This window comes from Rhodoferax sp. (assembly GCF_028689305.1).
Lineage (GTDB): Bacteria > Pseudomonadota > Gammaproteobacteria > Burkholderiales > Burkholderiaceae_C > Rhodoferax.
Genome location: NZ_JAQTWM010000024.1, coordinates 1 through 45388 on the forward strand (window position 1 = coordinate 1; position 45388 = coordinate 45388).

Consider the following 45388-nt stretch of genomic DNA (forward strand, 5'->3'; position numbering starts at 1 on the left):
CCAGCGCAGCCCAAGCCCCATCCCCATCAGAAGCAACTCCAAGAGGTCATTCTTGAGCGCGCATGGGCGTACCCGTAACCATTTCGGAGAACCCAGTGCTTTTGTCTCTCAAGGGAAATACCCCACCAGCCATTCTGGCGCTCGCGGACGGCACGGTCTATATTGGCAATTCCATTGGCGCCACTGGCTCCACCGTTGGCGAGGTGGTGTTCAACACCGCCATGACCGGCTATCAGGAAATCCTCACGGACCCCAGCTATTGCCAGCAGATCGTCACGCTCACTTATCCGCACATTGGAAACTATGGTGTCAATCCGCAGGATGTTGAATCTGATCGCATTCATGCCGCGGGCCTGATCATCAAGGACTTGCCGCTGCTGGCTTCCAACTTTCGCTCCACCCAAACCCTCAGCCAATACCTGGTGGCTGAAGGTACGGTGGCCATTGCCAACATCGACACCCGCCAGTTGACCCGCCAGCTGCGCACCCAGGGTGCCCAAAACGGCTGTATTTTGGCTTTGGCAGCGGGCGAAGCGGTGACCCAGGCGGTGATTGACCGCGCCATCGCCCAAGCCAAGGCCGTGCCCAGCATGGCGGGCCTGGACTTGGCCAAGGTGGTGAGTGCCAAGACCGGCTACGCCTGGGCTCAAACCGAATGGGCGCTGTCCAATCCCGCTTTGAATGGTCAGCCAGGTTTTGGTGAACAAACGGCACCGCGCTTTCATGTGGTGGCTTATGACTTTGGGGTCAAGAAAAACATCCTGCGCATGTTGTCGCAACGCGGTTGCCGCGTCACCGTGGTGCCGGCGCAAACCTCGGCGGCAGAGGTGCTCAAACACCAGCCCGATGGTGTCTTCCTGAGCAACGGCCCGGGTGACCCCGAGCCGTGTGACTACGCCATTGCCGCAGCGGCTGAACTGATTGAATCCGGCATCCCTACCTTTGGCATCTGCCTGGGGCACCAGATCATGGCCTTGGCCAGCGGCGCCAAAACCTTCAAGATGAAGTTTGGCCACCACGGGGCCAACCACCCGGTCAAGGACCTGGACACCGGGCATGTCAGCATCACCAGCCAGAACCACGGTTTTGCGGTGGATGAAAAAACCCTGCCAGCCCATTTGCGCGCCACGCACATCAGTTTGTTTGACGGCACGCTGCAGGGCATGGAACGCACCGACAAGCCTGCGTTCAGTTTCCAGGGGCACCCGGAAGCATCACCTGGTCCGCAAGACATCGGTTACCTGTTTGACCGCTTTGTGACCAGCATGGCGGCACGCGCATGAATGTTTACGGTGTCACCGATCTGTGGACCTACGTGGTAGGGGCCTTCGGCATCATCTTGTTGCCTGGGCCGAACTCGCTGTATGTGCTCAGCGTGGCCACGGCACGCGGTGTGCGGGCCGGGTTTCAGGGCGCGTTTGGCGTGTTTGTGGGTGACACCATTTTGCTGATCTGTACCGCGCTGGGCGCGGCCAGTTTGCTGCGCACCCACCCCACAGCGTTCATGGTGGTCAAGTACGCCGGGGCAACTTACCTGTTCTGGATCGGGTTGACTTTGTTGTGGGGGGCTTTGAAGGGGCTGCGCAACCCGGCTGATGCCGTGCAGGTGACGGTTGAGGCCTCGGCCCCTCAGACGGCAGCGGCAGCACCTCATTTGCAACGGCCCTTTCGCCGTGCGCTGATTGTGAGCCTGCTCAATCCGAAGGCGATTTTGTTTCTGCTGTCGTTTTTTGTGCAGTTCATTGATCCCGCTTACGCCCAGCCCGAGGTGCCGTTTCTGATTTTGAGCGCCATCCTGATGACCTTCAGTGCGCTGTACCTGACGGCATTGATTTTTACCGGCGCACGGTTGGCGCAAATTTTTCGCCAGCGCCAACGGCTCTCGAGTGGCTTGTCCAGCCTGGTGGGGGGCTTGTTTGTGTGGTTTGGAACCAAGCTGGCCACCGCCAGCCTGAATTGAATCGTTATAAAAATAGGAGCTGCTTCCCCTTGTATCTTCTGGGCTAGAGGCGGTTTTAATCGAAAATTATGGCAAAACGTACTGACATCAAAAGCATCCTGATCATTGGCGCCGGCCCGATCATCATTGGCCAGGCCTGTGAGTTTGACTACTCTGGCGTGCAGGCTTGTAAAGCGCTGCGTGAAGAGGGCTACAAGGTCATCCTGATCAACAGCAACCCGGCCACCATCATGACCGATCCAGCCACGGCCGATGTGACCTACATCGAGCCCATCACCTGGAAAACGGTTGAGAAAATCATCGCCAAAGAGCGTCCCGATGCGATTTTGCCGACCATGGGTGGTCAGACCGCGCTGAACTGTGCGCTGGACTTGTGGCACAACGGCGTGCTGGACAAGTACACCGGCGCGGCCACCGGCAAAGCCATTGAGCTGATTGGTGCCAAGCCCGAGGCCATCGACAAAGCCGAAGACCGCCTCAAGTTCAAGGATGCCATGACCAAGATTGGTTTGGGTTCGGCGCGCTCCGGCATTGCGCACAGCATGGAAGAAGCTTGGGGCGTACAGAAGAACGTGGGTTTCCCAACGGTGATTCGTCCCAGCTTCACGCTGGGTGGCACCGGCGGCGGCATCGCCTACAACCCGGAAGAATTTGAAGTCATCTGCAAGCGTGGTCTGGAAGCTTCGCCCACCAACGAGTTGCTGATCGAAGAGTCGCTGTTGGGCTGGAAAGAGTACGAGATGGAAGTGGTGCGCGACACCGCGGACAACTGCATCATCGTTTGCTCGATTGAAAATCTGGACCCGATGGGCGTGCACACCGGCGACTCGATCACCGTGGCTCCGGCGCAGACGCTGACCGACAAGGAATACCAGATTCTGCGCAACGCCAGCCTGGCGGTGCTGCGCGAAATTGGGGTGGACACCGGCGGCTCCAACGTGCAGTTCTCCATCAACCCCAAAGATGGGCGCATGGTGGTGATCGAGATGAACCCGCGTGTGAGTCGTTCTTCTGCGCTGGCTTCCAAGGCCACGGGTTTTCCGATTGCCAAGGTGGCGGCCAAGCTGGCGGTAGGCTACACGCTGGACGAGTTGCGCAACGAAATCACCGGTGGTGCCACACCGGCCAGTTTTGAGCCCAGCATCGACTACGTGGTGACCAAGATTCCGCGTTTTGCCTTCGAGAAATTCCCCGCGGCCGACAGCCGCCTGACGACCCAGATGAAGTCGGTGGGCGAGGTCATGGCCATGGGCCGCACCTTCCAGGAATCCTTCCAGAAGGCCTTGCGCGGCCTGGAAGTCGGTGTGGACGGCATGAACGAAAAAACCCAGGACCGCGAGCTGCTGGAAAAAGAGCTGGGCGAGCCCGGCCCAGACCGTATCTGGTATGTCGGTGATGCCTTTGCTGCGGGCTGGAGTGTGGATGAGGTGTTTGACATCACCAAAATTGACCGCTGGTTCCTGGTGCAAATTGAGCAGATCGTCAAGCTGGAGCTGGAGATCGAACGCTTGCCACAACCGGCAGTAGGCACCGCGCTGGACAGCATTGATGCCGCCACCTTGCGTGCCCTGAAGCAAAAAGGCTTCTCGGATCGCCGCCTGGCCAAACAATTCAAGACCACCGATACCGCCGTGCGCGCCCGTCGCCACGCCCTGGGCGTGCGCCCGGTGTACAAGCGGGTGGATACCTGCGCCGCAGAATTTGCCACCAACACGGCCTACATGTATTCCACCTACGAAGCCCAAGGGGCTGAGTGTGAAGCCGCGCCAACGAACAAGAAAAAGATCATGGTGCTGGGTGGTGGCCCGAACCGGATTGGTCAGGGCATTGAGTTTGACTACTGCTGCGTGCATGCCGCGCTGGCCATGCGTGAAGACGGGTACGAGACCATCATGGTCAACTGCAACCCGGAAACCGTGTCGACCGATTACGACACCTCGGATCGCCTGTATTTCGAGCCATTGACGCTTGAAGACGTGCTGGAGATTGTGGACAAGGAGCAACCTACCGGCGTGATCGTGCAATATGGCGGCCAGACGCCCCTGAAGCTGGCGCTGGATCTCGAAGCCAATGGCGTGCCGATCATCGGCACCAGCCCTGACATGATTGATGCCGCCGAAGACCGTGAACGCTTCCAGAAGCTGCTGCACGAGTTGAAGTTGCGCCAGCCGCCCAACGCCACCGCCCGTACCGAGCCGGAGGCGCTGGAAAAAGCCGCCGAGCTGGGTTACCCGCTGGTGGTGCGCCCCAGCTATGTATTGGGTGGCCGTGCCATGGAAATCGTGCATGAGCAGCGTGATCTGGAGCGCTACATGCGCGAAGCCGTCAAAGTCTCCAATGACTCGCCGGTGCTGCTGGATCGCTTCCTGAACGATGCCATTGAGTGTGATGTGGACTGTGTGCGTGATGACACAGGCCAGACCTACATTGGTGGTGTGATGGAGCACATCGAACAAGCGGGCGTGCACAGCGGCGACTCGGCGTGCTCGATTCCGCCTTACAGCCTGTGTGCTGAGACGGTGACCGAGATCAAACGCCAGACCGCGGCGATGGCGGCGGCGCTGAATGTGGTGGGCTTGATGAACGTGCAGTTCGCCATCCAGCACATTGATGGGCAGGATGTGATTTACGTGCTTGAAGTCAATCCACGGGCCTCGCGTACCGTGCCGTTTGTCAGCAAGGCTACGGGTGTGCAGTTGGCCAAGGTGGCGGCGCGGTGCATGGTCGGGCAAACGCTGGCTTCACAGGGCATCACGCGTGAAGTCACGCCACCGTATTTCAGTGTCAAGGAGGCCGTGTTCCCGTTCGTCAAGTTCCCTGGAGTGGACACCATTCTTGGGCCGGAGATGAAGTCGACCGGTGAGGTGATGGGTGTCGGCAAAACCTTTGGTGAAGCCTTTGTCAAATCGCAGATGGGAGCGGGTTCCAAGCTGCCCCGATCGTTGACGGCGGAAGGGGCGCCCAGCGGCAAGGTGTTTCTGTCGGTCAAGGGCAACGACAAGCCGCGCGCTGTGGAAGTGGCCCGTTCTTTGGTCGACATGGGTTTTGTCCTGATCGCCACCAAAGGAACGGCGGCGGCCATCAACGCGGCGGGTGTGCCGTGTGGGGTGGTCAACAAGGTGACCGAAGGCCGCCCGCACATTGTGGACATGATCAAGAACAACGAGATTGTGCTGGTCATCAACACGGTGGAAGAGCGCCGCAATGCGATTGCAGATTCACGCCAGATCCGTACCTCCGCCCTGCTGGCGCGGGTGACCACATTCACCACCATTGCCGGTGCCGAGGCTGCGGTGCAGGGCATGCGTTGTATGGATCAGCTTGATGTGATCTCGGTGCAGGAGATGCACGGTCAACTACAGGCTGCCTGAATCTGCGACAAGCAGTTGATGAATGGCGTTCAGGCGCCACAATCGCGGCATAATTCAGCCACACCGCCGAACGGTAACGTTCGGCGGTTTCATTTTGGATCATCTTTTATTCACGGAGCACCCAGTGGCGACTCTTCCCATTACCAAGCGTGGCGCCGAAATTCTCAAGGCCGAGCTGCACCAACTCAAGGCATTTGAGCGGCCGGCGGTCATCAATGCGATTGCCGAGGCGCGGGCCCAGGGTGACCTGAGCGAAAACGCCGAATACGAAGCGGCCAAGGACAAACAGGGTTTTGTCGAAGGGCGCATCCAGGAAATTGAAGGCAAGTTGTCCGTGGCCCAGATCATTGATCCGTCCGAGCTGGATGCGGGTGGGCGTGTGGTGTTCGGTACGACTGTGGAGCTGGAAGATGAAGACACCGGTGAGAAGGTGACCTACCAGATTGTGGGTGAGGATGAAGCGGATATCAAACTGGGTCTGGTCAACATCAACAGCCCGGTGGCGCGCGCCCTGATTGGCAAGGAAGAAGGTGATGTGGCCGAGGTGCAAGCACCCGGTGGTTTGCGCCGTTATGAAGTGGTGGCAGTCCACTACAAGTGATGAAGTCAATGTTATCTGCCTGGCCGGTTTGGATCGCTGCCTTTTGGTGGGGTAGTTTGACCACGGTGGGGTTTTACGTGGTACCGATGTTGTTTGCTCATCTGCCGACACCAGCGCTGGCGGGCAATATGGCGGCCAAACTTTTTGCCGCCCAAACCTGGGTGGCTTTGGTGTGTGGTTTGTTGTTGCTGATGAATGGCAGGCAAAATCAGCCTTCAGCCCAGACAGAACAATCGCGAGTAGCTATCATTTTTATAGTTTCCGGGATGCTGCTGGCGTTGTTGTCGGAGTTTGCTGTGGCGCCGCGCATCATTGCCAGGGAGAACTTGCGGCTGTGGCACAGCATTGGCACCCTGTTGTACGCCTTGCAGTGGGGGTGCGCCGGGGTGGTGTTTCAAAAGCTGATGACGGGGCGGTCCGGGTCGGCGCGGTGACGTTGGCGCAGGTCCTGGCCTGCACCATGGGGGTCAGCTCTGGTTGCGCTTTTTGATGCTGACGGGTTTGCGTTTGGCGCGCTTGATTTGGCCGCCAGAAGTCAGGCGCTGGTTGCCGAGCACACGCAAGGTCTTGACTTCGGGGCGCTGGCCGCCACGTTTGCTGAATTTGAGCACCTTGACGTCCTTGGGGCCGGGCATGCGGTCTTCATCCACCGCTTTTTCGCGCTCCGGCATCGGGCGCCAGAGCACCAGCAGCTTGCCAATATGCTGGATGGGGGCGGCGTTGAGTTCGTCGGCCAGGGTTAAAAACATGGCTTCACGGGCAGCGCGGTCATCCGAAAACACCCGGACCTTGATCAGGCCATGGGCATTCAGGGCCGCATCAGCTTCTTTTTTCACGGCGGCCGTGAGGCCGTCGCCGCCAATCATGACCACCGGGTCAAGGTGGTGGGCATCGGCGCGATGCAGTTTGCGTTGGGCAGGGGTCAGTTGTATTTGAGGCATGGCCGTATTATCGGCGAGATGGGGCATTATGAAATCAGCAGTTAAAAGCAGCAAAGTCAATCGGGCGTGGCTCAACGACCATGTGAATGACACTTACGTCAAATTGGCGCAAAAGGATGGTTATCGTGCGCGCGCGGCTTACAAGCTCAAGGAAATTGACGAAACCTTGCACCTGATCAAGCCGGGGCAGCTGGTGGTCGATCTGGGCTCGGCGCCCGGCGCCTGGAGCCAATATGTGCGGCGCAAGCTGTCGCCAAAATCGGCCACCGGTGGCGGTGCTGCGGTCGGTGCGCTCAATGGTCGCATTTTTGCGCTGGACATCCTGCCGATGGCGCCGATTGAGGACGTGGTGTTCATCCAGGGGGATATTCGTGAAGCGTCGGTGCTGGCTGATTTGGCCGCTCACATGCAGGGACAATTGGCCGATCTGGTGATTTCGGACATGGCGCCCAATCTGTCTGGCATCGAGTCGGTCGACGCCGCTCGCATCGAACATCTGGTGGAGTTGGCGCTGGAATTCGCCCAGGCGCATCTCAAGCCACAGGGCGCAGTGGTGGCCAAGGTGTTTCACGGCGGCAGTTACGACATCCTGGTAAAGCGGTTCCGGGAGACCTTTGTGACTGTCAAACGCATCAAGCCCAAGGCATCGCGGGATAAGTCGTCCGAAACTTTTTTGGTGGGCCTGGTCTTGAAATAAGCCACATTTCCTTGCAGCTGCTGTGGCTGATGATGGTTCCCAGGTATCCGCCAGCCAGCGAAAAGCCTAGAATCCTGCCCGGCAAGGCGTGAAAAATTTATTGCGTGTCTATTGGAGTTTCGCTTGAACAATCCATGGTTTTCAAAAATAGCTGTTTGGTTGGTGATTGCGATGGTGCTGTTCACCGTCTTCAAACAGTTTGATACCCGTCCAGCAGGTGGTGCCGGCTATCTGGGCTATTCTGATTTTCTGGAAGAAGTCAGGGGCAAGCGGATCAAGAGTGCCATCATTCAGGAAGGCCAGAGTGGTACCGAGATCGTGGCCGTTACCACGGATGATCGCAAGATTCGCACCACCGCCACTTATCTCGACCGTGGTCTGGTGGGTGATCTGATTGCCAATGACGTCAAGTTTGATGTCCGTCCCCGTGAAGAAGGCTCCTTGCTGATGACGCTGCTGGTGAGTTGGGGGCCCATGCTGTTGCTGATTGGCGTGTGGATTTATTTCATGCGTCAGATGCAAGGTGGCGGCAAAGGTGGTGCCTTCAGTTTTGGCAAGAGCAAGGCGCGCTTGCTCGATGAAAACACCAACACCGTGACTTTTGCCGACGTCGCCGGGTGTGATGAAGCCAAGGAAGAGGTGAAGGAAGTGGTGGACTTCCTCAAGGATCCGGCCAAATTCCAGAAGCTGGGTGGCCGTATTCCGCGTGGTCTGCTGCTGGTGGGCCCGCCCGGTACCGGCAAAACCCTGTTGGCCAAGTCGATTGCTGGTGAGGCCAAGGTGCCGTTCTTTTCGATCTCGGGTTCGGATTTTGTCGAGATGTTTGTCGGCGTGGGGGCATCCCGTGTGCGTGACATGTTTGACAACGCCAAGAAAAATGCACCCTGCATCATCTTCATTGATGAAATTGACGCAGTGGGTCGGCAGCGTGGTGCCGGTCTGGGCGGTGGCAATGACGAGCGTGAACAGACGCTCAACCAGATGCTGGTGGAGATGGATGGTTTCGAGACCAATATGGGCGTGATTGTGGTGGCTGCCACCAACCGCCCCGACATTCTGGATGCTGCGCTGCTGCGTCCGGGGCGTTTTGACCGCCAGGTTTATGTAACCTTGCCGGACATCCGTGGCCGTGAGCAGATTTTGAATGTGCACATGCGCAAGGTCCCGTTGAGCCCGGATGTCAATGCTGCTGTGATTGCCCGCGGTACACCGGGCATGAGTGGTGCCGATCTGGCCAATTTGTGTAACGAGGCTGCGCTGATGGCGGCGCGGCGCAATGCCCGCACGGTTGAAATGCAGGACTTCGAAAAGGCCAAGGACAAGATCCTGATGGGGCCAGAGCGCAAGAGCATGGTCATGCCCGAGGAAGAGCGTCGCAATACCGCGTACCACGAGTCGGGCCACGCGCTGATTGGCAAGCTGCTGCCCAAGTGTGACCCGGTGCACAAGGTCACCATCATTCCGCGTGGGCGTGCGCTGGGCGTGACGATGAGCCTGCCGGCACAGGACCGTTATTCCTATGACAAGGAGTACATGCTCAACCAGATCAGCATGCTGTTCGGTGGTCGTATTGCCGAAGAGGTGTTCATGAACCAGATGACCACCGGTGCCAGCAATGACTTTGAGCGCGCCACCCAGATTGCCCGCGACATGGTCATGCGTTATGGCATGACAGCGGCGTTGGGGCCGATGGTGTATGCCGAGAACGAAGGTGAAGTGTTTCTGGGCCGCTCGGTGACCAAAACCACCAACATGAGTGAAGAGACCATGCAGAAGGTGGATGCCGAAGTGCGCAGAATCATTGATGAGCAATACGCCTTAGCGCGTCGCCTGATCGAAGAGCACAGCGACAAGATGCATGCCATGGCCAAGGCCTTGCTGGAGTGGGAAACCATTGACAGCGACCAGCTGGACGACATCATGGGGGGCAAGGAGCCGCGCCCGCCGAAAGATTGGACGCCGCGTGTAACGACAGCGGGGTCTGATGGTGGCGGTGGTGGCTCTCCTGCCGTTAAGACGGACGCAGCACCCACGGCAGCTTGAAGCTGCGTGGCACAAAATGACGGGGCAATGGCCCCGTTTTTTTATGTCGACTGCCCGGTGTTTGAATGGATTCCTCACTTATGTATTGGCAAACCTCCCGATTCCAGATTGATCTCAGTCGTCCTCAAGTGATGGGGATTGTGAACGTGACCCCCGATTCTTTTTCGGACGGCGCTCAACACGCCGATACTGCAGCAGCGCTGGTGCACTGTGAACAGTTGATTCAGGACGGGGCTGATATCCTGGACATTGGTGGCGAGTCCACCCGGCCTGGTGCCCGACCGCTGGGGGTTGAGGAGGAGCTGGCGCGGGTGTTACCGGTGGTCAGAGAGGCTGTCAGACTGGGGGTGCCGGTGTCGGTGGATACCTACAAGCCTCAGGTTATGCGGGCGGTGCTGGACCTGGGTGCCGACATCATCAATGACATCTGGGCCTTGCGTTGGCGTGGTGAGTCAGGCGTGGCCGAAGCGCCCGGGGTCGTCGCTGGCCATCCGTCATGTGGTGTCTGTCTGATGCATATGCACCTGGAGCCGCAAACCATGCAAATCCAGCCCATGCAGGGCGATGTGATTCCTCAAGTGCTCTCATTTTTAGAGCGATCTGCGCACAATTTGTGCGGGCTAGGGGTCAAAAAGTCCAGAATTCTGGTGGACCCCGGTGTCGGTTTTGGCAAGACGGTGGCCCAGAACTTTGTTTTATTGGCCCGTCAGACCGAACTGCTGGCAGCAGGTTTCCCGCTGCTGCTGGGGTGGTCACGCAAATCGTCGCTGGCTGGCATGACTGCTGGCAGTGAGCGAGGTCAAACCTTGTTGCCTCACCAGCGTCTGGCTCCCAGCCTGGCGGCTGCATTGTTGGCAGCACAGCGTGAGGCCAGCGTGATCCGCGTGCACGATGTCAAGGAAACCGTACAGGTATTGAAAGTGCTTGAGACGATAAGATCAGTGTCAACTCAATCGATCAATCAGGAAGGAAGAACCCAGTCATGACACGCCAATATTTTGGAACCGATGGTATTCGTGGCACCGTGGGGCAAGCACCCATTACGCCGGATTTCGTGCTGCGATTGGCACACGCTGTAGGCCGTGTACTCAAACGTTCCGAGGCACGGCCCAAGGTGCTGATCGGCAAAGACACCCGGATTTCCGGCTATATGCTGGAGAGTGCCCTGGAAAGTGGTTTCAATTCTGCCGGCGTGGAAGTGGTGCTGCTGGGGCCTTTGCCAACGCCCGGTGTGGCCTATCTCACGCGGGCGCAACGGGCCTCTCTGGGTGTGGTGATCAGCGCCAGCCACAACCCGTTTGATGACAACGGCATCAAATTTTTCAGTGCTCAGGGTACCAAGCTGCCAGATGCTTGGGAGCGTGAGGTCGAGTCCGTCCTGGCCACTGATCCGGAATGGGTCGATTCGGCCAATCTGGGCAAGTCCCATCGTCTTGAAGATGCGGCCGGGCGTTACATTGAGTTTTGCAAGAGCACGTTTGCCAACAATCTGACTCTGAAAGGTCTGCGCATTGTGGTGGATGCCGCCCATGGTGCGGCTTATCAGATTGCTCCCAAGGTATTCCACGAGCTTGGTGCCGAGGTGGTCTCTATTGGTTGCTCGCCCGATGGACTGAACATCAATCGAGGCGTGGGTGCAACCCACCCGGAGGCCTTGGTGGAGGCGGTCAAGGCGCACCGTGCGGACATGGGTGTGGCGCTGGATGGTGACGCAGACCGCTTACAGCTTGTCGACAGCCAGGGGCGTTTGTTCAATGGCGATGAGCTGCTCTATCTGATGGTAGATGACCGCTTGCGTCGTCATGAGGTGGTGCCGGGGGTTGTGGGCACCCTGATGACCAATATGGCTGTTGAAGTGGCATTGAAAGCCAGGGGGGTGGCTTTTGTGCGGGCCAAGGTGGGTGACCGTTATGTGCTGGAGGAACTTGAAAAGAACCAGTGGCTGTTGGGTGGCGAAGGCTCCGGGCATTTGCTGGTGCTGGACAAACATTCCACCGGTGATGGCCTGATTTCGGCCTTGCAGGTGCTGCAAACCGTGGTGCGTAGTGGTCAGTCTCCGGCACAGTTGCTCAAAGATGTCACCCTGTTTCCCCAGACACTGATCAATGTACGGCTCAAACCTGGTCAGGACTGGAAAAGCAGTGCCCGGCTGGAGTCGGAGACCCGTGTTGTTGAAGAGGAACTGGGGGCGTCCGGCCGGGTCTTGATTCGGGCCAGCGGCACCGAACCGCTGGTTCGGGTGATGGTGGAAGCCCGGGATGCGGCAAAAGCCAAATCCTATGCCCAGCGCATTGCTCAAACACTGACGGACAATGAGGAGTGCTGATGCTGGCCCCTGTATCCTTGCGCCTGTGCCGAGTGGATTATGCTGATCCAGAACATGTTCGGATTCTGGTTGATTTACTCGATGGTTATGCCCGTGACCCGGCCGGAGGCGGCGAACCCTTGTCGACCTTTGTCAAGGCCAATTTGCCAGCCGCCTTGCGGTCACGGCCTTTTATGTTCAGTGTGCTGGCTTTTGATGAAACACAGGACTCGATGCCCGTTGGTCTGATCAACTGTGTCGAAGGTTTTTCTACTTTCGCCTGCCAGCCTCTGGTGAACATCCATGATGTGGTGGTGGTTGCTACACATCGCGGGCAAGGTATCGGAGAACAGATGTTGGCATTGGTTGAACAACTGGCGCGTGAGCGCGGTGCCTGCAAATTGACACTGGAAGTGCTTTCTGGCAACACCGCAGCGACCCGCCTGTACCGACGTATCGGCTTTGAAAACTACCAGTTGGAGCCGACCATGGGGCATGCCCTGTTCATGCAGAAGTGGCTTTAAAACGCAGGTTTAAAAAAAAGGGCCGGTCTTGCGACCAGCCCTGAAGGGATCCCTGAACCTGAAGGTTTCGAAAGGACCCGAGGAGACAACTTGCAGAAACCATGGGTTTCAAAATCTAACCAGCACCGAGTATCTCAGGGTTTTCCCTTTATCTTTAGAGTTGGTGTGCTAATTTTTAAACATCTGCGTCAAGTACGACACAGGACAATTCAAATCAACGCTTTTTGGCGGCCGGTTTGGCAGCGTTAACAGCGGTGTTGGCCACTGCGTTGAAGTTTGCTTCAGCCACATCTGTTGCTTGTTTAACAGCCTTTTGTACCGACTCCAGGGCGTTGTTGGCAGCAGCTACGGCGCTCTTCATGACAGCTACGGCTGTTTCGGAACCTGCAGGTGCATTTTTGGCAGCTGAATCAATCAGGCCAGCAAATTTTTGCTGAGCATCCGCAGCCTGGCTTTCCATGGTTTTGGTGAATTCGCTGGTGGTACCTGTGGCGATTTCATACAGGTGACGGCTGTAAGCAGCAGTTTTTTCTGCCAGAGGCTGCAGCAGCCCGGATTGCAGGGCCAGCAACTCTTGTGCGTCTTTGACACTCAGCAAGGCCTTGGCGTTTTCGCCGGATTCAGCCAGAGCCGCTTTGGAGGCGCTCATGTTCAGTTCAACAATTTTTTCAACGCCTTCAAAAGCCTTGGCGGTCAGGCCCAACAGGGTTTCTACATTTGCTTTTTGCGCAGCCAGAACTTGTTCTACGGTCATCATTTTCATCTCTCCATCGGTTGAATAAAAAATATCTGCTCCGTAACTGAGTTGAACTCTGTTCATGTTGCAGTGCAGCATGTTGTGAATTATAGGGAGAACTTTGAAGCATGCAAGCACTATTTGTTGCAATGCAGCAACTTAGTCTGTGTCACCTAAAAAAGAGATCATTTCATCCATACGACACCATCCTGTGACCATGACTGTCGCTTTGCGTATCACCAATCGGTGGTTATCCGAAACCGAAATTGAAGCCTTTGAGTGGGCGAGTGCGTCGTGCAATTGGCACCAAAGATGTTGATGCATTGATCCAGATTGGTTGACGTGTATTGCGCCGCAAGTTTGCCGAGGCGGATAGGGGTCTGTCAGTCGTCAATTTTGCGGTGACTGAAACCGGCACCTTGTTTTGGTGGAAAACGAGGGTCATGGTCGTATGTGCACCACGGCACCCAGGGTGCATATGGCCATCACTGGCATTGAAAAGACGGTGGAAAAACTGGAGCAAGGCCCATCGTTGCTGAGTTGGCTGACACGGTCAGCTACCGGGCAATCGGTCACCACTTCTGTCAACATGATCACCGGGCCGCGTCGACCCGATGAGAAAGATGGACCGCGGGAAGTTCATTGACGGATATTCTGGCGCGATTGTGCAAGGACGCCCAGGCTCGCCCGGAAGGTGAAGAGGTTGCTTGCGTGGCAGCGGTGCGGCGCATCGCATGACGGTGTCAGCGGTTTGGCGTGCCTGGTCGCAGGTATGTCGCACATCGGGCTTGTACAAGCGGTTGCGGGATCTGTTGAAGAAGCGGCACAAGTAAAACCCGCCGTGCGGCTGAAAGTGCCGGTCATGCTGGCAAAATCAGGGCCATATGAATGACGCTTTCCAGCCTTCAATCGCCCAGGTCTGCCGCCCGGCCAGCCCTCAACCCGAACCCCGTTCTGGCTACAAAGTCTTTCGCACCATTGGTACCCGCTGGATGGACAACGATGCCTACGGGCACGTCAACAATGTGGTTTATTACAGTTGGTTTGATACGGCGGTGAACACCTACCTGATTGAACAGGGTGTGCTGGATATCCATCATGGGCAGACCATTGGTCTGGTTGCTGAAACGCACTGCAACTATTTTGCGCCGCTGGCTTTTCCGCAATCGGTGCAGGCCGGGATTCGTGTTGCTAAGCTGGGCAATACCAGTGTGCGTTATGAAGTGGGCTTGTTTGCACAAGATGAGCCGTTGACAGCCGCCAAAGGCCACTTCATTCACGTTTATGTGGACCGGCTAACGCGACGTCCGATGCCGCTTCCTGCCAATTTCATACATGTCCTGGAAAAACTTTTATGACAACCATTTCTGCCAACCTGATGCCATATGCCCAAGCGGTGGACGACACCATCACTTCGCGTATGTCGACACGTGCCTTTACTGCGCAGCCGGTATTGCGTGATGTTTTGACACATCTGCTGGAGGTGGCCAGCCGCGCTCCGTCAGGCACCAATACCCAGCCCTGGAAAGTCTACGTACTCCAGGGAGAAAGCCGCAATCAACTGGTCAGCAAGGTGTGTTCAGCCCATGATGCCTTGCGCGCTGACCCCGGCCTGGCCGCAGAATATTGTGAAGAGTACGACTATTACCCTGAGAAATGGGTGAGTCCCTACATAGACCGTCGCCGCGAAAACGGTTGGGGTCTGTATGGACTGCTAGGCATTGGCAAGGGTGACAAAGACAAGATGCACCTGCAGCATCAGCGCAACTACCGCTTTTTTGACGCACCTGTAGGGTTGATGTTTACCATTGACCGGGTCATGGGGCGCGGTTCCCTGTTGGACTATGGCATGTTTTTGCAGAGCTTGATGGTCAGCGCCCAGGCGCATGGGTTGCATACCTGTCCGCAAGCAGCTTGGAACGTCTTTTCAAAACTGGTGTTGCCACATATTGGTGCGGGTACAGATGAAATGCTGGTGTGTGGCATGGCCTTGGGTTATGCCGACGAAACCGACACGGTCAATCAATTCCACACCCCCAGAGTCAAGGTTGATGAGTTTACTCATTGGCTGGATTGACCTGAATCCCCTCCACGACGGTTCATTCATCAGTGGATTGTTAATATAGACACCAACATGCGGTCTGGACCATGTCAAAGTTCAGCCTTAGGATTGGTTTGGCAAGCGATTCAGGAGAATAAAAATGCGTACGGATATGTTTCAGCATTCGTTGGAAGACCTTAACGGGTCAACCGCGGACATTGAGGCCTCGGCCCTGATTTCAACGGATGGTTTGATGATTGCATCGGCTCTACCGCAGGGAATGGATGAGGACCGTATTGGCGCCATGTCTGCTGCCCTGTTGTCCCTTGGCGAACGCACGGCTCGCGAATTGGCGCGAGGAAAACTGGAGCGTGTGTTGATTCAGGGTGAGCGCGGTTATGTGATCATGAGCGCAGCCGGTCCTGAAGCGGTGTTGACGGTTCTGGCCAAATCCAACGCCAAACTGGGCCTGATTTTCCTGGATATCAAGCGTGCGGCCGAAACGCTGTCTAAATTGATTTGATGGAGGTCCGTATGGGTCTTACAGATATGTCTTTGCCTGCAGTTCCTTCGACAGGCTACACGCTGACCTACACCGATGGTACGTCGCGTCAGGTCTATGCGACTGAATTGGAAGTACCGTTTCCTTTGGGTCGCCTGATTGTTTCCCGCACGGATTTGGCCGGCGTCATCACACATGCCAACGACGCTTTTGTCGAAATGAGCGGGTATTCTCGGGATGAGCTGATTGGCTCGCCGCACCATATTCTTCGTCACCCGGATATGCCCAAGATAGCTTTCAAGGGGCTGTGGGAGGACTTGAAGGCCGGGAAAAAATGGCACGGTTATGTCAAGAACCTGCGTAAAGATGGTGCCTATTACTGGGTTTATGCGACGGCAGTCCCCAATATTCGCAATGGGGTCATCGTGGGCTACACATCGGTTCGCCGTAAGCCATCGCGTACCCGGGTCAACGAATTGATTCCGCTTTATCAACAGTGGCTGGCGCAGGAGAGGGCAGCAACATGACACTTCAATTTTTGATTGCCCCTGATTTCTCCCCTGATCGTTTTGCTGGCTGGCACATGCTCAATACCGTGCTGCAGCGGCGCTCCGGTATCCATTTGCACTTGGTGACGCCGGTTAGTGCACAGGAGCAGGCCGATGCCTTGGCTGCTGGGCAGGCTGACATCGTTTATGCCAATCCGTTTGACGCCACAGACATGATTCGGTCGATGGGGTATATCCCCTTTGCCCGCCCGGCGCAACGTTATGATGAGATGGTGATTGCAACGGGTGCAGAGTCAGGACTGAAAAGTCTTGAAGAACTCAAGCCGGGCTGCAGGATTGCCCTGACCGACAACCGGGACGTCAAATTGATCGGCCTGCGTTTGCTGGAGCCGGCGGATCTTGCTGAATCGTTGATTGAGTGGGTCCAGGTGGATAGTTACCAGGCGGCTGCCCGGAAAGCCATCAAGGGTGAAGTGGACGCGGCCTTCTTTCTGGCGGATGCCTTTGCCTCGTTGACGCGTATTTCACGAGCTCAACTGCATGTGCTGGTTGAAAGTGCCATCAGCGATATTTCGCACGTTTTATTGGCTCATCCCCGCGTCATATCTGATTTGCCTGCTATCAAAAATGCTTTTGTGGAGATCGGGAAAATGCCTGGCGACAACGACTTGTTGGAAGCGCTGGGTTTGCCCAAGGGGTTTGAATCCCTGAGTCAGGAACAGGCCGAATTCATGATTGACCTCATGGACACGTTGTTGGACTGAGGCCTGTTTTCATGGATCAAACCCCTGAACAGATGGAGCGGCTGGCGCGCAGGACCATGCGTCGTCATGCTCGGTTCTTGAAACAGAACGTTCTGGACACGCGTGTTCATTCGGCACGACTTGACGCAGCACTGCTGTTGCCGGGGGCCGAGCCTGTCCAGGGGGCTTTGGCAGATCTGTTTGCCAGTGTTGGTGCCGAGCAAGCCCAATTCAAGCGTGATGCGTTGAGTCTTGCCAGGGAGCGTCTGGCTCCTCATGTGTCGAGTTGGTTTGAATCACAAATTGACGCACCTGTACTGCCACGCATCACTCCACTGGCAACACGCTGGAGTGTGCTGGCCATTCCGTCTGCAGACATTTCCACTCGGGCGCGTCGCTGCAGCGTGGACGATTCGCGTGCATTGGCCGCTCAGGTGATTGATGCTGTCGCGCAGGGTGATGCCCAAGGTGAACAGTTGTTTTTGCATCATTGTGTGACCTGTCATGACAACTTGGCGTTCATGCTGGCCAGACGGGCTTTGCTGAAAGCCAATACGCGCCTGCCACCCGGCTGGGATACGGTGAGTCAGCAACTAGAACAAGCCATGCAAGTCGTATGAAGGTGATTCTGTCGGGTTTTTCCCAACGAGATGGGTTGGTGTTTGACATGTTTTTAAAGCGCTCCTTGCCGACTTGGAGGTGGCAAAGTGTGCCTCCCGGTCGCGACAGCGCCTTTCCTGAGGCAGATCTTTTGATCGTTGACCTTGCTGCTTGTGGCTGGGCTCAGTATTCGGAGTTGGCACAAGCGCGGTTGATGGCTGCAACAGCTGGCCAAGTAGCGATTCTGCTGGTGTCAGCACAGGACCGGTCGTGGAGTCAAAAGTTGCCTGCTGATCAGCATACCCTTTGGATCTGGCTGGCCAAGCCTTACGGCAGTCAGGGGATGCTCCGAGCGCTGAAGCAGGCAGAAGTCCTGTGCCAGAACCGACGAGCGCCGAGCCGAGATCAAAATTCAGTCCCAATGGGAGTGGGCACGTCGTTGGCGAGACAAACACAGCCGCCCGAGGCAGAGCAGGGTGTGGCGGCTGTCAGCCCTGCGCCAACCGGTCAGCAGGTCAAACCTCAGGTTCCGGCGGTCAGTGCCCCTGTGCCTGAATTCAGTCTTGTGGAGCTGGCAGCCCGGCTTGACCGTTTGCCGGTTGATCGGTTTTTGCTGCTCAGAAAATTGCTGACCGGTTTGCGGCAGAAGCAACCGTTCGAGATCCGGTTTACTGTCCAACATTTCCTGATTGTCCATCCTGTGGATGGCTGGGTGGCCAGCAACACACCGATCAAGGTCATCATGCAGGTCTGTACCAGTGATACCTTGGCGCGCTCTGTGTCGGTGCGGGAAATGACGGTTGACCAGACGGAAGCGCGTCTACTGCAACTGGGGATGACGCCACAGGAACTCAATGCCTTTTTGTTAGACATCGTGACGGCAACGCTACCCCCGTCAATTAACATGGACACTGGCTCATGAATAACGCCTCGCCTGAATGGTTTACTCTGACGCCACAGGGCGTTATGCGCGCTTTCGGTCAGCCGGAAGTGGATGCCGTGTCCAGAAAACTGCAGGTTTTGCTCACGGGAGAGCAGGCACTGGATGCGATGGGGTGGTCGCAGAAGTCGGGCATCGATGCATCCGAAATGCTGGAATTCGAGACGCAAGGTTGGGTTCAGCGTTTGCTGCGGCCTTTGCAGGGGCCTGACGCCCGGCTGGACGATTTCTTGCAACATGTGATTGCTTCTTTGTCCAGCGAGCGGCGTGTTGTGCTGGCGTCTGACGGTGGCTTCTGTCTGGGGCGGGCAGGTATCGAACAGGAAGAAGCGGATGTGCTGAGTGCTGCGGCAGCGGACTATGCCGCATTTGCCGCACGCCAAGCACGGCGGGGTTGGGCGGGTGCGTCAGGTTATGTTGCCTTTCATACCGACCCGGAGTTCCTGCTGCCCAGCTATTCCTTTGTTCCGTTTTGGGTCGACGAGGCAGGCTATTGGCTGGTGATCCTGGGCGAACCCCTGCTCAACAGCCCCGCCTTGGTTGAGCTGTTGTGGGGCATCAAGGAGGCTGGGACCCGCTTTGCCGTCAGCGGCTGAACCGCTGCTGGCCGTATTGATTACTTCAGGTCTTCGGCAATCACCGCGACAATACGCTGCACATCGGCCACAGCGGCGCTGGAGCCATCTGCATTCTGAACCGATACGGTCGTCGCATTCCCCTGGCTGACCACGGACACCCGGTATTTCTGGGGAGCACTGTCAGGCTTGGAAGAGCTGAACAATTTGCTCAGGAAGCCGGGTTCGGTTTTGTCCGTCACCGGGGCAACGTAGCGCACAAAGTAAATGCCTTTGCTGCGGTCGCGGTCTTCTACCGTGAAATTGGTGCGGTCCAGCGCCAGACCGACCCGGCGCCAGGCGCGATCAAAACTATCTTCGATTTGCACCACGGGTTGTCCGTTGACCGTAGCGATCCGGGTACTGTTTTTGACCGCACCTGCCGCCACCAGTGCTTTCGATTGTTCTTGCGTCACACCCAGCTTGACCATCAAGCGCCGCAGAAATTCTGCTTCCAGCTCGGGGTCGGTGGCACGAGGCTGCCACATTGTCTGGTCTTTTTGCGTGGTGCTGTAGACCTCGATCATGCCGCGATGGCTGATGAAAATGTCGGTACCGCCTGTGGCATTGCGTTCAAGGCGGGTGCGGAACTTGTCACGTTCCCCAGTAGAGTACAGCGAGTCAAATATTTTGCCCAAGGTTTCACGGATCACGTCTTGTGGCAATTTCGCCCGGTTTTCAGCCCAATCGGTTTCCATGATGCCCAGGTTGGTCTGATCCATGGTCAGCAGAAAGCCGTTTTCCTGCCAGAAGTCCTTGATCGGCTCCCACAGCTTGTCAGCCGGGCGATTCACCACCAGCCAACGTTGAGTTCCTGCGCGTTCAATACGCACGTCACCCAAAGCAACAGCGGCGGTCGGTATCGCTTGACTCGTGGCCTGTCCCAACTGATAACTTGACGCCGTTACCGGGGCTCCCGGCACAGCGTAACGGCTTTCACGCGAAAGTTGTGTCAGGTCCGGCGGGACTTCAAGCGTTGGGGCTTTGCCCGCGCTTTTATAGTCAACTTTGTCGCCCTGGAGTGTGGAACACGCGCTCAGTGTAAGTGTCAGACCGAGAGCGGCAAGTCTGGAGAATGGATTCACAAAAATTCCTTCGGGAAAAAGTTTGACAGTTGAACCGGACTACAACAAGCCCGCAGCGCGCATGGCACCTTCAACAATGGGTTCATTCGCCGGTGTCAGCGGCGTCATGGGCAAACGCAGGGTTCCGCCGCACAAATTCATGCGGGCGACTGCCCACTTGACCGGAATCGGGTTGGCTTCGACAAACAGATGTTTGTGAAGGGGCATCAGCTTGAATTGAATTTCCATAGCTCGGCGGGTGTCGCCTGCAATGGCGGCCATGCACAGTTCATGCATCAGGCGGGGGGCTACATTGGCCGTCACGCTGATGTTGCCTTGACCACCGCAGAGCATCAGTGCCACAGCGGTTGGATCATCTCCTGAATAAATGGCAAAACCCTTGGGGGCTTCGCGGATCAACCACTGCGCCCGGTCAATGTTGCCGGTGGCTTCCTTGATGCCCACAATGCCAGGGACTTGAGCCAGGCGCAACACGGTTTCATGGGACATGTCTGCCACCGAGCGGCCAGGGACGTTGTACAGGATGATTGGCAGGTCAACCGCTTCCGCAATGGCTTTAAAGTGCAGATACTGACCTTCCTGGGTCGGTTTGTTGTAATAAGGTACAACCTGCAGTTGGCAGTCAGCGCCGACTTTTTGGGCAAACTTGGCCAATTCAATCGCTTCGGCAGTGCAATTGGCGCCGCAACCGGCCATGACGGGAACCCGCCCGGCTGCCTGCTCCACAGCAACACGAATGATTTCACAATGCTCTTGCACGCTCACGGTGGGCGACTCGCCAGTGGTTCCAACCACGCCGATGCAATCCGTACCCTCGGTGATGTGCCAATCGACCAGTTTACGTAGCGCCGGGTAGTCCACACTGCCGTCTGGCAGCATCGGGGTGACCAGGGCAACAATGCTGCCAGTGATGGGGCGGGCGAAAGAAGTCATCGTGTGGGTGTTGTGGAGGTTAACGGGTTATTTTAGCGAGAGTGGATGACGCACCGGCTCCCGGTTTTCCCCGGGGTCGATGGTTGGTGCCATGGCTGCAATGCGTTGTACAAAACGCTCCGGCTGTGGCAAAAAGCCGTTTTCATAAGCCACGACGTGCAGGCCCTGGCAAGTCTGAAGCAGTTCTGCGGGCTGCAGTAAGAAATCGGGTCTGGACGGTTTGCCAACAGTCTCGTTGCCGCAGGCGAACGTTTCGTAGAGCAGCAAGCCACCGGGGGCCACACTCTGCACGATGGTTGGCAACAGAGATCGCCACAGGTAATTGGTGACAACCACCACATCAAATGGCTGCGGTACGCCGGCCTGCATCAAAGGCCAAGGGCCATTTTCAATGTCGGCTTGAAGGCAGGTTCCATATTGGCCGGCTACGGCGATGGCTTCGGCAGAGCGGTCAATCCCCATGGTTTCGCATCCCAGTGTGGCAAACCAGGCCATGTGTCGGCCGTAGCCGCAAGCAATGTCCAGCAACCGACCTCGTGGTTTGGCCAGATGCGACCAGCGGCGCACCCAGTCGGATGGTTCACCAGCACCGTGCAGGGGCGCCTGGGTGTGAGGAACAAGGGCCGCCAGGGTCAAAAGCAACTCCACAACTGGTTGGCCAAAGTCATCATGAAATCAGGTTGGCCATACATGGCAAACACCAAGGCGAATAACCCCAACATCAACGCGTAGAAAAGGAATTTGACGCCGGGTTTCATGAATTCAGCCGGCTTGTGGGGCCGGTGCACGAATGATCGCGGCCTCCTTGACGGGCAGATTGACCAACGCCGCCAGCACACCCAAGGCAATGGCGATATACCAGACGATGTCGTAACTGCCGGTTCGGTCATAGAGAAAACCGCCAAGCCAGACCCCCATGAACGAGCCGATCTGATGGCTGAAAAACACAAAACCGCTAAGCATCGACAAATGGGCCACGCCAAAAATCTGCGCTACAACCGCGTTGGTGGGGGGAACAGTCGACAACCATAACAACCCCATCACCGCGGAGAATACATACACAGTCATGGGGGACAGGGGCACCAGCAGAAACACGCTGATCACGGCTGCCCGGGTCAGGTAAATGAAGGCCAGGATGTTTTTCTTTGGCATGTGCTGACCCAAAACACCTGCTGCATAGGTACCAAATACGTTGAACAGCCCGATCAAGGCCAATGAGTAGCTCGCCACCTGGGGCGACAGGCCGTGGTCTTTCAGGTAACTCGGCATGTGCACACCAATGAACACCACCTGAAAGCCGCAGACAAAATAACCCGCTGTCAGCAATTGGAAACTGCGGTACCGAAAGGCCTCGCGCACGGCTTGCATGATGGATTGTTCGCGGAAATGACCTGCACCGTCCCTGAAATGGGGTTCCCGCAACCACGCAGCCAGCGGCATCATCATGAGTGATGCAAAGGCCAGAACCACCAAGGCCTGTTGCCATCCCAGGTTGCTGATTAAGAGACCCTCGGTGGGCACCATCAGAAACTGGCCAAATGAGCCGGCAGCGGCGGCGATGCCCATGGCCCAGGAACGCCGGTTGGCCGGAACATTGCGGCCAATCACGCCATACACAATGGCGTAAGTGGTACCGGCTTGCGCGAGCCCGATCAGCACGCCGGTGGTCAAGGAGAACAACAGCGCCGAACTGGCGTAGGCCATGCCAACCAAACCCAGTGCATACAGCACGGAGCCGCCCAGAATGACCCGGAAAGCACCAAACCGGTCGGCCAGCATGCCGGCAAAAATACCTGAAAACCCCCACACCAGATTCTGGATTGCGATGGCGAAGGCAAAGGTTTCACGGCTCCAGTTCTGGGATTGTGTGACGGGTTGCAGCCACAAGCCAAAGCCGTGGCGAATGCCCATGGACAGTGTGACGATGGCGGCACCGCAGACCAGGATCTGGTTGATGGAGAGGCGTTGAGCGTGTTTGGACATCTCTGGAATATAGCCAATCGGCAAGCCTCTGGTCCCCAGTCGGGCTATTGGCAGCAGCTGGGTTTCTGTGGTGGCTGTATTTACATCCAGTTGTTTTATCGTCAAAAGATTACAATGATCGACTATGGCAGTGAAACCCAATACCGAATACTCAGAGAGATCCATCCGTGTCCTCAAGGGGCTGGAGCCGGTCAAGCAGCGTCCGGGCATGTATACCCGCACCGACAACCCCTTGCACGTTATCCAGGAGGTGCTGGACAACGCTGCAGACGAAGCCTTGGCGGGGCATGGTCGCAAGATCAAGGTGGTTGTGCACATGGACGGCTCGATCAGCATTGAAGACGATGGCCGTGGTATTCCGTTCGGTCTACATCCTGAAGAAAACGCGCCGGTGATCGAACTGGTATTCACCCAACTGCATGCGGGCGGCAAGTTTGACAAGGGCAAGGGTGGTGCCTATAGCTTCTCAGGCGGTCTGCATGGCGTGGGTGTCAGTGTGACCAATGCACTCAGTACCCGGCTGGAGGCCACCACCTACCGCGAAGGCAAGGTGGCACGATTGGTTTTTGCCGGTGGTGACGTGCTTGAACCTTTGACCGTGCGTCTGGCGGCGGAGGGTGACCGCAAGTCTGGAACCACCGTGCGGGTCTGGCCGGATGGCAAATATTTCGAATCCCTGGCCTTTCCGATGCTTCAGCTGGCGCATCTGCTGCGTAGCAAGGCCGTGCTGATGCCGGGTGTCACCGTGACGTTGGTCCAGGAAAAGACCAAAGAGACACAAACCTGGGTTTACAAAGGGGGATTGCGTGACTACCTCACGCAGACCATGCCTGCCGAGCCTGTGATCCCGTTGTTTGAGGGTGAAGGGTTTGCTGATGCCCAGAATGAAACCTTTGCTGATGGCGAAGGGGCTGCCTGGTGCGTGGCGTTCACCGAAGACGGTCAGCCGGTGCGTGAGAGTTATGTCAATCTGATTCCCACCAGTGCTGGCGGCACCCATGAACTGGGCTTGCGCGACGGCTTATTCAATGCTGTCAAAAGTTTTATTGAATTGCACTCGTTACTGCCCAAGGGCGTCAAGCTGCTGCCCGAGGATGTCTTTGCCCGTGCCAGCTATGTGCTGTCGACCAAGGTGCTGGACCCGCAGTTTCAGGGGCAGATCAAAGAGCGGCTCAATTCGCGTGACGCCGTGCGGCTGGTGTCCGGCTTTGTCCGTCCGGCATTGGAGCTGTGGCTGAACCAGAACGTGGAATATGGCAAAAAATTGGCCGAGATGACCATCAAGGCGGCTCAGTCACGTCAGAAAGCCGGGCAGAAGGTTGAAAAACGCAAAGGTTCCGGTGTGGCCGTGCTGCCGGGCAAGTTGACCGACTGTGAAAGCCGCGACATTGCCGATAACGAGGTGTTTCTGGTTGAAGGAGATTCGGCCGGTGGCAGTGCCAAGATGGGGCGCAACAAGGAAAGTCAGGCCGTTCTGCCGTTGCGTGGCAAGGTGCTCAACACCTGGGAAGTTGAGCGCGATCGCCTGTTTGCCAACACTGAAATTCATGACATTGCGGTGGCGATTGGTGTCGATCCACACGGACCAGGTGACACCCCCGACCTGAGCGGCCTGCGTTACGGCAAGGTCTGCATTCTGAGTGATGCGGACGTAGACGGTTCACACATTCAGGTGCTGCTGTTAACGCTGTTTTTCAAACATTTCCCCAAGCTGATCGAAGCCGGTCATGTGTTTGTGGCGCGCCCCCCGCTGTTTCGGGTGGACGCGCCAGCGCGTGGCAAAAAGCCGGCATCCAAGGCGTATGCGCTGGACGAAGGTGAGCTGACGGCCATTCTGGACAAACTGCGCAAGGAGGGGGTGCGCGAAGGGGCCTGGACCATCAGCCGTTTCAAAGGTCTGGGCGAAATGAATGCTGAGCAGCTGTGGGACACCACCCTCAACCCCGATACCCGGCGTCTGTTGCCAGTGCAACTGGGCAGCTTCAGCCAAGACCAGACGACTCACCTGATGACCAAGCTGATGGGCAAGGGCGAAGCGGGTGCGCGCCGGGAATTGATGGAACTGCATGGTGATTCGGTGGAGATCGATGTGTGATGGCCACCGAAACTGCCATGGTGCCCCATTTTTTCAATAAAAACAGCATTTACCCCACGTGTTTATTTGGTTTGTTGCTATTTTTTTTGATTAATTTCGCGCATGCAGATGTCTGGACCTATATTGACGAAAAAGGCGTGGCTCACTTCGCACCCGAACAGCTGGATGCCCGTTATGAGGTTTTTTTCCGAGGTGGTGATGGGGTAACTCAGCCAGCGGGTGTATCGCCACCGAACTTGCTTGATCTGGACACCCGGACCACCCCGGCGCCGGCCGGAACCTCTCGGGTTGTGACTTATTTTGAAATTTCACCAGGGGTCAAAGCGGTCAGGCACCATGTGCGTGAAGCGTCGCGTAGTTTTCAGATTGACTTTGAGTTGCTGCAGGCCATCATTGCCACCGAATCCGGGTTTGATCCCCGGGCAGTGTCCCCCAAAGGGGCGATTGGTTTGATGCAACTGATGCCGGCGACCGCCGAGCGTTTTGGGGTTGTGGCTGATAAGAAGACATCGGTCGAGAAAAAACTCGCGGACCCATCCATCAATATTCGTGCGGGCAGCCGTTATCTGAATTATCTGCTGGGCCTGTTCGCGGGGCAGGTGGAACTGGCGGTGGCTGCTTACAACGCGGGGGAAGGTGCGGTTCAGCGTGCAGGTAATCGTATTCCCAATTTTTCCGAGACCCAGAATTACGTCAAAACCGTGATGCAGCTTTACCAGTTGCTCAAACCTCCGGCCCAACTGGTTGGGCGCAGGGGGGCCGCCAATTCGGCTGGTGGACGTGTTCAGATGACGATCGGCGGCGCGGTCAATCGCGGCGCCATGCCACCAACGCTGTTGCCCCTGGGCTCGGCGCTGACTCTTATCGCCAACAGAAACTATGACTGACCAACTTTTCACTGATCTTTCAGCCTCGGCACCGTCCGATGGTTTTGATGATGCGCTCAACCTGGCCAGCTACGCCCAGCGCGCTTATCTTGAATATGCCCTGAGTGTGGTCAAAGGCCGCGCATTGCCTGATGTGTGTGATGGCCAGAAACCTGTGCAGCGCCGTATTTTGTATGCCATGAGCCGGATGGGTCTTGGCTTTGGCGGGGCCAACGGCAATGTGGGGGCCAAGCCAGTCAAGTGCGCGCGTGTGGTGGGTGATGTGTTGGGGCGGTTTCACCCGCATGGTGATCAGGCAGCCTATGACGCGCTGGTGCGCATGGCGCAAGACTTCAGCCAGCGTTACCCACTGATCGACGGCCAGGGTAACTTTGGTTCCCGTGATGGCGACGGCGCTGCAGCCATGCGTTATACGGAAGCCCGGCTGGCCAAGATCACCAGTTTGCTGCTGGATGAAATTGACGAAGGTACGGTGGACTTCATCCCCAATTACGATGGTAGTACCGAAGAACCCCGTCAGCTGCCGGCGCGTCTGCCGTTTGCCTTGCTCAACGGGGCCAGCGGGATTGCTGTCGGTTTGGCGACGGAAATTCCTAGCCACAACCTGCGTGAAGTCGCTGACGCTTGCGTGGCGCTGATCAAATCCCCCGAGATGTCGGACGATGAACTCTTTGCTCTGTTGCCCGGGCCAGATTATCCCGGTGGTGGCCAGATCATCAGCAGCGCCAGCGATATCGCCGATGCCTATCGCAGTGGCCGCGGTTCACTCAAATGCCGGGCACGCTGGAAGATCGAGGAACTGGCCCGCGGGCAGTGGCAACTGGTTGTGACCGAGCTGCCACCTGGCGTGAGTACCCAGCGGGTACTGGAAGAAATTGAAGAACTCAGCAACCCAAAAATCAAGGCTGGCAAGAAAGCGTTGTCGCTGGAGCAAAACCAACTGAAGGCCACGCTGCTGTCGGTGCTGGACGGCGTGCGTGATGAGTCCAGCAAGGATGCCGCCGTGCGCCTGGTGTGTGAACCCAAGACCAGCAAGATCGGCCAGCAGGAATTGATCAATACATTGCTCGCGCACACCAGTCTGGAGACCAGCAGTCCGATCAATCTGACCATGATTGGGATGGATGGGCGGCCCACACAAAAGTCGCTGCGCCAGATGTTCACCGAGTGGATAGCCTTCAGGCAGACCACCATTGAGCGGCGCTCGCAGCATCGCCTGAACAAGGTACTGGACCGTATCCACATCCTGGAGGGCAGGGCGCTGGTACTGCTCAACATCGACGAAGTGATTGCCATCATCCGTCAGGCTGATGAGCCCAGGGTCGCCTTGATTGAACGCTTTCGATTGTCGGAACGACAGGCCGAAGACATTCTTGAAATCCGTCTGCGTCAGTTGGCCCGTCTGGAAGCCATCAAAATCGAACAGGAGCTCTCCAGCCTGCGCGATGATCAGAAAAAGCTCGAAGAGATATTGGGGAGTCCGGCAGCTTTGCGTCGCTTGATGATTCGGGAAATCGAAGCGGATGCCAAAACCTTTGCCGACCCCCGTCGCACCCTGCTTCAGGCAGAGAAAAAGGTGGTGCTTGAAATCAAGGTAGTGGATGAGCCGGTGACTGTCGTGGTCAGTCAGAAAGGCTGGGTACGCACACAGAAGGGTTGGAGCAAGGACCGTGCAGGCAATGCAGGTATGGCGCCAGCCGAGTACAGCTTCAAGTCAGGCGATGCGTTGTATGGCACGTTTGAATGCCGCACGGTGGATAACTTGCTGGCTTTTGGCAGCAATGGTCGTGTTTATTCGGTGGCGGTGTCTTTGTTGCCGGGGGGGCGTGGTGATGGTCAGCCGATCACCAGTTTGATCGAACTGGAAGCCGGAACCCAGTTGTTGTACTACTTTGCCGGTCCACTCAACGCCAGTTTGCTGATGTCCAGTTCGGGTGGTTATGGATTTGTAGCGTCCGTGGAGAGCATGGTGTCGAAATTCAAGGCGGGCAAGGCTTTTGTTACTGTCAATGATGGTGAGGTTCTGTGTCGACCATCCGTGGTGTTTTGTGACGCAGGTGCCGCACCGCCGGCCCCAGCCACCCATGTGGCCTGCGCTTCGACCGGTGGACGGATTTTGACGTTTGAGATCACTGAACTTAAAACCATGGCTCATGGCGGGCGTGGTCTGATGTTGATTGATCTGGAGGCCAAAGACGCTTTGGCGGGTGCGGCAGCCTACACCCGGAGTGTGCGTATCGAAGGTGTTGGCCGGGGAGGCCGGGCACGCGACGAAACGCTGGAGATCCGCAGTTTGAACAACGCACGGGCGGCGCGCGCTCGCAAGGGCAAACTCGCCGATCTGGGTTTCAAACCAGTGACCGTGACACGCGTTGAATGAGACCTGTCAACACAGGTATGGCGCCAGGTGAATCATCACCAGCTTCAGCTTTCCCTGTGAGGCTGCGTGTGCGGATTAAAGATTTTTTTGAATTTGAGCGCCGGCTTTTCTACCAGATGCCAGGAAACCACCGCTAGGGGAACTGTGATCAGCATCGTGATGGCAAAGAGCAGAAGAGGAGACTGGACCGGCATCGAATGCACAATGGCCTGTTGTACTGGGAAAGCATACAAATAAATGCCATACGAATAATCGTTGGGAAGAGGCAGGTGCAGTTGCAGATACCTGTGAAAGCCTGTGGTAAGAACCACATACCCAAGCGTGATGGCGAAGATGAAATGAATCCACCCATGCTGCCTGAAATAGTAATAAACAAGCAGGCAAATGACTGCATAAGAAATTTTGCAATCGATGTGATCCCTGTTGACGTAAACCAAGGTGCCAAAAATGAAACCCATGAGGGGGACATACATGACGGCATTCCAGTCGCCAGGAATGAGCAGCATACCAACAGGCTCTTTGGCGTACAGCAGCAGACACGCTATCATCAACGCATTAAAAGCCGATCGATTTGAGACGAGACCACTGACGCCGACGAGCAACAGCAGCAAATAGGCATAGACCTCATATCGCAATGTCCATATCGAACCATTGACGGACATCGAAAAACCACCAGCCTCAGAAAATACCCCTGGCAAGCCTTGATTCAGCTTAAATAAAAGGTTGTCTTCCACATAACGCCGTACTTCATCACGGACAAGGTAGTCCGTCGGGTTCAAGGTGGTGTAAAACGGGCCCAAAACAAAGGCACTTAGCAGCAAGACAATTATCAGTGCGGGATACAGGCGTAACGCCCGCGCTGCAAAAAAGCCGACAACACTTTTCGAACGGTTGAAACTCTGTGCTACCAGCAGTCCACTGATGACAAAAAAAATAAAAACCGATAAAAAGCCAAGCGTCACATTACCGGTCAGTTTGAACAGCGGTTCAGAGGGGAGTTGCCCGGTGAAGTTGTAAGAGTGTGAAAGTGCGACGGCAGAAGCTGCGATCAGTCTCATCAGGTTGAGATTATTTTGGCGTCCATCAATCAGATCTGCAAATTTCATTTGTTCTTATTAATGAAAACCGGGGTTCAGTTCCGCAATCGCAGGGAGGGTATGGCGAGTCCGAACTCAAATAGACCAAGAACGTGAACGATGAGTGGTCAGTTTGTGTCGGCATGAGGCGGGTATCGTACTACGCCATGGGCGTCGTATGGTGATGACGCGCCCAAGAAAGACAAAACCCCCAAGCATTCGCACACTTGGGGGGTGAATCATTTGGCTCCTCGACCTGGGCTCGAACCAGGGACCTACGGATTAACAGTCCGGCGCTCTACCAACTGAGCTATCGAGGAACAAGACCAAAATTATAAAACGACTTTTAATGCATTTCGTTTGGCCGAGTTATAAAAACACAAAATTTTGCAGTGGTGATTTTTGGTGAAAAGATGAGAAAGTTGTGGCATAATACTAGGCTTTCCTGCAAAGGAAAAAGGGCGGTTAGCTCAGGGGTAGAGCACAGCATTCACACTGCTGGGGTCGGAGGTTCGAAGCCTCCACCGCCCACCAGAATTTGAAAAGGACTTGGCGTTGGCCAAGTCCTTTTTTTTCGTCTGTTTGTGCGGTTGAATGCTGGCAAGGCCGTCAGATGAGGTGTTATGGAACACGTTGATTGTGTGGTGGTGGGGGCGGGTGTTGTTGGTCTGGCGGTCGCTCGGGCTTTGGCGCTGGCGGGGCGTGAGGTGTTGGTGCTGGAGGCCGCTGCTGCTATCGGCACCGGAACGAGTTCGCGCAACAGCGAAGTGATCCATGCTGGCATTTATTACCCTCAGGGCACATTAAAAGCCAGCTTGTGTGTGCAGGGCAACGCATGGCTTTATGACTACTGCACAGTGCGTGGTATCAGTCATCAGCGCTGCGGCAAGCTGATTGTGGCGACCTCTGCGGCGCAGCTGGAACAACTCGAGCTGATTCGGGATAAGGCTGTGTGCAACGGGGTGTTGGATCTGGTGTATTTGACCGGAGAAGAGGCTCAGCGCCTGGAGCCTAAGTTGTGTTGCGAAGCAGCCCTGCTTTCGCCCAGCACCGGCGTGGTGGACAGCCATGCCCTGATGCTGACGTTACAGGGCGATCTGGAGAACGCTGGTGGCATGGTGGTGTTGAATTCAGCAGTGCGGCGTATGGGCCGTGTGTCATCGACAGTGGTGTTGGAGACTGCTGACGGCTCCTCACTCTGTGCCAGTCTGGTTGTCAATGCTGCTGGCCTGGGGGCGCTTGATCTGGCGCGGCAGTGTGTCGGTCTGGCGCCGCAGTATGTTCCGCAAGCCTTTTATGCCAAGGGTAATTATTTCACCCTGGCCGGACGTTCTCCTTTTTCGCACCTGATTTACCCGGTGCCGGAGCAGGCTGGTTTGGGGGTACATCTGACAGTGGATCTGGGCGGACAGGCCAAGTTCGGCCCGGATGTGCAGTGGGTGGCCTCTGCCGATGATCTGATGGTTGACCCGGCGCGGTCCAACGCGTTTTACGCGGAAGTGCGCAAATACTGGCCCGAGTTGCAGGATGGCGCCTTGCTGCCAGGCTATGCCGGGATTCGGCCGAAGGTCAGCGGGCCAGGTGAACCTGCTGCTGATTTCATGATTCAAGGTCCAGCCAGCCATGGGGTTGCGGGGTTGGTGAACCTGTTTGGCATCGAGTCTCCCGGACTGACCGCAGCCTTGGCCATTGGGCAATATGTGGTCGATATGAATTTGCTATATTAAATATAGCTAGCTATTAAGTAAATACGTGGGCTAGAAGGTTTTTTTAATCAAAGAGGCAGCACTCTTGACGAGCCCTGGCCCTTGATAAATCAAACCGGTATAGATCTGCACCACGTCGGCTCCCGCCTGGATCTTGCTCACTGCGTCTTGTGCACTCATGATGCCCCCCGTGCCGATGATGGGGAAATGCTTGCCCAGCGCAGCACGCAATTGACTGACGACATGATTGCTCACGGTCAGCACTGGCGCACCTGACAAGCCACCGGCTTCGTCCGCGTGCGGCAAACCTTTGACCGCTTCGCGGCTCAGTGTGGTGTTGGTGGCAATGACCCCCCAGGTGTTGTTGACCTTTCCGGCGCTGTCGGCGCCGTAGCGTTGCAGTGTTTGAGCAATCACGGTGATCTGATCGACATCGAGATCAGGTGCAATTTTCAGAAAAATCGGGATTTGTTTGCCATGCTGTTGCGCCAGCAATTCACGCCGCTCGGAAATGGCGGCGAGCAAGGCATCAAGCGCATCGTCGTTTTGCAGGCTGCGCAGGTTTTTGGTGTTCGGGCTGGAGATGTTGACGGTGACGTAATCCGCATAAGGGTAGACCCCGTCCAGGCAGGTCAGATAGTCATCGGTCGCCCGTTCGATCGGGGTGGCGGCATTTTTGCCGATATTCAGCCCCAGCAGCATGGGTGCACGGTCGTCGTCACTGGTCCCGCGCTGCTGGTAGAGCCTGGATTGCTTGACATTGGCAATAAAGGCCTGCAGTCCGTCATTGTTAAACCCCAATCGGTTGATGAGCGCGCGAGCCTTGGGCAGGCGGAACATGCGCGGCTTGGGATTGCCACTTTGCGCCAGCGGGGTTACCGTGCCCACCTCCAAAAAGCCAAAACCCATGGCGCCCAGGCCGTCAATGCAACGGGCATTTTTGTCCAATCCTGCTGCCAGACCGACCCGGTTGGGGAAGGTCAGACCAGCCAATTCCAGCGGGTCATCCACGCGTGAACTGCCATAAGCCCACTGCAGGGCCGAGCCCTGCGTTCGCGCCAGCGCAGCGATGGTGAGCTCATGAGCGGCTTCGGGGTCCATGCCAAATAAAAAGGGGCGCGTCAGCGCGTAGGGGACGAGAGCCATTGGATAATTCCTGAAAATAAACCGATCAACCAGCCGGATTTTCCCAGATGACTCAGCCTCCCACTTCTTCCGTCGCAACTTTGTCCCAGGATGACCTGAAAACCCTGGTTGGCCAGGCAGCGTTGCGTTATGTTGTACCTGGTGACATTGTGGGTGTGGGCACCGGCTCCACCGTCAACAAATTCATCGATGCATTGGCGGGCATGAAGGACCAGATCAAGGGGGCTGTGTCAAGCTCACTGGCCAGTACCGAGCGTCTGCAGGCCTTGGGTATCCAGGTGTTTGACAGCAATGATGTGGCTGAGCTGTCGGTTTATATCGATGGTGCCGACGAAATTGATCATCAGGGGTACATGGTCAAAGGAGGGGGGGCAGCGCTGACCCGTGAAAAAATTGTCGCGGCGCAGTCGCGTCAATTTGTCTGCATTGCCGACGAATCCAAGTTGGTGCAGACACTGGGCAGGTTTCCGCTGCCGGTGGAGGTGATTCCGATGGCCGCGCAGCGCATCATGCGGCAATTCGAAGCCATGGGCGCGCAGGCGCGATTGCGGCTCAAGGATGGCGCTCCCTTGGTGACCGACAACGGTCAGCACATTGTGGATGTGACAGGCCTGCAGATCACAGATCCGCTGGCGTTTGAAACGCAGGTCAGCCAATGGCCCGGTGTGGTGACGGTTGGTGTTTTTGCACACCAGAAAGCCCAAGTCTGCCTGTTGGGCACAGCCACTGGGGTGAAGACTCTGACTTTCTAGGCAGTCTAGGCAGCGCCGCTGTTTTTGGGCTAGGCGGACGGGCGCAGCCAGTTGCGCATCAACGTCGTTTTGATAACGTCCTTGCAGGCATTCGCCTGAACTTTCAGGCACACCTGCGTGTGAGGAATTTCCTCATGCCAGCCGTGTTGTGGATAACTGATGTCCTTGCGGCGCATGATGGTTTGTCCCTGTGCCAAGCCTTCGGTGGCGACCCGGACTCGGCCGGTTTGCAGAGTGAACAATTCGGGGTTGGTCAACACCACAAAAGCCAGCACGTCGTGGCCGTAACAGCCATGAACCTGGCCCACGATCTGATCGTGCTGACTGTAAAAAGCACTGTAAAAATCCACCGCGTGGTACAGCGTATCGGTGGCTACATGCTGATGGTGTTCCGCAATGGATTTGAACAGGGCTAACGGCAGGATCACTTGGTGTGTGACATCCAGACCCACCATGATCAAGGGCCAGCCAGCGGTAAACACGACATCGGCGGCGTGAGGGTCGTTCCAGATATTGGCCTCTGCCACAGGTGACACATTGCCGGCTTCCAGCACGGTGCCGCCCATCAGAATGACTTCGCGTACCAGCGTGGGCAACTCGGGTGCCAGGGCCAGTGCCGCCGCCAAATTGCCCAGTGGTCCGACCGCGACCAGTGTGATCTGGCCAGGATATTGGCGGGCCATGTCAACCATGAACTGGGCTGATGATCTGGTATCCAGTTGGCCCGTGGCATCAACCCGGCGAGGCAAATTACCCAGACCATCCACGCCGTGAATATAGGTCGGCGGTGCTTCCGCTGTCTTGACCATTGGCTGGCTTGCTCCCAGGGTGACCGGGATGGCGCGTCCGGTCAGGGTGCAAAGGTATAACGCATTGATGGCCGCTTGCTCCACATGGACGTTGCCAAAAGTGGTGGTGATGCCGACCACGTCAATGTCTGGATGCGCCAAGGCATAGTACAACGCCATGGCGTCGTCCACGCCTGGGTCGGTGTCAAAAATGACTTTGCGGGGGAAAGAGGATGTCATGGATTTACCGGTCAGTAGGGCTGGGCAGGCCACAATAGTCATACAAGGCTTGCCGCCGTGAAGATGCGAATTCACCTTGGCTGAGCAGAAATGTATCAACCGCGCTTGAGTTTGGCACGCTTGACTGTGCGCCGTTGCGCGTGCAGGCCAGCGCTGCCGCGGCACTGGCTTGCCGCAGCGCTTCCTGTGGTGCCAGTCCACGGCTCAATGCAGCCACCAGTCCGCCACAAAAAGTGTCACCAGCGCCGGTGGTGTCCAGTGCCTCAATGTCAAATGCCGGCTGGACAAAATAGTCATTATCCAGACGGGCGGCGCAACCGCGATGTCCCAAGGTGACCACGACGCCCGGTACCGCTAGTTGCCGCAAATTGCTGGCGACATTGCCTGGGTGTTCCACCAGGGTAGAGAGTTCCCCTTCATTGACGATCAACAGGTCAAGCGCGTCCAGAAGGGGGGCAGGCAATGGCTGGGCAGGGGCAGCATTGAGGACCACCTTGATGCCCTGGGCTCTGGCCGCTTGCGCATACGCCGTGACGGTGCTTATCGGTATCTCAAGCTGCATCAGCAGGTGGGTGAATCCGGTGAGATCGGGCAGATGGTTGGCCTGCAGACACAGATTGGCTCCGGGGGCCACGGTGATAGCATTTTCGGCGTTGTCCGCAACGCAGATGAAAGCACATCCTGTAGGCTGGTTGGTGCAGTCGATCCTGTGGATCTGCACATTGGCGTCTCTCAAGGAAGCCTGCAGTGGTTCGGCGTAAGCATCCTGCCCCAGAGCCAGCAGCATGTGAGTCGCCACACCACCCGCCCTGGCACAGGCTACGGCTTGATTGGCACCTTTGCCACCAGGGTAGGTTTTGAATTCCTGCCCCATCACGGTTTCACCCGGACCGGGAATGTGATGGGCGCGGACCACAAAGTCCAGATTGGCGGAGCCGGCAACCAGAATCATGATGATTTTTTTGAACAAGTGAAGGGTCGTGATTATGAGTGCTGGACAAAGTGGTCCAAAATCGTGGCATAGTCATTGCTGGCTTAGCGGTGCCCCTTCTTGTTCGGGGTTGTGTACCACTTTTGAAAGAGATTTGTCATGACTGTGAAATTCGTTTTTTCTCTTCGACTGAGTGTTCTGGCTTGTGCATGTGCCACCAGTTCTGCGTTGTGGGCCGAGCCCGCTGTTGTGTTTGACATGGGAGGCAAGTTTGATAAGTCGTTCAACGAAGCAGCATTTAACGGCATGGAAAAGTGGAAAAAGGAAACCGGCAAAAACTACCTCGAGTTTGAAATTTCCAACGAATCCCAGCGTGAGCAGGCTTTGCGTCGCATGGCCGAGCGTGGTGCCAGTCCGATCATTGGGATTGGCTTTGGTCAGGCCTCTGGCATTGAGAAAGTCGCCAAGGAATTTCCAAAACTGAAGTTCGCGATCATTGACATGGTCGTGAATCTGCCCAACGTGCAATCGGTGGTGTTCAAGGAGCAAGAGGGCAGTTTCCTGGTTGGCACCATGGCTGCGTTGGCCAGCAAGACTGGCAAGGTGGGGTTTGTCGGTGGTATGGATATTCCGCTGATTCGCAAATTCCAATGTGGCTACGAGCAGGGGGCCAAGTATGCCAACCCGAAAACAGAGGTGTACGCGAACATGACCGGCACCACAGGTGCTGCTTGGAACGACCCGGCACGTGGAGGTGAATTGGCCAAGGCGCAGTTTGCCAAGGGGGCCGATGTGGTGTTTGCTGCAGCGGGTGGCACCGGTATCGGTGTGTATCAGGCCGCCAAGGACAGTGGCAAGCTGGCCATTGGCGTGGACAGCAACCAGAACCATTTGCAGCCCGGCACCATGCTGACTTCCATGCTCAAGCGGGTTGATGTGGCGGTGTATAACGTGGCCAAGGCGCATACCCCTGGTGTGGCGGTGCTGGGTCTCAAGGAAAACGGTGTTGACTATGCCCTGGACCAGCATAACGCCAAGCTGGTAAGCGCTGACATGAAGAAGAAGGTCGAGGCGGCCAAGGCGGACATCATCAGCGGCAAGATCAAGGTTGCCGACTACATGGCGGACAACGCCTGCAAGTACTGAGCCTGGAGCAAATTGGTCCTCCGTTAGTCAGACAGCCAAACTGCATGGCAGAGACGACCGCGCCCGCAGTGCGCATGACTGGGATTCACAAGCATTTTGGAGCGGTTGCTGCCAATGCGGATGTCTGCCTGAATGTGACTGCAGGCACGGTACATGGCATCGTGGGTGAAAACGGTGCAGGCAAAAGCACCCTGATGTCCATTCTGTATGGGTTTTACCAGGCTGACAGCGGGTTGATCGAGGTATCGGGCAAACCTGCAGACATTCGCAATGCCGATGACGCCATTGCGCTGGGTATTGGCATGGTGCATCAGCACTTCATGCTGGTGGATACACTCAGTGCGCTCGACAACGTGATGTTGGGAGCGGAGCCACATTGGCTCCTGAAACGCGCTGACACACAGGTGCGCAGCAAGCTCATGGCCCTGATGGAGTCTACCGGCTTGCATATTTCCCTTGACACCTTGGTTGCAGATTTGCCGGTGGGGGACCGCCAGCGCCTGGAGATTCTGAAAACTTTGTACCGTGGTGCCAGGATTCTGATTCTGGATGAACCCACCGCTGTCTTGACGCCACAGGAGACAACACAGCTGTTTGCTGTATTGCGGCGTTTGCGTGATCAGGGAACCACCCTGATTCTGATCACCCACAAGCTCAAGGAGGTGATGGCCTTGTGTGACAGGGTGACGGTCATGCGGGAAGGTCGGGTGGTGGAAGACATACCGATCAAAGCTGCGTCGGTAGAAGGACTGGCGTTGGCCATGGTGGGGCGACGGGTTAACATGGGCCGCTCGCTTGATGATGTGGCGGTGACTGGCGAGGTTGTCTTGCAGGCCACCCACCTGTCTGTCACTGACAGCATGGGCGTACATCGACTCAAAGACATTAGCCTGACTCTTTGCGCTGGCGAAATTGTGGGGGTGGCCGGGGTTTCTGGCAATGGGCAAAGTGAATTGATGGATGTCCTCTGTGGCCTATTGGTCCCCAATCAGGGACAGATGCGGCTGCTGGACACGTCGTTTGAGAGCGCCCATTGGCTCGACCCTGACACCGCGCGTGAGTTGGGTCTGGCGCATGTGCCGGAGGATCGACAGGCACGTGCACTGGTGATGGGATTTGCCGCTTGGGAGTCGGCTGTTCTGGGGTATGACGATTTGCCCGAATACGCCACGCATGGCTGGATGAACCATGCCCATATGCGCCAGGCGACCGCCGACATGATGACGCGTTTTGATGTCAGGCCACCGGACGCGGAACTGCTTTGCAGCAAATTCTCTGGCGGTAACCAGCAAAAACTGGTGCTAGCTCGCGAGCTGGGGCGCGCGCCCAAGGTTCTGCTGGTAGGGCAGCCGACACGCGGCGTAGACATCGGCGCCATTGAATTCATCTACACCCAGCTGCGTGCTCTGCGCCAGGCTGGGTGTGCCGTTCTGGTCGTGTCCAGCGAGCTTGATGAGATTTTGGCACTGGCTGACCGGGTACTGGTCATGAACCAGGGGCGAATTGCGGGTGAGCTGCCCATTGCAGAATGCTCCGAATCCGCACTGGGTTTGCTGATGACGGGTGATAACGCATGAAAACTTTGCCTCGTTGGGCGGATCTGGCTTTGCTGCCGCTGGTGAGTCTGCTGGTGGCCTTGCTGGCGGCGGGGGGGGTGGTCGCCTTGGTCGGGCAGGAGCCACTGGTGGTGATTCAGGTCCTGTTGCATGGCGCATTTGGGACTGCCAGGGGCTTGAGTTACACGCTCTATTACGCCACCACCTTTGTGTTTACCGGTCTGGCGGTTGCGGTGGCATTCCATGGTGGCCTGTTCAACATCGGTGGGGAAGGGCAGGCCATCATGGGGGGATTGGGCACAGGTTTGGTGGCCCTGTGGTGGTCGGCTTTTTTGCCGGCTTGGCTGATGTTGCCGCTGATGATGGTCTCGGGCGCCCTGTTTGGCTTGGCCTGGGCGGCAGTGCCCGCCTACCTGCAAGCCTACCGGGGGAGCCATGTGGTGATCACCACCATCATGTTCAACTTCATCGCCAGCAGTGTGCTGGTGTATCTTCTGGTGAACCATTTACGACCCAGAGGTACGATGTCGGTGGAGAGCGCTGAATTTGCTGACTCTGCCAAATTACCGGGCATGCACCAGGCCCTCGCTTGGGTGGGCATCGATTGGCCGGCCTCACCTTTGAATCTGAGCGTGGTACTGGCAGCGTTGGCGTCGGTGCTGATCTATCTTTTCCTGTGGCACACCCGCGCCGGGTATCGACTCAGGGCGGTGGGAACAAGTCCGGGGGCTGCGGAATACGCCGGCATCAAGGCGCGGCATCAGGTGTTGATCTCCATGTCGATTTCAGGGGCCTTGGCTGGTCTGGTGGGCATGAACGAAATTGCCGGTGTCAATGGCAAGTTGCTGCTGGAGTTCGTCAGTGGTGCTGGGTTTACCGGTATTGCCGTGGCACTGATGGGGCGCAATCATCCGCTGGGCATCGTGTTGGCGAGTGTGCTTTTTGGTGCCTTGTTTCAGGGCGGAGCCGAGGTCGCCTTTGAGGTGCGCGGCTTCAGCCGCGATATGGTCGTGATGTTGCAGGGTTTTATTGTGCTTTTTTCCGGTGCCATGACTTATGTGATCGCTCCCTTGTTGGCACGCGTGTTGGGCTGGATAAGCCGGACTGAAAAGGCTGCGACAGGAGTTGTCCATGGATGAAGCCTTGTTGGGCGCCATGCTGGCGTCCACCTTGCGGGTGTCTACCCCGTTGATTTTTTGCGCCTTGGCCGGTTTGTTGTCCGAGCGCTCAGGCGTGGTAGATATTGCGCTGGAAGGCAAGATGTTGTTGGCAGCTTTTGCCGCGGGTGCCTGTGGCGCCGCTTTGGGTTCCACCCTGCTGGCCATGCTGGCTGCGATGGCCGTAGCGATCAGCATGTCCTGGGTGCATGGCCTGGCGTGTGTCAGTCACCGAGGTGATCAGGTCGTCTCGGGCGTTGCCATCAACATCATTGCGGCAGGGATCACCGCTGTGCTTGGTGCCGCCTGGTTTGCCCAAGGCGGTCAGACGCCTCCCGTGTCAGCTGATGTGCGAATTCAGACCCTGTGGCCGGGTGTGGCCGCAGCCGTGCGTGGATGGCCGATGCTAGGTGCGGTGTTGGGGGACGGCATTCTGGGCCATAACGCGCTGGTCTATCTGGCGCTGCTGCTGGTGCCGCTGGTCTGGTGGTTGTTGTTCAGAACCCGTTTTGGCTTGCGCTTGCGCGCAGTAGGCGAAAACCCGCAGATGGTGGACGCGGCGGGGGTGTCGGTCCTGCGCCTGCGTTATACCGCGCTCACTTTGAACGGTTTGTTGTGTGGGCTGGCAGGCAGTTATCTGGTGCTGGCACAAAGCGCCAGTTTTTCCCAGAACATGACGGCGGGGCGTGGGTTCATGGCTCTGGCCGCTTTGATTTTTGGTCGCTGGCACCCGGTCAGGGCACTGTGGGCTTGCCTGTTGTTCGGCTTTCTGGATGCAGCGGCGATTCGCCTGCAAGGCGTTGAGATCCGTGGCATTGGTGAGGTGCCGGTGCAAGTGATCCAGGCGCTGCCTTACGTTTTGACTGTGGTGTTATTGGCTGGTTTCATGGGCAGGGCTGTCGCACCCAAGGCCTTGGGAATACCCTATATCAAAGAACGGTGAACGATGGAAGGTTGCTCAGATGCGTCGTGCGTCAAGCGCCTTGGCCAGATTGGTTGCCACCGGCAACGGTTCGGCCCCCCAATGTGCTGCCAGCAGCTCGGCACACAACACCGAAAAACTCAGCCCCCTTGAACCCAGACCCGTACAGACCCACAAGCTGGGGTTGTCGCCATCATCCAAGGGCCCGACCAAGGGCAAGCGGTCTGTTGTGACGCAACGGATATTTTTCCAAGCGTTGATCGTGCCAGAAGTAAAAGCCGTTTCAAGCGTTTTGGCCAACGTGGGCAGCAGCTGTTGCAGATGCTCAAGATTGCGGACGTGGTTGTCCAGATCGCAGCGCTCCGTCTGTTGCTCGGGTTGATAAGTCGACCCCATGAACCAGGCCAGCCCCTGCTCAGTCGGGATTGGGGGCACCAGGCTGCTGAAGCCGTTGACTGGAAAAGGCGGAAATACCTCTTGTGCGTTGTTGTGCTGCGCCCAGCTGAGCAAGCCGCGCATGCCCTGCATGGTTGGCAAAGCGTGGATGTGGTCTGCCAGCTCTTTGTTTTGTGCGCTCAGTTTGGCCAGCAGGTCGCGGACTCCACAGGCGTTGGCCAGCACCACTCGTTCCGCACTGCACAGCCGTTGGCCGGCTCCGTCCAGCAGATGCCAGATGCCCGCGTCCTTTCGCAGCTCGCACACTCGGGCATGACCCTGAAAAACGACGCCAGGCAGACTGAGCCATGCCTGTACCAGGGCCGCGGGTTTGAGCCAGCCTCCTTTCGGATGCCACAGACCCGGGCCCAAGTCACTTCTACCGCTGTATTGGGGGGCATCGGCTCCTGCGACAGTCCAATCGGCACCCTCTGTGGGCCATGACGCTGGCAACTGGGGAGTGCCGCCCACCTGCCGTTCCAGTACACCGCTGGCAGACCAATCGTGACCTTCTTGCAGCAGCTGTTGGGCCTGTTGCAGCATCAGCCGCACGCCGGCACGCGACAGACGCGACAACACGCAGTCGTCACTCGATACATGAGGTACCACCAGGCCCACTGGTAATCCGGAGGCCCCCGCAGCTGGCGTTGCGGCTTGATCCAGCACCTGTACCTGCCAGCCGCGCCGGGACAGGGATGCCGCGACACTGGCGCCAGCCAGGCCGGCGCCAATGACCGCGCAGCGTTGAACTGGCAGCGCTGCGGTGCTGATGCGACGGGTCTGCTTCAGCGTCCAAGATGGGGCAAAGTGCGCCTTCAGCTCAAAGGGCGCTGGTTGAAGCGTGTCTGGGGGCTCTGAGGCAAGGACAAAGCCGCACTGCTTGAAATGACCGTACCAGCCACCTGTGTCTGCCCCGGCTGGCCACTGACCATGTAGGGTGGTTCCGCGTCGGCAGCAGCGCGCCAGTGCCTTGACGGACCACAATACATTGGCGTCAAAGGCAGCGGCATGCTGCGGTTGTGGCCATGTCAGCCGGACTGCATCTGCCTGGAATGACTGCTGGCGCAGTGACTGCGTGGCATCACCGACACACAGGGTCAGAATGATCCGCCCTTCGGACAGCAAAAAGCGGTGAAAGCCGGGTAACAAACCAAACCACTGATTGGCCAGGGTTTGTGCCAGAGGCAGCAGGAGGGCGTTGATTTGGCCCGCATCAAGCAATTGCCTGGCGGTTGGCGCAGCAGGGCACAGAGCCACAAAATGCAGCACCCGTGGGCGATCAGCATCGTCCAGCCAGTGACGCCAGGTGTTTAAAAAATGCTGCCCGTGATGGAAATGGGTGTCAAGAACACACCAGCTGGGCAAGTTTTGCCAGTCAGGCATGGGTTTGAGAAAAGGCCCGCCATCAGCTACTTGCCCGCCTGGGGGCATGGGCGTCACGCAGATGGGGGAACATACCCCTGGGCGGCATCCGCTCCACCGCCAAAAAAGTGATTTTCCATCTGGCGCGCCAGATATTGCCGCGCCCGGGCATCGGCCAGATTCAAGCGGTTTTCATTGACCAGCATCGTCTGATGCTTGAGCCATTGAGCCCAAGCTTCCTTGCTGACACTCTCCCAGATGCGTTTGCCCAGTTCACCAGGATAGGGGGGAAAGTCCAGCCCCTCAGATTCGATACCCAGTTTGATGCATTTCACAGTGCGCGCCATGACTAACCTTTGATGTGTCTAACAAAAGGCTAACTTTAGCAAGCTTTTGGCGTTACGCGCGCGCTGAAGTAAAATCCGACCCTATGGCAAAAGCAGATACCAAAACCAAAATCGTGGCCGATGGCCTGCGTTACAAATCCAAAGTGTCGGGTTCACCCTTCACAGCGGCGACCTCCTTTGGTGCAGCAACCATGTCCTGTTTCCTGTGTGGCAAACACCGCGCCCGCTCCCAGATGGTTTCCAAGAAGATTCTGGGTAAATCGCAGGCTGTTTGTTCACCCTCCTGCAAAGCGCTGGACGAGGCTTCCAAATAAACATGTTCCCGGGTCTGGGTGCCTGACCAGGCACCACGCCAGTTTTTGCATGGCGAGATGCCGTCGGCGCGGGGCACGGCGGCACATCTGTTGACTCAGCCCGTTACAGCACAGCGCTGGCGGGATGTTCACCACGCTCATACACCACGTGTGCACGGCCAACCAGCAATGTGTCCAGCGTCCCGATATTGTTCAGATCCTTGTTGCTGTAGGGCAATTTGTGCAGAACGTAACGCATGGCATTGAGCCGAGCACGCTTTTTGCAGTCTGACTTGATCACTGTCCAAGGGGCGTCGGCAGTGTCGGTTTCAAAGAACATGGCTTCCTTGGCCTTGGTGTAGTCGTCCCATTTGTCCAGTGAGGCCAGGTCAATCGGGCTGAGCTTCCACTGTTTGAGCGGGTGCAATTCCCGCTCTTTGAACCGGCGGCGCTGCTCCTTGCGACTCACGGAAAACCAGAACTTGATCAAGTGAATGCCACTTTGCACCAGCTGGCGCTCGAACAACGGTGCTTGATGGATGAACTGCTGGTACTCTTGTTCGGTACAAAACCCCATCACACGTTCCACTCCGGCGCGGTTGTACCAGGAACGGTCAAACAGAACGATTTCGCCTGCGGTGGGCAGATGTTGCACATAGCGCTGAAAGTACCACTGCCCGCGCTCGGCATCAGATGGCTTTTCCAGGGCGACCACGCGGGCGCCGCGCGGATTCAGGTGTTCCATGAAACGCCGGATGGTGCCGCCCTTGCCAGCCGCGTCGCGCCCCTCGAACAGGATGACAATGCGCTGCCCGGTTTCCTTGGCCCAGCTTTGCAGTTTGAGCAACTCCACCTGCAGTTTGTATTTGTCGGCCTCATAGTGCTTGCGCGACATGAGGTTTTTGTAAGGGTAGCCACCGGTGCGCCAGTCGCTGGCCAATTCATCATCGGGTTTGGTGGACTTGCCATTGGGATTGCGCTGGCTGTCGAGCAGCATCTGGCGAATCGCTGCCACATCGTCTGGCGAACTGCCGGCCAGCAGCGTCTTGAGTGCCTCCACCTTGTCGTCGGTGCTGGCCAGAATGGTTTTCACCGCGTGTTTTTTGCTGGTTTGCGCTGCATCGATATTGGCCTGGACGGCGCGCCTGGTGACTCCTGCGGTAGTTCGGGCGCCGCTGGTGTCTCCCCGCGCCGCACGGCGCACCCGCGCGCGGGTGCTGGCCTGCCGCTGTGGCTTTTCCAGAGGTGGTTCGGCAGCACTATTGGTTGCGCTTGGCTGGGTGATCTTGAGATGGGTCATGAGATGTCTTGATGGTGCTGCGGACATTGTCAAACCAGCTCAAACGACCTTCCTTGACTCAGGTCAATCGTCAACGACTTTGCGCCCGGCGCTGATGTGGCCTGAAACAACTGGATCAGCTGATTTTTTTCACCAACACCTGGCTCTTGCGATCCCAGTTGTATTTGCGTTTGCGCGCCTCAGGCAGCCAGTCGGGGTCAACCTGCACAAAGCCGCGCTTGATGAACCAGTGCATGGTGCGGGTGGTCAGCACAAAAATGCTGTCCAGCCCGGCCAGTTTGGCGCGTTGCTCAATGCGCTTGAGCACCCGCTCGCCGTCACCCTGGCCTTGTACCTGGGGCGACACCGTCAACGCGGCCATTTCTGCCGTGCGCGCCTCCGGGTAGGTGTAGAGCGCCGCGCAGGCAAAAATCACGCCGTCATGCTCAATCACGGTGTACAGGCCCACATCACGCTCGATCTCGGTGCGGCTGCGTTTGACCAGCGTGCCATCTTTCTCAAACGGTTCAATCAGTTGCAGAATGCCACCTACATCGTCCACGCTGGCTTCACGCAGGCTTTCCAGCTTTTCATCGACCACCATGGTGCCGATGCCGTCGTGCACATAAACTTCCAGCAAGATCGAGCCGTCCACCGCAAACGGAATGATGTGGCTGCGCTCCACGCCACCCTTGCAGGCTTTGACACAGTGCTGCAAATAAAACGCGGTGTCGCTGGGTTTGTCGGCAGCGGGCAAGTCGGCCAGCAGCTTTTCAGCGGCGGCCAGCGGCAGCTCGGTGTCGATCGGGTTGTCTTCGCTGACCGGTTGGCTGACATCGGTGGCAATGCCCGGCACTTCGGTCACAAAAATCAGCTTGTCGGCTTGCAGCGCGGTGGCAACCGAGGTGGCCACTTCTTCCATCGTCAGGTTGAAGGCTTCGCCCGTGGGCGAGAAACCAAATGGCGACAACAGCACCAGCGCCCCCATGTCCAGCGAACGCATGATGCCGGCCGTGTCGATCTTGCGCACCAGCCCCGAGTGCTGAAAATCCACGCCCTCCACAATACCCACCGGCCGTGCGGTCAAAAAGTTGCCTGAAATCACCCTCACCGTGGCACCGGCCATGGGGGTGTTGGGCAGCCCCTGGCTGAACGCGGCCTCGATTTCGTAGCGCAACTGGCCAGCCGCTTCCTGCGCGCAGTCCAGCGCGATCTCGTCCGTGATGCGAATGCCCTTGAAGTAGCGCGGCGTGTGGCCTTTGGCCTTGAGCTGCTCGTTCACCTGGGGCCGAAAACCGTGCACCAGCACCACCTTCACCCCCATGCTCTGGATCAGCGCCAGGTCTTGCGCCAGATTGGGCAGCTTGCCCGCCGCAATGGCCTCGCCACACACGCCCACCACAAAGGTCTGGTTGCGAAACTTGTGGATGTACGGTGCCACCGAGCGGAACCAGGGCACAAAGGTGAAGTTGAAGATCAAGGACATAGGGGCAGTAGGGGCTTGGAAACCGGTGAATCGGATGCAAAAAGTGTATCAGTCAGCGCGCCGCGCCATGCAGCACCTGCCGCCCGTTCAAAAGGACGGTGTGTGCGACCTTTACCGTTCGCGCAAACGATCCAGCTGCACTTGCAAGTCAGCTGCATTGAGCATGCCAAAGTGGGCATCCACGCGCTTGCCCGTGGCATCAAAAAACAAAGTGGTGGGCAGGCCCCGGGAGCCAGCGGCTGGCCCCAGGCGGCTGGTCGGGTCAAGCCAGACATT

42 protein-coding genes, 2 tRNA genes and 1 pseudogene are annotated in these 45388 nt (G+C 57.2%); 30 read left to right on the forward strand and 15 right to left on the reverse strand.

Annotated elements, in window-relative coordinates; translation table 11 throughout:
• Nucleotides 1–95 precede the first annotated feature (95 nt).
• From carA to PHW99_RS07190, 5 genes are all read left to right on the forward strand, one after another.
• On the forward strand, nt 96–1283 hold the full coding sequence (gene carA / locus PHW99_RS07170) for a glutamine-hydrolyzing carbamoyl-phosphate synthase small subunit (protein ID WP_300175184.1): 1188 nt from the start codon (nt 96–98) through the stop codon (nt 1281–1283).
• Complete coding sequence (gene leuE, locus PHW99_RS07175) at nt 1280–1960, forward strand: leucine efflux protein LeuE (RefSeq protein ID WP_300175186.1); 681 nt, start codon at nt 1280–1282, stop codon at nt 1958–1960. The genes carA and leuE overlap by 4 nt, the downstream gene beginning before the upstream one ends.
• Before the next feature lie 68 nt (nt 1961–2028).
• The gene (carB, locus tag PHW99_RS07180) at nt 2029–5331 is read left to right on the forward strand and encodes a carbamoyl-phosphate synthase large subunit (RefSeq protein WP_300175188.1); all 3303 of its coding nucleotides are present in this window, start codon (nt 2029–2031) and stop codon (nt 5329–5331) included.
• A 124-nt stretch (nt 5332–5455) separates the two neighbouring features.
• Nucleotides 5456–5932 (forward strand): transcription elongation factor GreA, encoded by a 477-nt coding sequence (gene greA / locus PHW99_RS07185; protein WP_300175190.1) that lies wholly within the window; start codon nt 5456–5458, stop codon nt 5930–5932.
• Between the two features lie 8 nt (nt 5933–5940).
• Entirely contained in the window at nt 5941–6366 is a 426-nt protein-coding gene (locus tag PHW99_RS07190; RefSeq protein WP_300175251.1) for a DUF4149 domain-containing protein, read from the forward strand.
• 33 nt (nt 6367–6399) lie between these two features.
• Here PHW99_RS07190 and PHW99_RS07195 read toward each other — a convergent pair whose 3' ends face one another.
• Nucleotides 6400–6873 carry a YhbY family RNA-binding protein gene (locus PHW99_RS07195; RefSeq protein ID WP_300175192.1) on the reverse strand — a complete coding sequence of 158 codons (474 nt, stop codon included), beginning with the start codon at nt 6871–6873 and terminating at the stop codon, nt 6400–6402.
• A gap of 28 nt (nt 6874–6901) precedes the next feature.
• Between PHW99_RS07195 and PHW99_RS07200 the strand changes: the two genes are divergently transcribed.
• From PHW99_RS07200 to PHW99_RS07220, 5 genes are all read left to right on the forward strand, one after another.
• On the forward strand, nt 6902–7570 hold the full coding sequence (locus PHW99_RS07200; protein WP_300175194.1) for an RlmE family RNA methyltransferase: 669 nt from the start codon (nt 6902–6904) through the stop codon (nt 7568–7570).
• 123 nt (nt 7571–7693) lie between these two features.
• A complete protein-coding gene (gene ftsH / locus PHW99_RS07205) occupies nt 7694–9613 on the forward strand; it encodes an ATP-dependent zinc metalloprotease FtsH (RefSeq protein ID WP_300175196.1) in 1920 nt (639 codons plus the stop codon).
• A gap of 80 nt (nt 9614–9693) precedes the next feature.
• Nucleotides 9694–10599, forward strand: a complete 906-nt coding sequence (folP, locus tag PHW99_RS07210; protein WP_300175253.1) for a dihydropteroate synthase — start codon at nt 9694–9696, stop codon at nt 10597–10599.
• Nucleotides 10596–11939, forward strand: a complete 1344-nt coding sequence (glmM, locus tag PHW99_RS07215; RefSeq protein WP_300175198.1) for a phosphoglucosamine mutase — start codon at nt 10596–10598, stop codon at nt 11937–11939. The genes folP and glmM overlap by 4 nt, the downstream gene beginning before the upstream one ends.
• On the forward strand, nt 11939–12442 hold the full coding sequence (locus tag PHW99_RS07220) for a GNAT family N-acetyltransferase (RefSeq protein WP_300175200.1): 504 nt from the start codon (nt 11939–11941) through the stop codon (nt 12440–12442). The genes glmM and PHW99_RS07220 overlap by 1 nt, the downstream gene beginning before the upstream one ends.
• Before the next feature lie 214 nt (nt 12443–12656).
• Here PHW99_RS07220 and PHW99_RS07225 read toward each other — a convergent pair whose 3' ends face one another.
• Entirely contained in the window at nt 12657–13199 is a 543-nt protein-coding gene (locus tag PHW99_RS07225; RefSeq protein WP_300175255.1) for a phasin family protein, read from the reverse strand.
• A 284-nt stretch (nt 13200–13483) separates the two neighbouring features.
• On the opposite strand from PHW99_RS07225, the pseudogene PHW99_RS07230 reads away from it, so the two are divergent.
• From PHW99_RS07230 to PHW99_RS07270, 9 genes and pseudogenes are all read left to right on the forward strand, one after another.
• A pseudogene (locus PHW99_RS07230) lies at nt 13484–13821 on the forward strand (LUD domain-containing protein); the annotation flags it as partial.
• Between the two features lie 241 nt (nt 13822–14062).
• Nucleotides 14063–14536, forward strand: a complete 474-nt coding sequence (locus PHW99_RS07235; protein WP_300175202.1) for a thioesterase family protein — start codon at nt 14063–14065, stop codon at nt 14534–14536.
• A complete protein-coding gene (locus PHW99_RS07240; RefSeq protein ID WP_300175203.1) occupies nt 14533–15255 on the forward strand; it encodes a nitroreductase in 723 nt (240 codons plus the stop codon). Before PHW99_RS07235 ends, PHW99_RS07240 begins: the two co-directional genes overlap by 4 nt.
• 124 nt (nt 15256–15379) lie before the next feature.
• Nucleotides 15380–15742: a roadblock/LC7 domain-containing protein gene (locus tag PHW99_RS07245; RefSeq protein ID WP_300175205.1), complete on the forward strand. Its 363-nt coding sequence runs from the start codon at nt 15380–15382 to the stop codon at nt 15740–15742.
• An 11-nt stretch (nt 15743–15753) separates the two neighbouring features.
• Nucleotides 15754–16248, forward strand: coding sequence for a PAS domain-containing protein (locus tag PHW99_RS07250; protein WP_300175207.1), 495 nt, complete (start codon nt 15754–15756; stop codon nt 16246–16248).
• Nucleotides 16245–16994 carry a PhnD/SsuA/transferrin family substrate-binding protein gene (locus PHW99_RS07255; RefSeq protein WP_300175209.1) on the forward strand — a complete coding sequence of 250 codons (750 nt, stop codon included), beginning with the start codon at nt 16245–16247 and terminating at the stop codon, nt 16992–16994. The genes PHW99_RS07250 and PHW99_RS07255 overlap by 4 nt, the downstream gene beginning before the upstream one ends.
• Before the next feature lie 11 nt (nt 16995–17005).
• Nucleotides 17006–17593, forward strand: a complete 588-nt coding sequence (locus PHW99_RS07260; protein ID WP_300175211.1) for a hypothetical protein — start codon at nt 17006–17008, stop codon at nt 17591–17593.
• Complete coding sequence (locus PHW99_RS07265; protein WP_300175213.1) at nt 17590–18495, forward strand: hypothetical protein; 906 nt, start codon at nt 17590–17592, stop codon at nt 18493–18495. Before PHW99_RS07260 ends, PHW99_RS07265 begins: the two co-directional genes overlap by 4 nt.
• Entirely contained in the window at nt 18492–19109 is a 618-nt protein-coding gene (locus PHW99_RS07270) for a hypothetical protein (RefSeq protein WP_300175215.1), read from the forward strand. Before PHW99_RS07265 ends, PHW99_RS07270 begins: the two co-directional genes overlap by 4 nt.
• 20 nt (nt 19110–19129) lie before the next feature.
• Here the strand turns inward: PHW99_RS07270 and bamC are convergent, their stop codons facing one another.
• From bamC to PHW99_RS07290, 4 genes are all read right to left on the reverse strand, one after another.
• Nucleotides 19130–20212, reverse strand: coding sequence for an outer membrane protein assembly factor BamC (gene bamC, locus PHW99_RS07275; protein ID WP_300175217.1), 1083 nt, complete (start codon nt 20210–20212; stop codon nt 19130–19132).
• A 39-nt stretch (nt 20213–20251) separates the two neighbouring features.
• Nucleotides 20252–21145, reverse strand: a complete 894-nt coding sequence (dapA, locus tag PHW99_RS07280; RefSeq protein ID WP_300175219.1) for a 4-hydroxy-tetrahydrodipicolinate synthase — start codon at nt 21143–21145, stop codon at nt 20252–20254.
• A 27-nt stretch (nt 21146–21172) separates the two neighbouring features.
• Nucleotides 21173–21742, reverse strand: a complete 570-nt coding sequence (locus tag PHW99_RS07285) for a class I SAM-dependent methyltransferase (protein ID WP_300175257.1) — start codon at nt 21740–21742, stop codon at nt 21173–21175.
• 165 nt (nt 21743–21907) lie between these two features.
• Complete coding sequence (locus tag PHW99_RS07290) at nt 21908–23128, reverse strand: MFS transporter (RefSeq protein ID WP_300175221.1); 1221 nt, start codon at nt 23126–23128, stop codon at nt 21908–21910.
• Nucleotides 23129–23252: 124 nt separating this feature from the next.
• On the opposite strand from PHW99_RS07290, the gene PHW99_RS07295 reads away from it, so the two are divergent.
• The 3 genes from PHW99_RS07295 to parC all read left to right on the forward strand — a co-directional run bounded on the left by PHW99_RS07295 (nt 23253) and on the right by parC (nt 28490).
• The gene (locus PHW99_RS07295; RefSeq protein ID WP_300175223.1) at nt 23253–25223 is read left to right on the forward strand and encodes a DNA topoisomerase IV subunit B; all 1971 of its coding nucleotides are present in this window, start codon (nt 23253–23255) and stop codon (nt 25221–25223) included.
• Nucleotides 25224–25513: 290 nt separating this feature from the next.
• Nucleotides 25514–26110: a lytic transglycosylase domain-containing protein gene (locus PHW99_RS07300; RefSeq protein WP_300175224.1), complete on the forward strand. Its 597-nt coding sequence runs from the start codon at nt 25514–25516 to the stop codon at nt 26108–26110.
• A complete protein-coding gene (gene parC / locus PHW99_RS07305) occupies nt 26103–28490 on the forward strand; it encodes a DNA topoisomerase IV subunit A (protein WP_300175225.1) in 2388 nt (795 codons plus the stop codon). Before PHW99_RS07300 ends, parC begins: the two co-directional genes overlap by 8 nt.
• Nucleotides 28491–28534: 44 nt before the next feature.
• On the opposite strand, the gene PHW99_RS07310 is transcribed toward parC, so the two are convergent.
• Entirely contained in the window at nt 28535–29596 is a 1062-nt protein-coding gene (locus tag PHW99_RS07310; RefSeq protein WP_300175226.1) for an acyltransferase, read from the reverse strand.
• Nucleotides 29597–29810: 214 nt separating this feature from the next.
• Nucleotides 29811–29886: transfer RNA gene (locus tag PHW99_RS07315), tRNA-Asn, on the reverse strand.
• 139 nt (nt 29887–30025) lie between these two features.
• On the opposite strand from PHW99_RS07315, the gene PHW99_RS07320 reads away from it, so the two are divergent.
• Both PHW99_RS07320 and PHW99_RS07325 read left to right on the forward strand, forming a co-directional pair.
• Nucleotides 30026–30100 (forward strand) — tRNA-Val (locus PHW99_RS07320).
• A gap of 89 nt (nt 30101–30189) precedes the next feature.
• Nucleotides 30190–31293 (forward strand): NAD(P)/FAD-dependent oxidoreductase, encoded by a 1104-nt coding sequence (locus PHW99_RS07325; protein WP_300175227.1) that lies wholly within the window; start codon nt 30190–30192, stop codon nt 31291–31293.
• Nucleotides 31294–31323: 30 nt separating this feature from the next.
• Here PHW99_RS07325 and PHW99_RS07330 read toward each other — a convergent pair whose 3' ends face one another.
• Nucleotides 31324–32418 carry a quinone-dependent dihydroorotate dehydrogenase gene (locus tag PHW99_RS07330; RefSeq protein WP_300175229.1) on the reverse strand — a complete coding sequence of 365 codons (1095 nt, stop codon included), beginning with the start codon at nt 32416–32418 and terminating at the stop codon, nt 31324–31326.
• Between the two features lie 47 nt (nt 32419–32465).
• Here PHW99_RS07330 and rpiA point away from each other — a divergent pair, with 47 nt between their 5' ends.
• The gene (rpiA, locus tag PHW99_RS07335; protein WP_300175231.1) at nt 32466–33170 is read left to right on the forward strand and encodes a ribose-5-phosphate isomerase RpiA; all 705 of its coding nucleotides are present in this window, start codon (nt 32466–32468) and stop codon (nt 33168–33170) included.
• A gap of 29 nt (nt 33171–33199) precedes the next feature.
• Here the strand turns inward: rpiA and PHW99_RS07340 are convergent, their stop codons facing one another.
• Nucleotides 33200–34198, reverse strand: a complete 999-nt coding sequence (locus PHW99_RS07340; protein ID WP_300175233.1) for a nucleoside hydrolase — start codon at nt 34196–34198, stop codon at nt 33200–33202.
• Between the two features lie 4 nt (nt 34199–34202).
• On the reverse strand, nt 34203–35150 hold the full coding sequence (locus PHW99_RS07345; protein WP_300175235.1) for a ribokinase: 948 nt from the start codon (nt 35148–35150) through the stop codon (nt 34203–34205).
• Between the two features lie 138 nt (nt 35151–35288).
• Here PHW99_RS07345 and PHW99_RS07350 point away from each other — a divergent pair, with 138 nt between their 5' ends.
• The 4 genes from PHW99_RS07350 to PHW99_RS07365 all read left to right on the forward strand — a co-directional run bounded on the left by PHW99_RS07350 (nt 35289) and on the right by PHW99_RS07365 (nt 39931).
• Nucleotides 35289–36275 carry a BMP family ABC transporter substrate-binding protein gene (locus tag PHW99_RS07350; protein ID WP_300175237.1) on the forward strand — a complete coding sequence of 329 codons (987 nt, stop codon included), beginning with the start codon at nt 35289–35291 and terminating at the stop codon, nt 36273–36275.
• A gap of 74 nt (nt 36276–36349) precedes the next feature.
• Complete coding sequence (locus PHW99_RS07355) at nt 36350–37852, forward strand: ABC transporter ATP-binding protein (RefSeq protein ID WP_300175238.1); 1503 nt, start codon at nt 36350–36352, stop codon at nt 37850–37852.
• The gene (locus PHW99_RS07360) at nt 37849–38970 is read left to right on the forward strand and encodes an ABC transporter permease (RefSeq protein ID WP_300175239.1); all 1122 of its coding nucleotides are present in this window, start codon (nt 37849–37851) and stop codon (nt 38968–38970) included. Before PHW99_RS07355 ends, PHW99_RS07360 begins: the two co-directional genes overlap by 4 nt.
• Entirely contained in the window at nt 38963–39931 is a 969-nt protein-coding gene (locus PHW99_RS07365; RefSeq protein ID WP_300175241.1) for an ABC transporter permease, read from the forward strand. Before PHW99_RS07360 ends, PHW99_RS07365 begins: the two co-directional genes overlap by 8 nt.
• 15 nt (nt 39932–39946) lie before the next feature.
• On the opposite strand, the gene mnmC is transcribed toward PHW99_RS07365, so the two are convergent.
• Complete coding sequence (gene mnmC / locus PHW99_RS07370; protein WP_300175243.1) at nt 39947–41728, reverse strand: FAD-dependent 5-carboxymethylaminomethyl-2-thiouridine(34) oxidoreductase MnmC; 1782 nt, start codon at nt 41726–41728, stop codon at nt 39947–39949.
• A gap of 53 nt (nt 41729–41781) precedes the next feature.
• Nucleotides 41782–42054, reverse strand: coding sequence for an oxidative damage protection protein (locus PHW99_RS07375; RefSeq protein ID WP_300175245.1), 273 nt, complete (start codon nt 42052–42054; stop codon nt 41782–41784).
• A gap of 83 nt (nt 42055–42137) precedes the next feature.
• Here PHW99_RS07375 and PHW99_RS07380 point away from each other — a divergent pair, with 83 nt between their 5' ends.
• Entirely contained in the window at nt 42138–42368 is a 231-nt protein-coding gene (locus PHW99_RS07380; protein WP_223903793.1) for a hypothetical protein, read from the forward strand.
• Between the two features lie 103 nt (nt 42369–42471).
• On the opposite strand, the gene ppk2 is transcribed toward PHW99_RS07380, so the two are convergent.
• Both ppk2 and argA read right to left on the reverse strand, forming a co-directional pair.
• On the reverse strand, nt 42472–43647 hold the full coding sequence (ppk2, locus tag PHW99_RS07385) for a polyphosphate kinase 2 (RefSeq protein ID WP_300175247.1): 1176 nt from the start codon (nt 43645–43647) through the stop codon (nt 42472–42474).
• A gap of 115 nt (nt 43648–43762) precedes the next feature.
• A complete protein-coding gene (argA, locus tag PHW99_RS07390) occupies nt 43763–45112 on the reverse strand; it encodes an amino-acid N-acetyltransferase (protein ID WP_300175249.1) in 1350 nt (449 codons plus the stop codon).
• Nucleotides 45113–45388 lie beyond the last annotated feature (276 nt).

Excerpts from the sequence above, each read along its gene's own strand:
- leuE (WP_300175186.1), top strand. The coding sequence starts at position 1,280 with ATGAATGTTTACGGTGTCACCGATCTGTGGACCTACGTGGTAGGGGCC.
- carB (WP_300175188.1), top strand. The coding sequence starts at position 2,029 with ATGGCAAAACGTACTGACATCAAAAGCATCCTGATCATTGGCGCCGGC.
- PHW99_RS07190 (WP_300175251.1), top strand. The coding sequence starts at position 5,941 with ATGTTATCTGCCTGGCCGGTTTGGATCGCTGCCTTTTGGTGGGGTAGT.
- PHW99_RS07195 (WP_300175192.1), bottom strand. The coding sequence starts at position 6,873 with ATGCCTCAAATACAACTGACCCCTGCCCAACGCAAACTGCATCGCGCC.
- PHW99_RS07200 (WP_300175194.1), top strand. The coding sequence starts at position 6,902 with ATGAAATCAGCAGTTAAAAGCAGCAAAGTCAATCGGGCGTGGCTCAAC.
- folP (WP_300175253.1), top strand. The coding sequence starts at position 9,694 with ATGTATTGGCAAACCTCCCGATTCCAGATTGATCTCAGTCGTCCTCAA.
- glmM (WP_300175198.1), top strand. The coding sequence starts at position 10,596 with ATGACACGCCAATATTTTGGAACCGATGGTATTCGTGGCACCGTGGGG.
- PHW99_RS07220 (WP_300175200.1), top strand. The coding sequence starts at position 11,939 with ATGCTGGCCCCTGTATCCTTGCGCCTGTGCCGAGTGGATTATGCTGAT.
- PHW99_RS07225 (WP_300175255.1), bottom strand. The coding sequence starts at position 13,199 with ATGATGACCGTAGAACAAGTTCTGGCTGCGCAAAAAGCAAATGTAGAA.
- PHW99_RS07235 (WP_300175202.1), top strand. The coding sequence starts at position 14,063 with ATGAATGACGCTTTCCAGCCTTCAATCGCCCAGGTCTGCCGCCCGGCC.
- PHW99_RS07240 (WP_300175203.1), top strand. The coding sequence starts at position 14,533 with ATGACAACCATTTCTGCCAACCTGATGCCATATGCCCAAGCGGTGGAC.
- PHW99_RS07245 (WP_300175205.1), top strand. The coding sequence starts at position 15,380 with ATGCGTACGGATATGTTTCAGCATTCGTTGGAAGACCTTAACGGGTCA.
- PHW99_RS07250 (WP_300175207.1), top strand. The coding sequence starts at position 15,754 with ATGGGTCTTACAGATATGTCTTTGCCTGCAGTTCCTTCGACAGGCTAC.
- PHW99_RS07255 (WP_300175209.1), top strand. The coding sequence starts at position 16,245 with ATGACACTTCAATTTTTGATTGCCCCTGATTTCTCCCCTGATCGTTTT.
- PHW99_RS07260 (WP_300175211.1), top strand. The coding sequence starts at position 17,006 with ATGGATCAAACCCCTGAACAGATGGAGCGGCTGGCGCGCAGGACCATG.
- PHW99_RS07265 (WP_300175213.1), top strand. The coding sequence starts at position 17,590 with ATGAAGGTGATTCTGTCGGGTTTTTCCCAACGAGATGGGTTGGTGTTT.
- PHW99_RS07270 (WP_300175215.1), top strand. The coding sequence starts at position 18,492 with ATGAATAACGCCTCGCCTGAATGGTTTACTCTGACGCCACAGGGCGTT.
- dapA (WP_300175219.1), bottom strand. The coding sequence starts at position 21,145 with ATGACTTCTTTCGCCCGCCCCATCACTGGCAGCATTGTTGCCCTGGTC.
- PHW99_RS07290 (WP_300175221.1), bottom strand. The coding sequence starts at position 23,128 with ATGTCCAAACACGCTCAACGCCTCTCCATCAACCAGATCCTGGTCTGC.
- PHW99_RS07295 (WP_300175223.1), top strand. The coding sequence starts at position 23,253 with ATGGCAGTGAAACCCAATACCGAATACTCAGAGAGATCCATCCGTGTC.
- parC (WP_300175225.1), top strand. The coding sequence starts at position 26,103 with ATGACTGACCAACTTTTCACTGATCTTTCAGCCTCGGCACCGTCCGAT.
- PHW99_RS07310 (WP_300175226.1), bottom strand. The coding sequence starts at position 29,596 with ATGAAATTTGCAGATCTGATTGATGGACGCCAAAATAATCTCAACCTG.
- PHW99_RS07325 (WP_300175227.1), top strand. The coding sequence starts at position 30,190 with ATGGAACACGTTGATTGTGTGGTGGTGGGGGCGGGTGTTGTTGGTCTG.
- PHW99_RS07330 (WP_300175229.1), bottom strand. The coding sequence starts at position 32,418 with ATGGCTCTCGTCCCCTACGCGCTGACGCGCCCCTTTTTATTTGGCATG.
- rpiA (WP_300175231.1), top strand. The coding sequence starts at position 32,466 with ATGACTCAGCCTCCCACTTCTTCCGTCGCAACTTTGTCCCAGGATGAC.
- PHW99_RS07340 (WP_300175233.1), bottom strand. The coding sequence starts at position 34,198 with ATGACATCCTCTTTCCCCCGCAAAGTCATTTTTGACACCGACCCAGGC.
- PHW99_RS07345 (WP_300175235.1), bottom strand. The coding sequence starts at position 35,150 with ATGATTCTGGTTGCCGGCTCCGCCAATCTGGACTTTGTGGTCCGCGCC.
- PHW99_RS07350 (WP_300175237.1), top strand. The coding sequence starts at position 35,289 with ATGACTGTGAAATTCGTTTTTTCTCTTCGACTGAGTGTTCTGGCTTGT.
- PHW99_RS07355 (WP_300175238.1), top strand. The coding sequence starts at position 36,350 with ATGACTGGGATTCACAAGCATTTTGGAGCGGTTGCTGCCAATGCGGAT.
- PHW99_RS07360 (WP_300175239.1), top strand. The coding sequence starts at position 37,849 with ATGAAAACTTTGCCTCGTTGGGCGGATCTGGCTTTGCTGCCGCTGGTG.
- PHW99_RS07365 (WP_300175241.1), top strand. The coding sequence starts at position 38,963 with ATGGATGAAGCCTTGTTGGGCGCCATGCTGGCGTCCACCTTGCGGGTG.
- mnmC (WP_300175243.1), bottom strand. The coding sequence starts at position 41,728 with ATGCCTGACTGGCAAAACTTGCCCAGCTGGTGTGTTCTTGACACCCAT.
- PHW99_RS07375 (WP_300175245.1), bottom strand. The coding sequence starts at position 42,054 with ATGGCGCGCACTGTGAAATGCATCAAACTGGGTATCGAATCTGAGGGG.
- PHW99_RS07380 (WP_223903793.1), top strand. The coding sequence starts at position 42,138 with ATGGCAAAAGCAGATACCAAAACCAAAATCGTGGCCGATGGCCTGCGT.
- ppk2 (WP_300175247.1), bottom strand. The coding sequence starts at position 43,647 with ATGACCCATCTCAAGATCACCCAGCCAAGCGCAACCAATAGTGCTGCC.
- argA (WP_300175249.1), bottom strand. The coding sequence starts at position 45,112 with ATGTCCTTGATCTTCAACTTCACCTTTGTGCCCTGGTTCCGCTCGGTG.